Raw genomic sequence first — 57671 nt, 5'->3', positions numbered from 1 at the left:
CCCACTGGCAATGAACACAGCAGACCCAGTGCGGCCAGCAGTATCGTCAGTACACATCCACCCAACGGCCCATGCGGATATTGGCCGATCAGAAAATACAGACCATAGTCGCGCAGTAAATCAGACATCGTGTGTGCTCCCTCAGGCCGCGTATGCGGGATAGCGCTGCTGAAGCAGGCGTGCAAAGAACGTGAGCAGGAGTGCTACACCAGCATAGATAGCCGTTGCCAGCGCAAAGACTTCGGCACTGCGAAATAACGTGGTTTCGACGCGGGCAGCCTGATTCATCAGTTCGGCCACGCCAATCACCGTGGCAATGCTGCTGTTCTTCCACAAGTTGATGGTTTGCGATAGAAGCGCGGGCAGCACAAGGCGAACCGCTTGTGGCAGTACCACATAGCGCATGGCGGCCGGATAGCTGAATCCAAAGGCACGTGCCGTTTCCAGCTGGCGGGCGCCAACGGATTGAATACCGCTGCGCATGTCTTCACTCATATAGGCGGCGGTGTAGAGCGTCAGGGCGGCGATGGCGGCCAGCGGCTCGACATCGTGCTGGTAAAGCGCCAGTTTGACCGGCTCGGGCAGCAGTTCCGGCACCGCGAAATACCAGAACAGGATATGTACCAGCAGGGGGATATTGCGCACGATGCCAACGTAACCACGCGCCACTCTGCCGGCCCATTTCCAGGGGGAAATCTGTGCACTTGCAAGCAAGGCAGCCAGTGGCAGCGCCAGTGCCAGTGACATTGCCGTCAGCTTGAGTGACATGAGTACGCCGTCCATCAGCCAGTCACGGTATGGGGCGGCGAGAATCAGGGAGAGATCAAAAGACATCGTGGCGATATTCCGGATACAAAAAAAGCCGGCACCAGAACCTGCATAGGCTCGGTGCCATCTGGCTCAACAGGCAATCTGATCAGACTTTGTCTGTTTCAATCTTGAAGCTGCGCTTGGGCACCTTCAGGCGGGTGGTCGGGCCGTACCATTTCAGGAACAGCTGTTCTGCATTGCCGCTGGCTTCCAGCTGCTTGAGGGTATCATTCACCAGCGCACGGAAGCCCGGCTCGTTCTTGCGCAAACCCAATGCAATCGGTTCGACGCTGAGATTTTTATCCAGGACCTGAAAGTCCTTCTGCTGCGGACCAAGCTTGGCGAAGTCGTCGATGATGGAAAATTCATCGTTTACATAGGCCACGCCCTTGCCTTGACGCAGGGCAATCAGGGCTTGCCCCGTTGTATCGAAGGTCACCAGATTGGCATTGGGCACCGCCGCGCGGAAGTTGATTTCCTGTGTGCCGCCTTTAACGGTCACCACTTTCTTGCCAGCCAGCTGGGGCAGGGCGGTGACGCCGCTATCCTTGCGAACCATCACTTTCTGGCCGGTGACTAGCGTGGTGAGGGAGAAATCGATCTTGGCTTCGCGTTCCTTGGTGTGTGTCAGTGATGCAGCCAGCAGATCGACACGGCCTTCAGTCAGTTCGGGAATGCGGGCTGCAACCGACATGGGCTTGATGGTGAGCTTGACGCCGATTTTCTGGGCAATGGCGCGGGCCAGATCGACGTCATAGCCAACGATTTCGCGCGTTGCAGGGTCGATAAAGCTGTTTGGCTCATCGCTGCCGAGCACGCCTACAATCAGCTCGCCCTTTTTGCGGATATCGGCCAGCTGGTCTGCCTGAGCTGCGATAGAAAAGAGTGTCGCCAGACCGATCAGGCCGGCACGAAGTGCGGTGTGGTTCATTGTCATTGCCCTGGGTACTTGATTGCGGCCTCGTGAGCCGTCTGGATGGCAGGCATCTTACGCAATGAATGGAATGGAATTAAATATCGAGTTTTTATAACTTAAGTATTGGATTGGTTGTTTGGCTGGATCACCACCACCCCGGTAGCGATGTGCAGTACGGGGTGGTTTGACCAGATAGATCACTCCGATTGTTTCACCATTAAAACTTCCCGGTAAACACAATCCCTGCCCAGCGCGGCGTGGCCGGCGTCACGCTATTCCACGTCTTCGACAGCGGCGTATCGTTGTTAAAGGCATTCTTGATCACGATGCTGGCATCGAAACGGCGATCCGATCTACCCAGTCCGAATGAGAGGTCAACCAGCGTGGTAGCCGGGATCTCTGCATAGCTCGACAGGGCCGCATCGGCATTGAAGCGGCCGGTATAGGCGATATTGCCTTCTACGTGGAAATCCAGACCCCGGAAGGCAGGAATACGAAATTGCGGTGCGATATTGAAGGTCAGCTTGGGTGCGCCGGGGAGCGTCTGGCCGCTGACATCACGGTATGGCGAGGCGCCCGCATAGCCATTTTCAACCGGCTGCGCATTATTGGTGAATTCCTTATAGGTAGCTCGGTTATAGGCCCCAGCAAAGCGGAAGGTCCAGTATTTCAGGCCGGAGTAGGCACCATCAAACTCGATCCCGCGAACCTGCACGCGTGGCACATTGCCCGTCGCTGTGGTGTAGGAGAATTGCCCGTTATTATTCAGTGTGGTGGTGTACTGATCGACCACGCGTACGGCTTGCTGATAGTCGCGGATATCTTCGGCATAGACATCTGCATTCAGACTCAGCGTGTGGTCAAGCAGGCTGGATTTCAGACCGACTTCAAATGTGTTCACTTTCTCTGGCTTTACTTGCGCCGATACCCCATTCACCAGTTGGGCGATCCCGGCTTTCTCGCCGTGTCGCAACGAGGCATAGATTGTCTGCTCATTGCTGAGCTTGTAGCTCGGGCTCAATTCAAATGAAGGTAGCGTGGCTTCATAGGTCTCGGCCTGCCGTGGTGCAAACAGTACGCCAATATTGGCGGCACGAATGGCCTTGGCGGCTGCTACCTGAGCTTTTTGCTTGGCGCTGAGGCTGTTATAGGCAGCGCCTGCAACGGCTGTGGTCGAGACGCCGAAATACTGGAGCGCAACCTGATCGGCTTTGGAAAGCTGGGCGACACCATTGCCTGGCAACAAGGTGCCATCTGCTGCCGAGGCAAATCCGCCCAGTTGCACGCCGTTGACGGATACCGGATTCAGTACCGCGCCGATCCCTTGATTTTCAAGGTAGGACGAGCCCGTCTGACGGCGGTATTCATGCGTAAAGCGCACGCCAGTGGTCAGGGTAAAAGCGGGTGTAAAGTGCCAATTCGCTTCGCCAAAGGCCGCGGCACTTTGATTGCGGATTTCCTGCAGTCCACTCGGGCTGTTATACGCCATGGATACGCCCTCCAGCGATTGCTGCAGGAGGAGCTGACCCGGCGCATTTGCGCTCAGCGTGTTGTATTGCGCAGTGCTCGCAAACCACGCTCCCGCGTCCGATCCCCAACTGCGCTGGTATTTGGCATCCAGATTGGCACGCAGGAAATACAGGCCGGTGGTGTAGTCCACTAGTGGGCTTTCAAACGATGACAGCCGGATTTCCTGACTGGCCTGTTTGTAGTTGTTCAAGTAACCACCCGCATTGCTGTAAATGTCGAAGGGCGTCCCATCATCATTCACCGCATTGAAGAAGTAGGATTTCAGCGCGGTGATCGAGGTGACGGAACGGCTATTGCCTAAGTCCCAGTTCAGCTCCAGCGTCGCGCCTTTGGTCCCGGTGGTGAGCGGGAACTGGGCGTTGTAATACAGGGTATCGCCGCCGTTCAGATAGTTGCCTGAGTAGCTGTAGCCGGGAATGCGGGACGTAAACCAGCTGCGTGCCAGACGCGTCGAGGCATCGGTCCCTAGATTGGTCGCGGTGCCATTCGAGTAAGTCGCGGGCGTGGGCTGGTTGATGCTGCGGTTGTTGGTGTTTTCGCCGGCGGCGGGCTTCAGTTCAAGTTCGAGCCGTGCATTGAATTCCGGGCTGGGCGTCAGCAGGAATTGCGTACGTGCCGAGATACGGTCGGTATTGGTATAGGTATCGTAGCGATTGAGCGCATTCTGGAAATCACCCAGCCCGCGACTGACCGCCAGCGAACCGCGCCAGGCCAGCAGCTCGTCAATCACCGGGCCCCCGCCCGCTACGGTACCAATTACGGTGCTGCGTTGGCCAAAGGTAATCGAGTAGTCGCCATCCGGCTTGAATGAGGGGCGATTGGTGGTGACGATCACCGATCCCAAGTTGGCATTCTTGCCCTGATTGAAGCCTTGCGGACCGCGCGCGACTTCCACATTGGCAACATCGGTAAAGTCGACACTAGAAGTCAGCGGATTGTAGGCAAGGCTCACCCCGTCAATCGTCACCCCCACACTGGGATCTTGCGCTTCGGTCTGGCCGATCTTGCCAATGCCGCGAATGGAGAGCGAGCTGGTGCGCTGATTGCCCTGATTCCAGGCGATATTAGCGGCACGCTGGACAATGGCATTCAATGTATAGGCCTGCAGCTGCGCCAGCTCCTGTCCGCTGACAATGGATTCGGAAGCCGGGACATCCTTATCGCGCTCGATCAGTTTCTGGCCGCGCACCACCACTGCACTGAGGTTGCTGTCCTTGTCCTGCTCCTGCGCGCCGTCCTTGGCTGGGGCATCGGCTGCGAGCGCTGATAGCGGAATAGTCAGGCCAAGACCGGCAATGAGCAAAGCAAGCGGGCGTAGTTGAAAGGGGCGGGGCTGCTTGGTGGAAGATGACTGCATGTTGAAACTCCTGTCGTATGCGATGAATGGTCTATAGGAGTCTCTGTGGCAAGATATGTGCCAGATTGTTATATGTAATCTATTTGATATTTCCAAATGCAATAAAATCAATGGGATGGTAGATGAATTGAAGCCGTATCAGATCGCATACCATCCCGTAGGGCTTGAGTCTGAAAAGTGTGGAAATCAGCAGCACAGTGCTGCATATGCAGCACTGGAATAAAGCGATGAGTCGAGGTTGGCGTGATGCAATAGCCTTGGGTGGGTAAATAGATTCAATGGCTTATGTGCAAATTGGTCGGTTTTGCGCAAGCTGGCAAGAAACTTGCAGTTGGAAGGCTTGTCATCATTGAACCTGCGAGACTCATCATGCACATCAAACGTAGCCTTTCGCTTGCCCTGATTGGGGCGACACTGTCCGGCCTGGTTTCTACTGCATATGCGGCGGATGCGCCTGCAACTCAATCAGCGCAGGCAGAGCAACCCTGGAAATATCAGGCCAAGCGCCTGTCGCGCGAAGAGGTCGATACCTTACTGGCCAAGCCTTCGCAAGTGCTGGTGCTGGACGTGCGACGTCCGGACGAGCTGATCAAGTACGGCAGCTTCCCGGTTTTCCTGAATATCCAGTTCAAGGATATCGACAAGCATCTGGCCTGGTTGCCACGAGATAAACAGATTGTGACCGTATCGAACCATGCGCAGCGTGCTGGCGCTGTGGCTGATGCACTTGCTGCCAAGGGCTATCTGGTGGCGGGGGCGGCTGGATCGGAAGACTATGAAAAGGCGGGGGGTACACAGGTGGCGCATATTGTTGCGCCACCTCCTCGCACGGCTGGTGGTGCAGCAGCACCCGCAGCGCCTGCACCCGAAGTAAAGAAAGAATGGTAAGTCCGCATCATGCATTTCCCTGATTGAGCTTGTCCGCTCGAACCTTCAGTCCATCCTTTGGATTGAATCTGGTGATTGGGCCACCCTGGTAGCGGGGTGGCCATTTTTTTGGGGCAGGGCCGATTGAATCAGCGTGTTGCATGTGTTGCTAAATGTACAGATCATCTCCGAATGTGTTGGGGATGCATCAGGTTCTGAGCGGGATGATTTGAAATTTAAATCACATAATGTATTGAAAAATATAGATATTTGATTGGAATCGTTTGGCTGGCACATCCTTTGCAAAGTCCTGTACATCAATCCACCGACAGGACTATTCGCAATGAACCGTATTACCCTCCGCAATTTCACACTTGCCGCGCTGGCCTCTCTTTCTGTGACGGTGAATGCCGCTGATTCCGCACTTGCACCTCAGCCAGCACGTCCGGATTTCAGCAAGGTCGAGATCAAGACAACTAAGCTGTCTGACAGCTTCTATACCCTGGAAGGACAGGGCGGCACGATCAGTGTGCTCACCGGTAAGGACGGTGTTCTGCTGGTGGATTCACAGTACGGACAGCTTACAGACAAACTGGTTGCGGCGATTCGCAAGCTCAGCGACAAGCCAATCAAATATCTCATCAATACCCATGTGCATGGTGACCATGTGGGCGGCAATGAAAACTTCGGCAAACTGGGCGTGACGATCCTGAGCAGGGATCAGCTGCGCAGCAGACTGCAACACCCTGCGCAAGCCCCGGATGGTACCACCCCGCCAGCCGCTGCCGAGGCCGCCCTGCCTGCCATTACGTATGATGGCCCGGTCACCCTGCATTTTGATCATGAAGCGGTCAGGCTGATTCCTCTGCGTAATGCCCATACCGATGGCGATACGCTGGTGAGTTTCGCCAACCACGACATCCTGGCGGCCGGCGATGATTTCCGGAGTGTCGGGTATCCCTTTGTCGACCTGAATAATGGCGGCTCGCTGAACGGGATACTCGATGGACTGGCGACCATCATCGGCCGCGCAGGGCCCAATACCCGGATCATTCCGGGTCATGGCCCGATTACAGATCGCAAAGGGATCGTAGCCCAGCGCGATATCATTCTTGCCGTGCGTGACCGCATTACGGAGCTGGTCAGGCAGGGTAAGTCGCTGGACGAAGTGATTGCAGCACGGCCGACTGCAGACTTCGATAACACTGTGCAGGATGGCGCCAAGTCATCCGAGCGCTTCATTAAATGGGTCTACACGGAGGTGAAGAAAACAGTCTGAGCTTACCAAACGTCTGACATGGGGAATGTGTGCCGGACATCTGTTCTCGCCCGCAAGGGCAGCGACACGTGTCCGGCATGCTAAATATATTTAAAAGTAATTAAAAAACCATTTATTATTATTTGTGGCGATATTAATTTCTGCATAAAGTGTTTCTGACGCGACCGAAACGCAAAGGAAATTACGCCATGCTGAATCTTGCCCATGATCACCCGCCAATTGTTACGCTGGAAGGCACTAATTCTCAACCGACATCTATTCGCGCCAAAGCGCAGGTCTTTTTTGATCCCGCTTCCCGCGCGTTGCTCAAGCAGATCCAGCAACTCGGGCCCAGCGATGCACCCGTGCTGATTATCGGCGAAACAGGGACAGGCAAGGAACTGGTGGCACGTCAGTTGCATCAGTTAAGTGGACGAGCCGGCCCCTTTATTGCGGTCAACTGTGGTGCGATCAGCGAACAGCTGGCTGAGAGCGAATTGTTTGGCCACGAAGCGGGGGCGTTTACCGGTGCTACCCAGCGGCGCATTGGCTGGTTCGAGGCGGCGGATGGGGGGACTTTATTCCTCGATGAGATTGGCGACCTGCCACCCAATCTGCAGGTAAAGCTGCTGCGGGTATTGCAAGAGCGGGAGGTGGTTCGCGTCGGCGCACGCAAGCCTACACCCGTTGATATCCGTCTGGTTGCTGCCACTAACGTGGATCTGGCCGATGCTGTCACCGCAGGCCATTTCCGCCTGGATTTGCTGTATCGCCTGAACATTGCCCAGATCGATCTGCCACCGCTGCGAAATCGGATCGGCGATATTCTGCCGCTGGCCGAGTACTTTCTAGGGCTCTATTGCAAGCGGCTGGGGACCAAGATTCCGGATATCCATCCAGATACGATCCGCCAGCTTGAAGCCTATGCGTGGCCGGGCAATATCCGGGAACTGGAGAATGTTGTGCACTATGCCGTGCTGATCAGTTCCGGCCAGCAGATTCTGCCCAAGCATTTGAAGCTGTCGGGGGCAATTCGCCCAGCAGGACGCGAGCCTGTTTCGCCAGAAGAGCACATTACCGATGCATTGAAGCAGCTGCTGGCCTCGGGTGCGCCTGATCTGTTTAATCGGCTTGAGTGGCAGATCATCACGACGGCGTTCAATCTAACAGGCGAAAATCAGGTCAGAACGGCGTCTCTACTCGGCATTTCGCGTAATGTACTGCGCACGCTGCTTAAAAAGCATGGGCTACTGGGTAAGGTTGAGGATGATACCGAGCTGGCCGAGGCGGGCTAGCAAATGAAACGTATTCGGTTAAACCCGTTGTCAGAAGGCAGCGGGTTTTTTTATGTACATGTAGTTGCCAGCTGCAAAAAGAAGGGGAATGGCTGGCAGGAATTGCACCCGAAAAATGGAGGGTATTATTTGCATAAGTTCATGAAAAATAATGGTATGTATAAAATGTCCGTGACTGACTTAATATAATAAAGAGATATAAGTAATTCATTTCAAATTACTATCGGGAATTAAAAGGTCTCTCTACACTTGGCCTCCATGTTCAATCAAATCTGGAGTGCCGCAATGAAGAAGTTAGCCCTGTCCGTTGTGCTTGCTGTGAGCGTGCTGTCGACTGGTGTACACGCTGCAGGCAAGGAATTGCTGAATGTGTCGTACGATCCTACCCGGGAACTGTTCCAGGACTATAACAAGGCATTTACTGCTTACTGGAAGAAAACAGCCAATGAAGAAATCAGCGTTCGACAGTCGCACGGTGGTTCGGGTAAGCAGGCGCGCGCAGTGCTCGATGGCCTGGAGGCCGATGTAGTGACGCTGGCGCTGGCTTACGACATTGACGAGCTCTCCGAAAAAGCACAGCTGCTGCCAAATAACTGGCAAGCACGCCTGCCGCATCGTTCGTCCCCGTACACTTCTACCATCGTATTCCTGGTGCGCAAGGGTAATCCCAAGCAGATCAAAGACTGGGGCGATCTGGTACGTCCGGGGGTGGAAGTCGTGACGCCCAATCCGAAGACGTCCGGTGGTGCACGCTGGAACTATTTGTCGGCATGGGGCTGGTCCGCATCGCAGCCGGGTGGCAGTGACAAATCAGCCAAGGACTTCATCACCAAGCTGTACGGCAATGTGAAGATTCTGGATACCGGCGCACGTGGATCGACCGTCACCTTTACCGAACGTGGTCAGGGGGATGTGCTGATCGCATGGGAAAACGAAGCCTTCCTCGCATTGAATGAAAACGGCGGCGCAGACAAGTTCCAGATCGTGGTGCCAAGCAGCTCTATTCTGGCTGAGCCACCTGTGGCAGTAGTCGACAAGAACGTCGCCAAGCACGGCACAGCCAAGGTTGCGCAAGCCTATCTGCAATACCTGTACAGCCCGGAAGGTCAGGAAATTGCTGCCAAGAATTTCTACCGCCCCACAGATCCTGCCGTTGCCGCCAAGTATGCAGCCAAGTTCCCCAAGCTGAAGCTGTTTACCATCGACGAGAAGTTTGGTGGCTGGGCCAAGGCACAGAAAGCACACTTTGAGGACGGCGGCGTGTTTGACCAGATTTACAAGAAGTGATGATGTGCCCGAGGAGTAAGCCTCAACAAAACGCCCGCCAATATTGCGGGCGTTTTGTTCGATCAGATACGGATTCGGTCACGCAGGTCTTCGCGCCCGCCAGCCCACCTCGAAAGAGACCTGGCAACGCTGCTCCACGCACGCAAATGGCGCTTCCACAAATCGGGGAATATCGCCTTCAAAAGGCTGGAGGGGTGAAACTCCATCGTGGCACATTAATGTCGACGCGGCTTCCGCCGCAACCTCGGGACGAGGAAGTCCCTTTTATTCGTTAGGCTTAAATGAAAAACCCGCACTACCGAACACCGAAGGTATTGAAGCATTGGCTGAATGACGTCCCTGGCGGAGAGCTATACGAATTACTTGTACTGGACAACGGAACTGTTTGTTCAGCTTGTGGCAGGTATGCCCATAGCTCAGGATCAACCACCTGCACTTGGCGTGAGTTTTTAGAAGGAGAGATGAACGATTTGGCCGCAGGAACAGTTGGTCAATTGGCGCTTGCTGAAGCGTTGACGTTTGTTTCCATCCAAATTAGGACATCCGCCAGAAAATGGTGGCAAATTTGATCGTAGCTGTTGGCTGGCTTTCCTGATTTCCCTTCGCGTCTTGTCTGCAACGCATGTCGCTCATGCCTGTTGAAACAGGAAACGGCGCGATGCTATCACCGGCTGCGTGCGTCGTATCGTTCATGCGCCTCGATGCTCAACCGCGTATGTGGGCCTCATTCGTTCCGTGGCATTGACATAAATGTCTACGATGCCCTTGGCGAGATCGATAGTGATAGGGATAATGACCATGGGCTTTCCTTTCAGATGGTTAGCGGGGTAATGCGCCCGAGTGCATTGACGCCGATGCGGCTTCCACCGCAACGTAGGAAAGAGGGGAGCCGTTTTATGGTCAACCTGCTCAAGGTAGATTTCATAGGTCGAAAGGTTCGAATGCTATGACCATTTTTTCCATTCAACGGATTGACCACGTCGTTCTTCGTGTAGCCAGTCTTGATGCATCGATATCGTTCTATCAAAAAGTATTGGGGTGCACTGTGGTTAGACGGCGCGACGATCTGGGCCTAATTCATTTGGCCGCAGGGGAGTCGATGATCGATCTCGTATCATTGCACGGACCGATCGGAAAGCGAGGCGGAGCTGCTGCAGGCGTAGAGGCGAGAAACATGGACCATCTGTGCTTGCGCGTTGAACCGTTTGACGAACCGGAGCTGGTTCAATTCCTGTTGAAACAGGGTGTCCATCCGCTGGGTGCGGCAGAGATCAACTTTGGCGCCGAAGGAGATGGGTTGTCCCTATATATTCATGATCCGGATGGCAATTTGGTGGAATTAAAGGGGCCATCAAATACTGGCTAATCAGATCGTCAACTAGGCGGTGCAATGCTACGTTTGGGACCACCCCTCGCGACTGACGTGTTTTGCTTGTTGACTTGATAAGACAGTATGCAGGCATGCTACTTAGATTATTACATGGAGGAGTGCAATGAAATTGAATCGAATGGCAGCATTAATTTCGATGGCGAGTGTGCTGGTGGCTGGGTCGGCTCAGGCGGATAGTGGTGATGAATATTTCACTGAGCAAAGAAACGCAGCTTACGGTTTTGCCTATACGACGTATTTGTCAGTATCGAATGTCGATTTTCGTTGCAAAGGAGGTAGTGCAGCTGCGGAAGTTAAGTCAGCGCTGGATGTGTGGAAGAAGGAAAATATGCAGTTGATGCTAAATGCAAAAGCATACTTTTCTGATTACTTAAAGCATATTGGCCAGACTCAGGGGCAGTCTGTTGCAGAGCAGGTTCGTAGCAAACTTAACCTTGATATGGCTATTCAGTCTAACGGTGGTACAAATGCACTACTTGCAAACAAGGAGGATGGTGCTGAAGGTTGTAAAGTAGCTGCGGAAAAGATTGTGGCAGGCGTGGCAAATTATGCTGTTAATACTGAGTTTTATCCGATTTTACAGGGATTTTCTGAAAAGTATTTGGTTAAATAAGTCGGGCAATTGTATGTTCGTATTCTGAAGCGCAGTCTGCACGAGGCGTCGAAAATGCGATGCCTCCATTAAATTGTAAAATGGTAAGGAGTGTGTATGTCTTATTGGGTAAATCATCTAATGGGCGATTCTGATGAGCATTTCCCATTCGCGTCCCTTTCTGATTTGTACGATGAACTGCAGAATGCCGATGGTGAGCACACTGATGTATCATTATCTCATGAATCTGAATGGTGTTTATCGTCTTTCTCGTCTGGCTTGTTGGTTTGGGAGAACGTTGCCGGGGATGATGATCCAAAACACATGCGCAATGTTCCGAAAGATAAAGTTATCAAGTTGTGGATTTTATTATCACGCGGTGAACTTGATGAAATCGACAAGGAAAATTGGCTGCCGGGATATTGAGACTAAGGTCAACCACATCGGGAAGTGGGTGGATAGCTATTTACTCTTTAATCGCGATGTACGGAAGTAAGTCGTTGTCCCGAATGGGGTCAGTTAAAAATTCCCTATTTTCACGCATCGAAAATTCGCTGAAATCAATTCAGATTGGATTGTGGCGAGGGTTGCATATGCGGGCAATGCGATATATGAAATAGTTGACTGGCACAATGGTGCCGGCGCAGCCTTATGGCACAATCAAAGTGATCGTCCTCAATCATGCAGAAATTCCACTTTCGTCTATTCATCCTTGCGCTTCCACTTTTGTTTATTCCAGTCATTAACTACTGGCTAACTGCCGAGGCGGTTAAAGGATTTGTGCCTCAAGTTGGCCAAGTGGTGGGGCATGTCGTGCTAAAGACCCGGAAAAATTCAACCGTGTATAAATCAGTGATACAGTACGCAGGATCAGATGGCCAGCCTTTCCAAATTGTCGATCCGCTCATGCGTGGGATCCCTGATGACATAGGGGACGAGGTGAGCATCTTGGTCGACCCCGAAAATCAGGCTCATGCTGTTCGCGGCGGGATAGGTGGCCACTGGTTTGGGTTTACTGTTACTACAATCATTTCGCTTTTCTTCTTTATTCTGGCCTTGTCTGGCACGTATCTGATCAATCGTCCGTTTTTTCGTAAACGAGCGAAACGTCCGCCAAGGGTGAGTCGTAAGATTGCCCACCACTAATTGGGGCTGATATCCAGATTGTTGATCTTAGAAATATGGGATGATAAAGGCATGTCGATTAAATGCTGATGCCTACCTGCGGATGCTGGACCCGCAACAGGTGGCACTGGCACATGATGATCACGGTAGCCGGTTGAGAGAAATGTATATATCTAGCAATGCCACTTCCATCAGAGTGATGGCTCCAAGATTGATCCGCTGGATGGCCAAGTCTTTTATCGCTGGCGTGCTGCTCTGGGCTGGGGTTGGAATTCAGGGTTCAAATGTATTTGGTCGCGGTGATGAAGCATGCGTCCGGTTCATTTCGTTGCCGTTTAATCGCTGCTCACTCACAACTGAATTGATTATGCTGCTAGATATGGCTGTCTGGGTTGGCGTTGCCATGCTTCTGTCTGTTTTGCTTAAACTCTGGAATTCTCGTGCAGCGTAACGTGTGGACTTATTCGTCATGAACAGGATCATGCTTCGAACCGCATTTCAGTTCTCCGTAGCCGGTCCTTTGATTGGTGGTGCGCTTTACCTCATCCCGGCCATACTACTGGAGCAGGGATCACATCGCGCTTACACCGATCAAGCCACTACCGGCATCAACGTGCTGATTTGGCTGTTGCTTTCCTATGCTGTCGGGCTTGTGCCGGCCGCCCTGACCGGGGCGGTGCTTGGCGCCATGCGCCATCAGCGGCGACAGGCGAGTTGGGCCATGCGTGCGGCAGGGATTGGACTGCTCACAGGCGGGATGGTTGGAGGCAGTATTGATATTTACAATGCTGTCCGATTAGGGACGTACATACCAATCACCACAGTGTTTCTGGCTATACCCTCCTGCATTTCGGCCTGGGCGTGTGCGTATTTTTTCAGACCCCTTCGATTTAACTCGTAGCCAATGTTTTCTCAATAATATTTATTTACATGCACTCATGAGCACACTCACGCGTAAAGCTGAACTTAGCGACCTTGAAGGTCTTCTCGCGCTATACCGGGAACTGCGGCCGCATGATCCCGAGCAGCCCCCCGCTGTTGCCAGTGCGAGATTGGCGAGTTTGCTGGAGCAGCAATTTGTGCATGTTCTGGTGTGTGAGTCGAGCGGGACGCTGGTGGCAACGTGTATGCTGGCGGTGATTCCCAACCTGGTGAATGGTGGGCGATCCTTTGGCGTGATCGAGCATGTGGTGACAGGATCCGCACACCGGGGTAAAGGATACGCAAGGCGTGTGCTTGATCATGCGCTTACGCTGGCATGGTCGCTGGATTGTTACAAAGTCATGCTGCTTTCAGGCGCGCACCGCACTGAGGCCCATGCTTTGTATGCGTCACTGGGTTTTGATGGGGATGTCGAGCGCGGATTTGTAGCCAAGCCCCGCTAGCATTGAATGCGCGCTGGGAGGGCGAACCCTCCCACTTCGTATCAGTTCTTCGCCCCCACCAGCGCAAATGGCGCACCATGCGGATCGAAGGCCATACAGATATAGGCGCCGCTCGGAATTGGATGCGGACCCATGATCACCTTGCCGCCTTCGGCCTGAATAACGGCCATGGCACCTTCGATGCTGCGGCAATTCGCGTAGAACAGCCAGAACGATTGCGGGATTTCGTCGGCTTTTTTCAGCATGCCACCCAGTTGCACCTGACCATTTTGCAGAATCTGATAGATGCCATTCGGGCCCATATCCATGGTCTCGCCCTTATCCCAGCCAAACATCGCCTGATAGAAGGTCAGCGCGCCCTCAACATCTGTCGTATGCAGCTCGCGCCATGAGATATTGCCGATGGTTTCCACTGGCGGGACAGGCATGGCATCGCCTGCTGGTTTGTACAGGCAGATCACCGCGCCTTGCGGATCGCTGACGACGGAGAATCGGCCCACATTCGGGATGTCGTCCGGCGCACGACAGATTTTGCCACCCAGTGATTCGGCTTTGCTGGCAGCCTGATCTACATCGTCCACGCTGATATAGGCAATCCAGTGCGCAGGGACTCCTGCGGCGCGCAATTCATCAGGCAGCGCCATCGCACCACCAATCGGGTAATCTCCCGCGTGGATGATGTCGTAGGCCATATCAGGCATGCCTGCGTCCTTGAATGTCCAGCCGGTGACCTTCTGGTAGAACGCCGCGGATTCGGCGGGGGCGGGCGTCATCAATTCGTACCACACATACTGGCTATTGCTGCTCATGGTGTCTCTCCTGTTTGATGTGCCACGCATCTTGGCGTGCATGGGTCTGCGCTGCAAGTCAATTCAGGATGGTGTGGTGCAATTTACAAAGAAGATGGGAGACGATTGGCGAATGCATATAATCGACCGTTCTTCAGCTGCCACTGTGGCGGAAAATAAATCAACCATAGTGGACTTAAGTAGCCATTTTGGAGTCGGATGATGTTTAGGAAAGCACAAAACGGACAAAGTGTGTGCCACCGTATTGGAAACCCAACTTGGCGAATCAGACTGTTGAGCATCGTCGTGATTGCCTGCACGAATCAGGTATTTGCGGCTCACCCCTTACTGACGGACGATCCGGAAACCATCGGTAAAGGTGCGTGGCAGTACGAATTGAACACCGATCAGGCGGTTTTTTACGAACAGAATGTCCGGTTGGGTATCGACTGGGTGAATTCCACGCTAACGGCCGCGCTCACGGATAACCTTGATGTGTCGGTGAACGTTCCGTTCTTGCGATACGACAAGCCAGAGGGCGGACAGGCGATTGGACGAAGCGACATTTCTTTCGGACTGAAGTATCGCTGGTACGCCGCTGAAGAAGGGCTGCATGCAGGCCTGAAGGCAGTGGCAATTCTTCCGACTGGCGATGAAACGGCTGGCTTGGGAAACGGCCGAACAGCGGCAGGGGTGAATGGTTTGCTGTGCCACCCCATTCCGTTCGGCACACTGATGGTAAATGGCGGGCTATTGTGGACGCGGCAAAAGGAAACCCAGACCTCTCGCGTGTGGAATATGTCTGTTGCCGCACAGATTCCGGTAACGGAAAGTCTGACCGCAGTCGCGGAGGCGGGACGCTACAGTACAACGGTCGAAACCAAGCCTGAGTTCGCTGCAATCGGCGTCATCTGGAAGGTGAATCAGTCGGTTGATTTGGATGCAGGCTTGCGCCGAGGTTTAAATGATGACGAAGTGAAATACTCGGTAGGTGTCGGGTTAACGGTGCACTGGTAGCGTTCAGGGACTAGGTAGACAGAAAAGCGGGCCAAATGGCCCGTTTCTCATTGGTGATGTCGGATTCTGGACACATTTCTTCGATGGAGCGAGAGGGAGTGTGAAATTATGCTAAATTCATATTTCACCCTTTATTCTTGAATAATAATATCTTATAGAAAGTCCGCCGTGACTCATACCCGTGTAACTGAATCCAAACTGGCACTTCCAGCCTTGCTATTAGCATGGGCAATACCTGTTTCACAGCTTCATGCGGCAAGCGATATCCGCAACGTATTACCCCCGCCAGGCCTCTATCAATTAGATCTGGTAACCCAGAAAACGGACGTCATTCAAGGTAGATCCATAGAGACTCACCAGCGCATAGATGGCAAAACGGGGGATGCGGTGATCTATCAGGTTTCGGAGGGGCAACGCATGCCCGAACGCATAGTGAAAGGGAATGGGCAGCAGACCCAGTGCATTGCGCCTTATCAGGGGACAAACGCCAGTGTACTTGCAGGCGCTCTGGCAAGTGCGGGTGTTGCGGCATGTCCGAATCAGTCTACTGAGTTCACATCAGACGGTTTTGTGCAAAAGGCAAACTGTTCCGGCATTCAGTCAACGCTGATTGTGAAAAAGCTGGGTAATGATACTTGGGAGTTCACATCAGACACAACGATGCAGGGTGGCACCCAACCATCGAATAGTGCCGGTATCCAGGGGCTGGCTGCGGCCATGGCGCAACATGGCACACCGGAACAGCAAGCACTGGCACGAAAGGCGATGAAGGAAATGCCGGGAATGCAGGAGCGGATGGCGCAGGGGCAGTCTGAGATGCAGGAAAAGATTAAAAACGCGATTGCGACTGCAAAGACACCTGAGGATGCAGCCATGCTCTCGGCACAGGTATCGCAAATGACGGGTGCACAGTCGCCGGTCATGACCTCTTCATCGCATATGGTTGAACGCAAAACCCGCATTGGCGGTGCATGCAAGCCTTCAGGAAAATAATAGCTGACAGACAAACACCCTCCGGAGAGGGTGTTTTTTATTTGAGGCTGCCTTGAAACGTGAGGCTCAGAACGGAATATCGTCCTCAAAGTCATCAAACGACTTGGCAGGTTGAGCTGCCGGGCGCTGCATTGGTGCAGATTGGGGGGCAGCCGCTGGCGCGCCATAGGACTGTTGCTGGCCGCCGCCATAGCTTTGTGCCGGAGCGGATTGATCGTACTCTGCACCACCACCGCCGCCCTGACCACCGCGGCCACCCATCATCTTCAGATCATCGCAAATGATTTCGGTGGTGTAGCGATCCTGGCCGGTGTTCTTGTCCTGCCACTTGCGGGTTTGCAGCTTGCCTTCGATGTAAACCGTACTGCCCTTTTTCAGGTACTGGCCGACGATTTCAGCAGTGCGGCGATAGGCCACCACATTGTGCCACTCGGTTTTTTCCTGGCGCTGGCCGCTGGACTTGTCTTTCCAGGTTTCACTGGTTGCAATCGAGAAGTTAGCCACTGCATCACCGTTGGGCATGTAGCGGATTTCGGGATCGCGACCGAGGTTGCCGATCAGCAGGACTTTGTTCAATGATGCCATGTCGTTGGACTCCAAAAATAGCGTCTATATAATATATATTGGTCTGACTAGCCGGGTGCACAGCTTATCGGGGGATGTTGCGAAATGCGCTCAACCCTGTCGAGTTTAAGCAACCCGTCGTAGTCCACAGCCCAACCTTTTTTCAGTCGCGGACCCAGCTTGCCGGTTACCTCCACATAAATGGGAGGATGACCGGGATGGCCGGGCATGCGATGGGATTTCACCAGCTTGTGCAGGGGCGCAAGCTGGCGTTTGTTTGCCTTGATCCAGTACACCTTGCGGCTGCCGCAGGGCTGGAAACTTTCCTCTTCAGCGCCGTAGCGGTACAAGCCTTGCAAGGATTGCGCCGATACGGACCATGTCGCCGCCAGGCACAGGAGTGCCGGGGCGATCTTTATACAGGGATGTGTCACGCAGGTAGCCTCATCAGCTGACGACCAGTGGCTTCGTCCCAGCCATCGCGCAGCACTTTTAGCATGGCTACGCCTTCTTCCCTGATCACACTGGCTTCCTTGACGCCTTCCAGTTGCGATAATTGCCGTGCCAAATCACTTGCATCTGCCAGCACCTCGTCGTCGAGATGGAACATCAGAGTACGCACAGGCAGAGGCGGGCGCAAGCCGAAGGTGACGATGAGCCAGATCCCGATGAGGATCGCGCAGAAGGCATACACCACTGGCGCACCGCCGTGATGGTATAGCCAGCCTCCGGATGCACCTCCTACGGCCATGCCGAGTGATTGCGTGGTGTTGTAAACACCCATCGCTGTGCCTTTGGCTTCAGCGGGCGCCAGTTTGGAAATCAGGCTGGGTTGAGTTGCTTCAAGGATATTGAAAGCGAGGAAGTAGAGACCCAGCCACCCATAAATCTGCAGCTGCGTATCGAGTCCGGTGGACATGCCAAGCTGGGCAATCAGCATCACCGTCACGGCTGCTAGAAAAACCTGCTTTAGTTTGTTGCGCGTCTCGCCAATGATGACTGCAGGAATCATCAGCACAAAGCCGATGACCATGACGGGCAGATATACCTGCCAGTGATTGTCGCGTGCAAATCCCGCTCGTTCGAGCACCAGTGGCATCGATGCAAACAAAGCCATCTGGGCTGCATGCAAGGCGAATACGCCATAGTTGAGCCGCTGAAGTTGCGGATCTCTCAATACGTGCGGCAATCGTTTTGGGTTGGCTTCTGCATCTGAGTGAAAAGTACTGCGTGACGGATCGGGAATGATGCGCCATGTCCCAATAATGGCCAGAACAGCCAGCACGCCCGTCAGGTCGAATATGCCTGTCAGACCAATCCAATGGGCAAGTAGCGGGCCTGCGACGAGTGAAATGGCGAAGGTGACGCCAATCGTCCCGCCGATCATGGCCATTGCCCGGGTGCGATGCTCCTCACGTGTTAAATCGGCGAGCAAGGCCGTAATGGCTGCGGAGATCGCGCCAGAGCCCTGAATGATCCGGCCAATCATGACGCCGGTGACCGTATCCGCATGACCGGCAACAAAGCTGCCTGCAGCAAACAGCGCAAGTCCGATATAGATGACCTTTTTGCGGCCGATACGATCCGAGAGCATGCCAAACGGCAATTGCAGTAACGCTTGGGTTGCACCGTAGGCACCTAATGCAAGCCCAATCATGCTGTGATTTTCTCCACCGCCCAGCTTCTGAGCGTAAAGCGCAAAAACCGGCAAGATGAGAAATAAGCCCAGCATGCGCAGGCCATACAGGCCTGCCAGGCTCAGGCTGGCGCGAAGTTCGAGGGCATTCATGGATGATGGTTGTGTGGTCTTGCGTGCAAAAGACCCGCCATTTTAGTGATTTGTCCGGATTCTGACGAGCAGAAGTCTTTAAATATCCACGCAAAGTTGTAGTATTCGATATATCTGGTGAACGATCGTTCCCATTGAATGGCATATCAGTTTACAATCCAACCAGCTATCATCCGCGTTCACGATCCGACGCTTCACTCGCAAAGCCCAGACCATGACCTACAGACCGATCGACCCGAACAATGTCATCCGCATTCGCGGTGCACGTACACACAATCTCAAGAACATCAGTCTCGATCTGCCGCGCCATAAGCTGATTGTCATCACTGGCTTGTCCGGTTCGGGCAAATCCTCGCTGGCGTTTGATACGCTGTACGCCGAAGGCCAGCGACGCTATGTGGAATCGCTGTCAGCCTATGCGCGCCAGTTTCTGCAGCTGATGGAAAAGCCCGATGTCGATCTGATAGAAGGTCTGAGTCCGGCGATTTCTATCGAACAGAAGGCAACGAGCCATAATCCGCGCTCGACGGTCGGCACGGTTACCGAAATCCATGATTATCTGCGTCTGCTATTTGCGCGTGTCGGTACGCCATATTGTCCGGAGCATGGTCAGGCGCTGGAGTCGCAGACAGTCAGCCAGATGGTGGATCACGTGCTATCGCTGCCGGAAGACACCAAACTGATGGTGCTGGCACCTGTGCTGATTGGCAAGAAGGGCGAAAACGTCGAGCTTTTTGATGAGCTGCGCGCACAGGGCTTTGTGCGGGTTCGCGTCGATGGCGAGGTGTATGACCTCGACAGCGTGCCCAAGCTGGAAAAGAACAAGAAACATACGATTGAAGTGGTGGTCGATCGCCTAAAAGTCCGTAGTGACTTGCAGCAGCGTCTGGCCGAGTCATTCGAAACTGCGCTTCGCCATGCAGATGGGCGTGCCATTGCAGTAGAAATGGATACAGGCAAGGAGCACTGGTTTTCCGCCAAGTTTGCCTGCCCGATCTGCAGTTATAGCTTGCCCGAACTCGAACCGCGCCTGTTCTCGTTTAACAATCCGATGGGCGCCTGTCCGAAGTGTGACGGACTGGGGGCTATCCAGTTTTTCGATCCCAAGCGGGTGGTGACCCAGCCGGAGCTGAGTCTGGCTGCTGGTGCCGTAAAGGGATGGGATCGACGTAATCAGTTCTATTTTCAGATGATTGCCAATCTGGCCGCGCATTACCGCTTCGATGTCGATACGGCATGGGACGATCTGCCCGAGAAAGTCCAGCATATCGTGCTGTATGGATCAGGGAAGGATCAGGTGCGCTTTACCTACATCAACGAGCGCGGCACCAAGTTCGAGCGCGAGCATGCTTTCGAAGGCATCGTGAACAATCTGGAGCGTCGCTACCGTGAAACTGATTCGATGTCGGTGCGCGAAGAGTTGTCCCGCTATGTCAACAATCAGGCCTGTCCGGGTTGCCATGGTGCGCGGCTGAGGCTGGAAGCACGGCATGTGAAGGTGGGCGGCTGCAATGTGCATGATCTCAGCCAGCTCGCCCTGCGGGATAGCAGTCGCTTCTTCAATGAGCTGACCCTGACCGGCAACAAAGCGCAGATCGCCGAGAAAATCGTCAAGGAAATCAGTGAACGACTGGGTTTTCTTGTCAATGTCGGACTAGATTACCTGAGTCTGGATCGCTCGGCTGATACGCTGTCTGGTGGCGAGGCGCAGCGCATTCGTCTCGCATCGCAGATCGGCTCGGGGCTGACAGGCGTGATGTATGTGCTGGATGAGCCCTCTATCGGGCTGCATCAGCGCGATAACGATCGCCTGCTGGCGACACTGATGCGTCTGCGTGATCTAGGCAACTCGGTGATTGTCGTCGAACACGACGAAGATGCGATTCGTGCAGCTGATTGTCTGGTCGACATGGGGCCGGGTGCGGGCGAGCATGGCGGTCAGGTGATGGCCATCGGTACGCCCGAAGAAGTGATGGCGAACCCCGATTCGGTCACCGGACAATATCTATCCGGTCAACGTACCATCACCGTACCGGCCAAACGCCGCGCCCCGGAAGCGGATCGCTGGCTGATGCTCAAGGGTGCGCATGGCAATAATCTCAAGCATGTCAATCTGGCACTGCCGCTTGGGATGCTGGTGTGTGTCACGGGGGTGTCTGGCTCCGGCAAATCGACGCTGATCAACGATACGCTCTATGCAGCGGCTGCCCGTGCCATTAATGGCGCGACGCAGGAACCGGCTCCGTACAAACAAATCGTCGGGCTGGAGCATTTCGATAAGGTCATTAATGTCGATCAAAGTCCGATTGGCCGCACCCCGCGTTCCAATCCCGCCACCTACACCGGCTTGTTTACGCCGATCCGCGAGCTGTTTGCAGGTGTACCGATGGCGCGCGAGCGTGGCTACGGACCCGGCCGTTTCTCCTTCAATGTGAAGGGTGGACGCTGTGAAGCCTGTCAGGGCGATGGCGTGATCAAGGTGGAAATGCACTTCCTGCCCGATGTGTATGTGCCTTGCGATGTTTGCCACGGCAAACGCTACAACCGTGAAACGCTGGAAGTGCAGTACAAGGGCAAGAGCATCACCGAAGTGCTCGATATGACGGTTGAGAATGCGCTGGAATTTTTCTCCGCCGTGCCCACCATTGCGCGCAAGCTGCAAACCATGATGGATGTAGGTCTGAGCTACATACGCCTCGGGCAGAATGCCACCACTTTGTCGGGCGGCGAGGCGCAGCGGGTGAAGCTGTCACTGGAATTGTCCAAGCGCGACACCGGCAAAACACTCTACATTCTGGATGAGCCCACCACCGGTCTGCATTTCCAGGATATCGATCTTTTATTGAAGGTGCTGCATCGCCTGCGCGAGCATGGCAACACTGTAGTGGTGATCGAGCACAATCTCGATGTGATCAAAACTGCAGACTGGTTGATCGACTTGGGTCCGGAAGGTGGCGCGGGAGGCGGGGAGATCATCGCCACCGGTACGCCTGAAGAGGTTGCGGCCAATCCACGTAGTCACACGGGTCAGTATCTGGCCAAGGTGCTCGCGCAGTCGGTAAGCGCCTGATGCAGGGAGACGGAGTGGCAGGTGTGCAGGTCATTCGTGCATTTCTGTCACTTGCGTTTTTATCCTTCTATGGTTCAGGATGAATGATTGTCTATGACCATGCGGAATGCAGATGAAATCCAGTCAATTACTGGCGATAGGCTTACTCGTACTGGTGAGTACAGCGCAGGCAGCAAAACATGAAGCTGGAGAGGACGCGAACTTTCGCCGCATTTACGAACAGGAATGGAAGTGGCGGCAGTCCAGTGCGCTGAGTGATGATCCGGAAAATCGGGGTGATCAGGAGAGCGGGCTTCCCCGCGTGAATGCAGCAAGCCAGAAAAAGGCACTGACATACTGGCAGGCGGTGATGCGCAAACTCGATCGCATCGATGTGCATCAGTTAACGCCAGAAGCACAAACCAATTATCAGATTTATCGCTATCAATTGCAGGTGCTGATCGAACAGATCCGGTTTAAAGATTATGAAATGCCGCTGAATGCCGACACGGCGTTCTGGAGTCAGCCCGCAGACGAGGCAAAGTATCCCTTTGTCAGTGAAAAGCGGGTGATGCAGTACCTTGCCGAGTTGCGTGATATTCCCCGATATTTTGATGAGCAAATGGTGAATATGCGTGCGGGCCTTGCTCGCGGCTTCACGCCGGCGCGGGTGACGCTGCAGGGGCGCGAGGTGTCCATTCTGGCACTGATTGATATCAGCGACCCTAAGGAAACCGCATTCTTTAAGCCGTTCAAGCAACTGCCGGGTACCATTTCACCGGCGCGCAAGCAGGCTCTGCGGGACGAGGCGGAGCATGTGATTCAGGCAACGGTTTTACCTGCGTATCGCAAACTGCTGACCTTTGTACGTGATGAATATATCCCTCATACCCGTGAGACATTGGGCGCACGTGACCTGCCAGAGGGTATGACCTACTACCGTTCCAAGATTCGTGAGTTCACGACCTTGGATCTTTCGCCCGAGTCCATCCACCAGACAGGGCTTGCCGAAATGGCCAGCATCCGTAACGAAATGCATGAAACCATGCGCAAGGCCGGATTCGAAGGTGACTTGCCGCAGTTTTTGCAGTTTTTGCGAACGGATCAGCAGTTCTATGCCAAGACGCCCGACGAGCTATTGAAGCAGGCGGCCTGGATTGCAAAGAAGTTCGACGCCAAGGCGTATCGGTACTTTGGATACCTGCCGAGAATGCGCTTCGGTATCTATCCCGTCCCGGCCGATCAAGCACCGTTCTATACCTCCGGACGGGGTGGACCGGGTGAGTATCTGGTGAATACATGGAATTTGCCTTCCCGAGCACTGTATAGCCTGCCGGCCTTAACGCTTCATGAATCTGCGCCGGGTCACGCATTTCAGATGCCGATCGCTATGGAGCAGAAGTCGTTTCCCGCCTTCCGGGGAGCCTACATATCGGCATATGGTGAAGGCTGGGCGCTCTATTGCGAGCGCCTTGGCGTAGAAATGGGGATGTACGACACGCCTTACGAAGTATTTGGCATGCTGAGTTATCAGGCTTGGCGCGCGGCACGCCTCGTGGTGGATACGGGGATTCACGCGATGGGCTGGACGCGCGAGCAGGCGCAGGCTTATTTGCGTGATAACACTGCCTTGTCCGATCACGAAATTGAGACTGAAGTCGATCGTTACATTTCCTGGCCGGGGCAGGCGCTGTCGTACTATTTAGGCGAAATGACCATGTTCAAGGTACGACGTCATGCCGAGCAGGCGCTGGGAGACAAGTTTGATCTGCGCAATTTCCACGATACTGTGCTGCAACTTGGGTCGGTACCTCTGCCTGTACTAGAAGCGCGTATCGAACGGTTTATCAAGGATAAAGGCAAGTCCCCTTATCCAAAGCGCTGATAACGGAGTAGAGCGTTTGCAAATGCCCTCCATGCGAGGGCATTTTTGCGAATATAGGTTATGAAAAAGAAATTAAACGAAAATAAGATATTGTCTTTTCATTGTGATTTGCTGTATTTTTCCTGCAGCTTGCGCTGGAGCGATCGCAAGCACAAGAACATATCAGGAGAGACAATTGAAATGTATGCATATGGCAGCGCTGATTTGCGCTGCGTTCGGAGTCGCTGCGGCAGAACTTGACCCCTATCTCTGGCTGGAAGAAGTGCACGGTGCCAAAGCAACCGAGTGGGTTGCCGGGCAAAATGCGCGAACCCTTGCTATGACGCACGCCGATCCGCTGTTCGAATCGACCCGCAAGGAAGTCATGGACATCATGACGGCCACCGACCATATCCCGCACGTCAGCAAGATTGGCACCTATTTTTACCATTTCTACACCGATGCCGTGCATACCCGTGGCGTATGGCGCCGCACGACGCTCGATGAATACCGCAAAGCAGAACCTGTCTGGGAGACGATGCTAGATGTAGATCAGCTGGCAAAAGATGAAGGCGAGCGCTGGAGTTGGGGAGGCGCAATTTGCCGCAAGCCTGAGCACGACCGTTGTCTACTGACCTTTACGCGCGGCGGGGGAGATGCCAGTGTCGTGCGGGAATACGATCTCGCTACGCGCCAGTTTGTGAAGGATGGATTTGTACTGCCAGAAGCCAAGCAAGGCATTAGCTGGCTGGATCGCGATACAGTCCTGATTTCGCGTGCGACCGGTGCGGAAGACAGTACGCAATCGGGCTATCCGCGAGTGGTAAAGCTGTGGAAACGTGGTACACCGGTCGACATCGCTGAAACCGTATTCAGTGGCGAAAAGGAGGATCTGGGTGTATCTGCCCATGTCAGCGATCGCCAGGGTATACGGCATCAGGTGTTTAGCCGGATCGTCAGTTTCTATAAGAATGAAACGTGGGTACGCGAGCACGGCAAGCTGATACGGGTGGCGATACCCGGGGACGCCGAAGTGGACTTTCTGGGAAAGGAAGTCCTGATCAGTTTGCGATCTGACTGGGAAGTCAGTGGACGAATCTGGAAGGGTGGCAGTTTGCTGATTGGCGACTTTGCGGCCCTGCAATCTGGACAGCCAGCTTTTACCGCCTTGTTCGAGCCAAGGACGGGTGGATCGCTGGATGGTTATACCATCACCCGTGACTATATCATCGTCAATGCACTAGAAAACGTGCATAACGTTGCCTATGAATGGCGCAAGGTTGAGGGGCGCTGGATGGCGCATCCTGTTGAGGTGCCGGGTTTTGGTTCGACCAGTTTTGCGGCAATTGATCCAGAGGGCTCGAACGAATACTTCCTGAAGTACAACGACTTTTTGACGCCCTCATCCATTTCCCTTGGGCGGGCCGGCAGCGATGAGCGCGAGCTCCTGAAACAAGATAAAGCACGATTTGATGCAAGTGGTCTGGATGTTGCGCAGCAGTTTGCCGTTTCCAAAGATGGCACGCGGGTGCCTTATTTCATCGTGAAGCGAAAAGATATCCGACTGGATGGCAAAAATCGCGTACTCATGTATGGCTATGGCGGTTTTGAGTCCAGTCAGCGCCCGTTCTACTCCTCCAGCAATGGCAAAGAGTGGATGGCGAAAGGTGGAGTCTATGTACTGGCTAATATTCGCGGAGGTGGCGAGTATGGCCCGGAATGGCATGCAACGGCGGTCAGGGAGAATCGACAGCGATCTTACGATGACTTTATCGCCATTGCGGAAGACCTGATAAAGCGAAAAATCACTTCCCCTCGATATCTGGCCATTGAGGGCTACAGTAACGGCGGCTTACTCATGGGCGTGATGTTGACGCAACGCCCGGATTTGTTTGGTGCCATTCTGAGCCATGTACCGCTGCTGGACATGAAGCGGTACAACAAGCTGTTCGCAGGGGCATCGTGGATGGACGAATACGGCAACCCGGATGATCCGGCACAGTGGGCCTATATCAGCACGTTTTCACCCTATCACCTGGTCAAAAAGGGTGTGCGTTATCCATCGGTGCTATTTTCAACCTCCACACGTGATGATCGGGTACATCCCGGCCATGCGCGCAAAATGGTGGCCCGGATGCTGGCAATGGGCGTGAAGAACGTCTGGTTGTTCGAGAATCAGGAAGGCGGTCATGCCGGCGCCGATGGCGCTGCACAATTTGCCGATATCGCCGCAATGGAATATCGCTTTCTGTGGAATCAACTCGGTAAAACGTCAGGCGAATAAAAAGGAAGACACATGGTATCCCCCGTCAGAGTGCGCGCTGCGCGCGTGTTAACAGCAGAGGGCTGGCTGGATCACGCAACGGTCGCAATCAATGCTGAAGGCAAAATCGAAGCGATAGATTACGGTGAGTGTGATCTGGATCTGGAAGATGCCTGGCTGATGCCGGCGCTGGTGGATAGCCATGTGCATGGCGCCATGGGTCTTGACACCATGGATGCGAATCATGACGCACTTGATGGCATTGCATGTTATCTGGCACGCCATGGTGTCGGGGCATTTGCCCCTACTACCGTGACCGCCCAACCTGACGCAATTGAGGCTGCGCTCGTTCAGATCCGTGAAAGCAAGCGTACGGGGACTCGGGGAGCAGAAATTGTCGGCGCATATCTGGAAGGGCCCTATTTCACCGCGAAATGTTGTGGCGCTCACCCGGTGCCCTTAATGCGCCCGATTAGTGTGCAGGAGTTGTCGCACTGGTATGCCCTGTCTGAGGGCGCCCTCAATACGGTGGCGCTGGCCGCCGAGTTGCCCGGGGCAGATGCAGCGATTCAGTGGCTGCAAGCACGCGGTGTGCGCACCTTGATCGGCCACAGTGATGCGAGTTACGACGAAACAACGCATGCCCTTCATGCAGGCGCTGCCGGGGTCGTGCATTGCTATAACGGCATGCGCGGCCTGCATCATCGTGATCCGGGCGTGGTAGGGGCAGGATTTGATCATCGTGGCGCCCATATTGAGCTGATAGCGGATGGGCATCATGTTCATCCTGCCGCAGCGCGTATCGCATTGACGTGTGCCGGTGAGGCGCATCTCATCCTTATTTCCGATGCGATGCGTGCAGCAGGCATGCCCGACGGCCAGTATGCCTTGGGCACCATGACTGTGACCGTGACAGATGGTGTAGCGCGTACCGATGTCGGTGGACTCGCAGGCAGTACGCTGAATCTGCTCGATGCGGTTCGGTATGCAATGCAGTGGTTCGAGCTTCCCCTTGAACGCGTCTGGGCGTTGGCATCACGTAATCCTGCGCTTGCACTGCGCCGGCCTGATTTGGGGGTGCTTGCGCCGGGACAGACCGCGAGCATGGTCGCACTTGCACCGCATCTTGAAGGCGTCAGACGAACATGGGTGGCAGGGCGGCTTGTGCATTCTTCCTAAATTTTTCTTTCGTCTGTTTTGTTTCGATGGCTTTGTATGTTTTTTACAAAGCCATTATTTTTTCGTTGTGTTGCGTTGCTTTGCGGTGGCATGCTCTCAAATGGGTGGTAAGCGAAAGAATATAAACTGTTGTTTGACGACTTTTTAGCCGTGCTTTTGCTTGAACATCCTGATACATGAGCAGGCGTCTAGGCGGTAGAGGCTGATGAACGTGGCGAATTACATAAGGAAAACAGGATGAGAGTGAATCGGATAGTTGCGGCTCTGGTGGCAGCCGGTTTGGTGGGGGGCGCTTTTGCAGAGGAGCCGGTAAGTGTAGAAAAGGTTGAAAGCAAGTCAAACGACCGCAATGCGTCCGATGCACCAAAGCGAGTTGAGCGTATCGAAGTCACCGGATCGAGCATTAAACGAATCGACAAGGAAACGGCCTCCCCGTTGCAGGTGGTGAGCCGGCAGCAGATTGATGCAATGGGTGCCAATACGTTGCAGGAGATCCTGACCAAGGTGCCGGGCATGGTGCAAGGCGCAGGCGAGCAGGATTTCAACAGCCTGTTTTCAGGATGGGATGGTGCGTCCGGCGCTAATCTGCGCGGACTAGGGGCGCATTCCACGCTAACACTGCTCAACGGGCGTCGACTGGCAAACTTTGGCGCGCCGATGAATTTCCAGCATCAGTTCGTCAATATCGATGCCATTCCAGCAGATGCGATTGAACGTATAGAAATACTGGCCGATGGGGCGTCGGCCGTGTATGGCTCGGACGCCATTGCCGGCGTAATGAACATCATCACCAAGTCGAGCTACAAGGGGCTTGAGGTTAAGGGAAATGCGCAGAGTTCCATCAAGTCCGCCACCAACCGCGAGATGAATGCCAGCGTGAGCTACGGCTTCGGTGATCTGGAGGCCGATGGGTACAATCTGTATGGCTCGTTTAGTCATTTCAAGCGGATGGAAACCAACCTCGATAAGGTGGTGAATCTGCCGGGGGCGACATGGAACAGCTTCAATCCAACATACTGGGATGGCTACTATCCGAATGGCAGTTCAATGGGCGAGATCAACCCGGGGACGCAGTATGGGGCCAGAAGCGTTGCCTATGCCGGCCCCGGCTGCAAGAACATTGTCCAGCCGTACGGGCCTGAATATGGCTCGAATTGTGTGGTGAACACGCTCAAAGGCGGGATTTTTTCGCCCGAATCGGATCGTAATAATCTGTACCTGAACGGCCACTATCGCTTCAATGACAATCTGCAGGGATTTGCGGAATTGTCGTATACCACCATCGACATGGGAAGCAATGTCGGGCCGGGATATGCCTACTCGGGTTCGCCCGGATACGGTGGAGGGTGGTATGCCCGTAATACGGGCACCAACTTCCATGTCTTCGAGTTTCCATATCTCTCGGCTAATCATCCTTACAACATCGTGCCCGCAGACAAGCGTGATCCGCGATTTGGGGGGGCCACGGCGATGTTGTATCAGTTTCAGGATGATATTTCTCTGTTCCGCCAGTCATCGCAGGATCGTGAATACCGCGTGGTGGCCGGCCTGAAGGGGGCGGTGGGTGCCTGGGATTGGGAAGCTGGCCTGACGCTGGCAGGTTCCCGTGCTGAAATGCATCAGCGCGGTTCCAATATGAGTGTATCGGGCATGACCTACGCACTGGGAAATCCGGATACGGGCAAGTTTGATACCTTGACTGTTCAGCAGAAGGATTATTACGGCAATCCTGTACCGGGAGATGTGCTTGTGCTGCCACTGATCAGCCCCAATGCGCGCTATCAATTCGGCCAGACCAGTGCCGCCAACCGTGCACTGCTTGAAAAGATGTATCCGGATGTTGTCTATCCCGGACACGATCGGTTTACCACGCTGGATGCCAAGCTGAGCGGCAGGATTGCCGAGCTGCCGGCAGGGGATGTGATGCTCGCTGCAGGCGGGACAGTCAGTCGACAGTATTTTAGTAGTCCCGGCGATGCTGCAGCGGCTAATGGAGATATCTGGTGGCAGGGTGGTTCGTGGTTTGAGGGCGGTCGCACTGTAGGCGCAGTATTCAGCGAAGTGCTGGTGCCGGTGAGTGGCAAGCTGGAGTTGAATGTCGCTGCGCGCGTCGACAAATATCCCGGCTTCAGTACCAATGTCGTGCCTAAGGTCGGGTTGAAATATGCCGCGAGCGAAGCACTGCTTGTGCGTGGTAGCTATTCGGAAGGATTCCGCGCACCGAGTCTGGCCGAGTCGGGGAATGGGGGGGTTTACCGGATTGTCAGTGCAAATGATCAGTATCGTTGCGAAGAAGCATCCGAGCTGGCAAATGTGCTGATCAACTATGGCGCAAAGGGGGATGTCAAAAAAGGAAACGACCTACAGCGTAACGAGTGCGGAAACCAGTTTGTTGGCGGTGTAACACGCCCCAATCCTGATTTGCAGCCGGAGAAAACACGGATTAGCAGCGCCGGTTTCGTATTTCAGCCTGTTAAGTGGTTTGACGTGTCGGCCGACTATTTCTTCTTTAATCGCAAGAATGAAATCATTCAGCAGGATGCGACAGTTGTTCTGGCCGATGCGCTGGAAAAGTACGGCAAGTCGGTTCAATCCGTTCCGGGCGTCTTTTTGCGCGCACCAAAGTCTTTGGCTGATGCAGATATCGAGTCCATCGTGGCAAGACTGTGCAAGGGTAATCCCGGCGCCTGTCCAGTTGTGCCGACCTATACGCTGGGCAAGCTCGCCGGTGTGACAAATTCCTTTATCAACCAGGGCAAGTCGCTGGTGGATGGGTTTGATGTCAGTGCCAATGCGCGCTGGAATCTGGGTGAGGCCGGTAATCTGTCGTTCAACTGGCAGGCAACTTACAAAAACCGCAACAAGATCACCGATCCGGAAGGCCAGTGGTCGGACAATGCTGTGGGCACCTACATGATGCCTCGCTTGACCTCGACTTTTGCCGTGAATTGGGGCAAGCGTGAATACAACGCCAGTCTGATGGCGAATTATGTCGGCCCGCAGGCCTTGCGCGGCGTAGGTGCATCGGGCGAGAGCATGTCATGGTTTGACCCCAGCTGGGAGCCGGATAGCTGCGCCAACAATCCTACAAGTAATGAAAGCATCTGCAAGAATGGCCTGCCATCCAGCACCTACTGGACGCTGAACCTCGGCTGGCAGCCCGTGCGTAATCTCAACCTCAATCTGAATATGCAGAACCTGCTGGATCATCGCCCTGCGTATGATCCGCGTGGTGGTTATGGCGCAAATGGCTATGAATATCTGGGCTTGTATGGACGCATTGTGCGACTCTCGGCTGGCTACAAGTTCTGGTAGGGCTGCCATTAGCAAGATGCACGTTCTGAGGCATTAGACAGGGGGAGGTCTGCTAAAAAGTGGTATTTGTCACAGCTGGCCTGCCCCTTTAAATATGCAAAAGTATGTATTCTTTCGATTTTGTTTGAAGATATATACAACGAAATTGGTGAGTGTTAATATGCAATGAAACGAAAGAAAATAGGGGTGGGGTCTGGCAGGATAACCCTGAGGAATCTGCCCCGAGTGTGTGATGCGGAAGACTGTCTGGCATCGCAAGAACCAACATGAACATGATTCTCAATATTTTTCAAATACGAACAGTGAGCGGAGGGCAGCATGGCTGATGCAGGTATGGTCCTTCTAGGGCGCTCGGAAGCAGAATGGCAAACAGCTGGCGGCATTCTGACCGCACGCGAAATCATGCAACAACCGGATGTCTGGAAGGCAATGGTACTCCGGCTGGGAAGTGCGTTTGAGGAGGTGCGAGCATGGCTATCGCCCTTTATCGCCAATCCTGCTGCACAGATTATTTTTACGGGCGCAGGTACATCGGCCTATGTGGGCGAGTCTGTTGCCGCACATTTGCGCGGTAGATTGTCTTGCCATGTTCAGGCAATTGCCACGACCGATATCGTTTCAAGCCCGGATGTGCTGGGCATGCAACGCCCCACCTTGCTGGTTTCCTTTGCGCGCAGTGGCAATAGCCCGGAAAGCCTGGAGGCGGTCAATATCGTACGTATTCAACAAGCAGGCTGCCGCTTTCTGAATATCCACTGTAATGAGTCTGGCGCACTTGCCGTGCAAAATGCAGATCAGGTCGATACGTTGAACGTGGCCATGCCCGCTGCATCGTGTGATGGCGGATTCGCGATGACCAGTAGCTACAGCACCATGCTGCTTGCGGCACTGGTGTGCTTTTCCAGTGACTATAAGTCGGCCGCAGCACAGGTCACGCAAGTGGCTGACGTAGCACGGGATCTACTCAAGGGTGAGCATTCACTCTTTGGCTATACGCTGGCCAGTGAGTCCTTCAAACGCCTGGTCTATCTTGGTAGTGGGCCGCTGACAGCGGTTGCACGAGAGGGGGCACTGAAGGTGCTGGAGTTGACTGCGGGACGGCTGGAAGCCATTTACGAAAGCAGCCTGGGTTTGCGTCATGGTCCGAAAGCATTCGTGAATGATGAAACCCTGGTGTGCGTGATGCTTTCATCCGATGCACATACCCGCCAGTATGATCTCGATATCATTCGTGAGCTGCGCACAGGTACACGGGCTTGTCGTGTAATTGTCGTAAGTCCGGTGCCGCTTGATGATACCCTGCATGCTCGCAACAACGATTTAAATATTGTTTTGCCGCTTGCCGATTTGGCGCCGGCCTGGACGGCACCGGTGATGGTGACCTTATTGCAGCAGCTGGCATTGCAGCAATCCATGCGCATGGTACTGACACCTGATAATCCCTTCCCGGATGGATCGGTCAATCGGGTGGTTCAGGGCGTGCGTATTCATCCTTATCTGCGGGGTTCGGAGGCACACTGAAATGCATGTGGGCGGGATCGATATCGGCGGCACAAAAATCGAACTGGCGGTCTACAACGATGCCAACGAATGCTTATTTGTTCGTCGGGTGGCAACACCCGGTGAGGACTACGAGGCATTCCTCTCCTGTGTGATATCGTTGGTGAACGAAGCCGAGCTGCAACTGGGGACGCTGTCCGGCCTGGGTGTCGGTATACCTGGATTGCGCGATCCGGATACCGGCGCCTGCTTCAGTTCCAATATTCCAGCGATCAATGGTCGTTGTGTTGCCGCTGATCTCGAATCCCGCCTCAAGCGCACTGTGGTCGTAGGTAACGACTGTCAGTTGTTCGCATTATCCGAAGCCAATGGCGGAAGCGGCTCGCAGTCTCGCACTGTATTCGGCGCCATTCTGGGAACCGGTGCTGGCGCGGGCATCTGCGTCGACGGTGTGCTGATTCCCTCCCGCCAGGGTATATCAGGCGAATGGGGGCATATGCCTATTTCTGCGCCATTGCAGATAAAGTATCAGCTACCCATATTTGAGTGCGGATGTGGCTTATCTGGGTGCCTGGAACGCTATATCAGCGGAACAGGTATTGCTGCGTTATATCGGCACCAATTTGGCACCGATAAATCAACCCCGGATATTGTTGCGGACATGCGGGCTGGCGACGTGGCGGCCAGACAATTCTTTGCGATGATTACGGATATTCTGGGGTACGGGCTGGCCAATATTGTGCTGGTGCTCGATCCCGGTGTCATTGTTCTGGGTGGTGGGCTTTCCCTCATAGAGGAAATGTATTCTGCGCTACCCAGCGCAATTCAGCAGCATATTTTTAAAGCCGCACAGGTGCCACCGGTTCGCGGCCCATATTTTGGCGATGCCGGCGCGACACGCGGCGCAGCCTTACTGTTCAGGCAGTATCTGGAAAGATAACCGGAACTGTTGCAACAGAGACATGCATAGTACGGGGAAAATGAGGAGACCATGAAACAACCCGCACGACTCAAAACATTTCTGGCCGGCTTATTGGCAGTGGCTGGCATGGCTGCACAGGCTGGCGATTTGCGCTATGCCATCTGGGATAAAAATCAGCTGCCCGCAATTCGTACCATTATTCAGCAATTCGAAAAAGCGAATCCCGGCATACATGTCAATGTCGAGCTGATTCCGGATAGCGCTTCAAATAGCCAGTACTGGCTAAAAATGGAGGCAGCCGTCACTGGCGGCGTAGCCCCTGATGTGATGTGGATGAATATGGTGAATGTGCAAAATTATGCACGTAATAAAGCCATTATTCCGCTGGATGACTATATCGCTAAATCCGGCCTTAAGCTGGAGGACTTTGTTCCAGCGTCAGTTAAATCATTTAATTATCAGGGGCGGCAGTACGGGCTTCCGCGCGACATTGACTCAGTTGCAGTGTGGTACAACAAAAAGTTGTTTACCGAGGCGGGTGTGGCTGTTCCCGGCAATAACTGGAAATGGGACGATATGACTGCTGCGGCGCAAAAGCTGCAGCAAAAGCATGGTCGTAAAGTGTACCCCATCTTTATGGATCTGCTGGGCAATGGGCAGGAAACCTATTACAACATCATTCCATCCAATGGCGGCAATATCCTGAGTGCGGATCGCACCAGGTCGGGAATGGCTGAACCACAGTCGGTAGACGCATTACGCAAGCTGCAAGCCCTCATGGGAAAGGGGCTCATTGCCAATGTGCTGCAGATTGGCGGTGTGCAAGGTGCAGATCTGTTTCAGTCGGGACGGGTGGGAATGCTGTATGCCGGTTCGTGGCAAGCGAAGCCGCTTACAGACAATCCCGCACTGAAAGATCAGATTGGCGTCGTGCAGATGCCTGCGCTGGCCAAATCGGTCTCCGTAGCGCACTCATTGGCGAATGTCATTACCCAAAGCAGCAAAAACAAAGACGAAGCGTGGAAATTTGTATCGTTTATGGCCGGCGATTGGGCGCAGCGACAGCTGGCGTCTACACGCACCGTCATACCGGCCAGATTGTCTGCACAGGCTGACTGGGTGAAAGCATTCCCGATGGATGTCAGTGCTTATGTGAATGCGCTCGGTCAGTCCTACCCCTATCCAGTGTCGCTTTACACCGCAAAGTGGAACAAAAAGCTGTACGAAGGGCTGAATAAGGTCTGGATGGGGCAGGATCCCGCAAAGGTGATGCCCGTAGTGGTTAGTGATGTAAATCAGATTCTGGCATCGGAAAAGTAGCATGGCGGTTCAACAATTCAGGGCCGGACCACCCGAGCGCATTGCGCGGCAACACCAGCGTTACGGCATGCTGATGGTCTTGCCTCTGGTGCTGGGACTGAGCATCTTTTTTGTGCTGCCATTGCTTCAGAGTGTGTTCTATAGCTTCACCGATCTGGGTGCATTTGGTGCGTGGCAGCACCTGACGCTGGATAACTATGTACGCTTGTGGTCCGATGAAAAGCTGCGTGCGGCGCTGTGGAATACCTGCGTCTATGCAGTGGTCTGTGTGCCCTTGATTCTGGCCATTTCGCTAGGCTTAGCCCTTGCGTTGAATGCCAATGTGAAGGGCATCGGGGTGTACCGGACCCTCCTATTCGTACCGGCCGTGACCATGTCGACTGCGGTTGCACTGGTGTGGCGCTGGATATTTGACTTCGATTTCGGCCTGTTGAATCAGCTTCTGGAGCAATTTCAGGTCGATCCACAGGCATGGCTCGCAGACCCTCAGGTTGTCCGAATCAGCATCATGGCAGTGCTGGTATGGAGCTCAATCGCGGTAAAGATGGTGATTTTGCTTGCCGGATTGCAAGCCGTACCCGGTGAAATGCTGGAGGCAGCCTGGATGGATGGTGCGGGTAAATGGGCACGTTTTCGCTACGTGATTCTGCCCCAGATGGTGCCTACCTTATTTTTCGTATCGGTCATGACCCTGATCGAGGTTTTACAGATTTTCGATCTGATCTATATGCTGGTGGGACGCAATCCGCTGGTCGAGGATCATGCGCAATCTATTGTCTATCTGTTTTACAAGTATGCCTTTGAAGAGCAGGAAAAAGGCTATGCCTCGGCAGTGGCAATGGTGCTGTTTGCCATCACCATGCTGCTGACAGTTGCACAGCTTAAATTGAACCGTTACCTGACTCGCTGGCAAGGACAATAAGCATGAGTACGCTGAAGAAATCCTCTCCTGTTGCCCATCTTGTTCTGGCACTGTCTGCATTATTAACGGTTGGGCCATTTCTATGGATGATGCTTACATCGTTCAAGACGCAAACTGAGTCGATTCAAACTCCACCGACTGTATTGCCGGCTGTCTGGCATGCGGAAAACTATGCCTTAGTCTTTCAGGAAATGCCTTTTCTTGGCTTTTACTTCAATACGCTTTGCGCCACGCTCATTGTGGTAGCAGGGCAGGTGGCTATTTCTGCCATGGCTGCCTATGCCTTTGCAAGGCTGAAGTTCCCAGGGCGCGATCTGCTGTTTGTGGTATGCCTGTCGATTCTGATGGTGCCCGTTCAGCTGCTGGTCATACCGCAATTCATGATTATCAATCGCATGGGATTACTGAATTCCATGACAGGTCTGGTGCTGCCCAATCTGTTCAGTATTTATGGCGCATTCATGCTGCGGCAGTTCTTTCAGGGCCTCCCCAAAGAGCTGGAAGAGGCGGCCATTGTCGATGGCCTGAATCCGCTGCAAACCTTCTGGTACATCATGTTGCCCTTGGTGAAGTCAGGGCTGATTGCATTCGGGATTATTGTGGTGCTATGGAGCTGGAATAGTCTCTTGTGGCCACTCATCGTGAATACGGAAGAAGCGCGCATGACGCTGCCGGTGGGGCTGGCATCGCTGGGTAGCCGTGCGGGTACCAGCTATCCTGTATTGATGGCGGGGGCGGTCATGGCGATTGCGCCTCTGCTGTTATTGTTTGTGCTGTTCCAGCGTCATTTTATTGCCGGGCTCGCCAGCGCCGGTATCAAAGGGTAGGGCGTTATGGCGACGATTCGTCTTTCTGGTGTAAGCAAAACGTTCGATCAGCATACGGTTGTTCACGGACTGGATCTGGATATCCGCGAGGGGGAGTTCATTGTCCTTCTTGGACCGTCCGGATGCGCCAAATCCACCACCTTGCGCATGCTGGCCGGGCTCGAATCTATCAGTACGGGTGAGCTGCTGATGGACGATGTGCGGGTCAACGACCTGTCCCCGAAGGAACGCGGCGTGGCCATGGTGTTCCAGAATTATGCGCTCTATCCGCATATGACGGTTCGGGACAATATCGGTTTCAGCTTGAAGATGTCTGGCGTGGCAAAAGCGCAAATCCGCACTTCCGTAGATGAAGTTGCGCGCGTACTGGAACTTGATCAGCTACTGGATCGCTATCCGGCGGCATTGTCTGGCGGGCAGCGGCAGCGCGTAGCCATTGGGCGTGCCATGGTGCGTAAGCCCAAGGTATTTCTGTTCGATGAGCCGCTCTCCAATCTCGACGCCAAACTCCGCCACACCATGCGTACTGAAATCCGTGAGTTGCATCAGCGTGTGAAAGCAACAATGGTGTATGTAACGCATGATCAGGTTGAGGCCATGACGCTGGCCGACCGCATCGTGATCATGAACAAGGGGCGCATAGAACAAGTCGGTACGCCGGAAGAGATCTATCGGCATCCACGCAATCGGTTTGTTGCGACATTTATCGGTGCCCCCACGATGAATGTCCTGCCATTCTCGATTCTTGCGGGTACCCGCTTTGGACAATCATTGCTAGCGGGGTATCGCACGATACCGGCTGATGCGGGGATTGGCATCCGCCCCAATCATTTACACCAGTGCGATGCGGCAGAGGCCAATCTGCAGGCTACGGTCACCCTGAGTGAGTATCTGGGCAATGAACGCATCGTGCATGCGCACATTGCCGATCATCTGATGGTTATTCAGGTGCCTGAGCATGTTCATGTCCAGACCGGACAAGTCTTGCACCTCCGTGCAGATGCCGCGCTTTGCCATGTCTTTGATGCGCAAAGTGGTGAACGAATCGCATGCGCGGCAGCAACTTCTCCGCTTGATCAGCACGTGATCGCCTAAAGGAAACAGTATGCATCGAGTCGGGTTTATTGGTGCAGGTGGCCTACGCGGCAAACTTGCTGATCTTGTTGCGTCTGTGGGGCGAGGAATTGTACTGACTGCCGCAGCGGATCCGAATCCTGCGGCGCTACAAGCATTTCGCAACAAGCACGGTGAGCACATTCGCCTCTGTGGTGATTACCGCGAATTGTTGGCTGGCGATGATGTCGACAGTGTCTTTATCATCAGCCCGGATCATTTTCACGAAGAACATGCATGTGCGGCGTTGGAGGCCGGAAAAGCGGTCTACCTCGAAAAGCCGCTGGCGATCAGCGTAGCGGGATGCGATCGCATCCTGGATACGGCCTATCGCACGGGCACCAAATTATTTGTCGGGCATAACCTTCGTTATTTCCCCGTATTGCAGACGATGAAATCGCTGATCGATGCCGGGGTGATTGGCGAGGTAAAGGCCATCTGGTGTCGCCATTTCGTTTCGTATGGCGGGGATGCCTACTTCAAGGATTGGCACTCCGAAATCTGCCATACCGGAGGCCTGCTACTGCAAAAGGGCGCACACGATATCGATATGATTCACTGGCTGGCCGGTGCGCCTACCCGTCGAGTGTGTGCCATGGGCACGCTGGCTGTGTATGGCGATACCCCGCGCCGGGCGACAGCGGATCCCGTGCCACCCGTGCGTTTCGACACCAACGCCTGGCCGCCCGGTAGCAACGGCGGCATGAGTCCGCATATTGATGTCGAAGATCACAATATGGTGTTGATGCAGCTGGGAAATGGTGTGCAGGCCAGTTATCTGCAATGTCATTTCACGCCGGATGCAGTCCGAAACTACACGGTGATCGGCACGCGAGGCCGTCTGGAAAATATCGGCGATTCCGGTGAGTGTGCGATTCACCTTTTTAATACCAGAACAGATAGGTTTGGCGAGCCTGATCGGGTGATTCCGGTGGCGAGTGTCGATGGCAGTCATGCCGGAGCCGATCCCGCCATCATCCGCGCATTTTTTGATTTTGTTCTAGATGGGATTGCACCTTCCGTGACCCCTGTTGATGCCCGCCAGGCAGTTGTCACTGGCGTATGCGCAACAGAATGCCTAAAGGCAGGCGGCGGCGCAGCGAATGTGCCCGAACTCGACCCCGTGTTATTGAATTACTTCCATCGTCATCAGGAGACCCGATGAATCGCCTGCATCATGCGCTGACCCAGCGTGACACGCATCAAGTACGAGGTGTCTACAGTGTGTGTTCGGCCAATGAATATGTACTGCGTGCAGCCATGTCGCATGCCGGGCGATTGGGGATCGATCTGCTGATCGAGGCAACCAGTAATCAGGTCGATCAATATGGCGGATACACAGGGATGACCCCGGCTGTGTTTCGCCAGTGGGTCGAGACACTGGCAGCAGAGGAGTCCTTTCCGCTCGGTCAATTGCATCTGGGAGGCGACCATCTCGGCCCGAATGCTTGGCAGGCCTTGCCAGCGGCTGAAGCCATGGCGCGTGCCGATGTGCTGATTGATGCCTACGTTCGTGCGGGATTTAGCAAAATCCATCTGGATTGCAGCATGCGCTGTGCAGATGATCAGGCAGTATTGTCCGAAGCGTTGATCGCAGAACGGGCGGCGCGATTGTGCGCAGTGGCAGAAAGTGCAGCGGTGGATATCGGGCTAAGCGATGAAATGGCATATGTCATTGGTACGGAAGTGCCGGTGCCGGGCGGTGAAACATCGCTTGGCGGGGGCGTGGCAGTGACGCGTCCCGAAGCTGCAGCTTCGACGATTGAAGCGCATCGTCAGGCCTTTATCGCGGCAGGTCTGGCATCCGCGTGGTCACGCATTATGGCGCTGGTGGTTCAACCGGGCGTGGATTTTGACCATACCAGTGTTCAGCAGTACACGCCCGCAAACGCTGTGGCACTGACCCGCATGATTGACGCCTATCCGAGCATGGTTTTCGAGGCACATTCAACGGACTATCAGCCTGAGGCTGCATTGACTGCGCTGGTTCGTGACCGCTTCGCCATTCTAAAAGTGGGCCCCGGCGTGACCCATGCATTGCGTGAGGGGTGGTTTGCGCTGGCAGCGATCGAAAGGGAAGTGGTATCAGCTGAATGTTATTCTGCTTTACCTGATGTACTTGATTCTGTGATGATTGCGCAACCAAAATACTGGCAAAAGTATTATCAAGGCGACGCACAACTACAACTTTGGCTCCGACGCTTTAGCTTTAGTGACCGTTCGCGGTATTATTGGGGGGATGCCAAGGTCATGGAAGCGTTGAATCGAATGATTCAGAACCTTCGTCAAACGGCGATTCCATTGTGTGTCTTGAGTCAGTACATGCCAGAGCAGTATCAGGCAGTTCTGTTGGGGGAACTGGATTCTGATCCTGTTGCTCTGGCCCGCCATAAAGTAGAGCGTGTGCTGAACCAATATGCGCGTGCATGTGGAGTTGCGACAACCTGAGCATCGTCAGCACAGTTCACAAGGTCAAGCATGAAAAAAACAAGTCAACGCAGGGAAATTATCCTGAATCATCTCATTGAACATGGGAGCGTCGAGGTCAGTGATCTGGTCGCCAGGTTCAATGTGTCCGCTGTGACAATCCGCAATGATCTGGCTGCTTTGGAGGAAAAGGGCCTGATCACTCGCGCATATGGCGGCGCTTATTTCAACCGTGCAGCAATGGTTGAACAAAGTGTAGCCCAGCGCGATGCCATCAATCATCCAGTGAAGGCACGGATTGGTGCCGAAGCTGCACGATTAGTTGGCGAAAACGAAACCATCATCATTGATGCCGGATCGACCACTCTCCAGCTGGCCAAGCACCTCAAGAATAAATCCGGCGTTACCGTGATGACGAATGGTCTGAACGTAGCAGCCGAGCTTGCAGATGCCGAAGGGGTCGAGGTAATGATCACCGGTGGCAATCTGCGCAAAAAATCGATGTCCTTTCAAGGCCCTCAGGCTGAAGCCAGCTTTGACCACTATCGGTTTAACAAACTGTTTCTGGGTGTCGATGGCCTTGATATCAACTATGGCATCACGACCCATAACGCGGATGAGGCCATGCTCAACCGGCGGATGGCAGAGGTATCAGGTGAAATCATTGCGATTACCGACTCAAGCAAAGTGGGTAAAATCTGCCTGCACAAAATTGTCGGACTCGACCGCATCAGCATGCTGATTACCGACGATGGTCTTGACCCGCAACTGCTGAAGGCCATGAATGATATGGGCCTGAAAGTGGTCATGGTACCGAAGGATTAAACGAGAATTTGTGTGCGCCGACCAGATGCGGGCACATCGACATCAAGGTAAAAAGGCCCGTTCGGGCCTTTTGTATTTTACAGCCAGCCTTTTTCTCGAGCCATGCGTGCCGCATCGACCCGGTTGGCGGCGCCCAGTTTGTTGATCGCTTCCGATAAATAGTTGCGAACGGTGCCTTCCGAGAGATGAATGCTGCCCGCAATATCGGCCGCACTTTTGCCTTCGCCCGCCAGTCGCAATACCTGACGCTCGCGATCAGTCAGTGGATCGTCGGCCTCCCAGCCAGCCAGTGCCAGTTCGGGCGCAATAGCACGTTGACCAGCCATCACCTTTCTTAACGCAGCCGCGAGTTGTTCGCTGGGCGCATCCTTTAGCAGATAACCATAGACGCCCGCATCCATCGCACGGCGCAGAAACCCGGCACGGCCAAAGGTTGTGACAATGACCACTTTGGTTTTGACATTGCGGCGCTTAATCTCGCCTGCCAGTTCAAGGCCGGTCATGACTGGCATTTCGACATCGGTGAGCACGATGTCGGGTTCGAGCGATTCAGCCAGCTTGAGTGCAGCCTTGCCATCTCCCGCCTCCCCGACGACGTCAATATCGCCTTCGAGTTTGAGCAGGGCAACCAATGCCCCCCTGACCAACGCCTGATCTTCGGCGATGACAATACGGATACTCATGAATTGATCACTCCCGGCCTGCTTTCTGATTATGCCGGGAGTGTATCAGAGTCAATTGCGCCTTGTTTTCTGGCATGTATTACGTCGCTAATTTGCTGCGCAGAGACGCACGGAGTTGCATCCCGTGTTCGACCACGATTTTCAATTCGCCATCCACGGAGGCAAGCCGCTGGCGCATGCCGCTCAGACCATTGCCCTCCTTGATGCTACCTGCGACCGCTTTGCCATTGTCGCGCACCTGAAGGACCACATCGTGTGAATCCTGCGTCACGCTGATCCACACCTCGCTTGCGCCGCTATGGCGAATGATGTTGGTGATGGATTCTGTCAATGTTTGCGCCAGTGCATGCTCGGATGCGGCATCGAGAGATGCAATGGGTTGAACCGTGAAATGGTGGGTAATGCCTGCTGCTGTCAGGGTTGCTTCACTCTGGCGTACCGCTTCAATCAGACTGACTGATTTCAATCCCAGAATGGCCTGACGAACCTGTGTCAGTGCTTCACGGGCAATCGCAGCCACTTCTGCGCTCTCTGTTGCAGCGCGGGCGGGTTCGCGCTCAGCCAGTTTGCTGGCCAGTTCGGCCTTCAGTGCAATCATCGACAGGGTATGACCCAATAGATCGTGCATATCGCGGGCGATACGATCGCGATCGGCAGATTTGGCCATGCGTTCCTGCGCGATTTCCAGTTCTGCAACCTTGATCAGCTTCTGTTTACGCTCGAATTCCGACCAAATCCCCAGGCCTGCGGTAAAGGTCACGAATCCTTGAATGATCGGATAGCCAAGCCATACATTGAGCAGCGAGTACACACCCCAGCTGCCGATATTCACCAGAAGAAATTGCGCGATTCGTTCTTTGCGGCTGAAAAAATCGCCACCGATAAAGCAGGCGTAAATGAAGAAGGTGTAGCACGCCCAATTGAACGGTAGCGCGAGGGCGCCGATCAGGAAAGTGGCCAGGGTGATCAGGTAAAGCGTACGCGAATCGCGAATCCGGTAGGAAGCAAAGTGCATCGGCACATAGGCGATGCAAGCAAGAATGGAGACCAGTCCGGACCACTGGTTGAGCGGCGACATAAAGTTGTCGCTGATAAAAGGCATGCCCACAAACAATAGAAAGAACAGTGAAATCCAGCACTGCATTCTGCCGGTGGGAACCATTTTCTGACGGACGTCTTGCATGATGAAGGTTTCCTTGATGAGCCCGGAGCATGCCACACCCTTGCCTGACATGCATTCCGGCTAGCGCGGGTGTGTGATTTGGCACACCCGCCTGGTGGATTAGCTACCGCGTTTGATCAATTCCACGTCCTTGATATCGAACTGGTAGGCGCCCGGCGTACCGTAGGACACGATACCGAATCCACTTGCCTCACTCGCCACAAAGCCCGACAGCTGGTTGAACGGAATGATTTTCTCTTCCCAGTCGGTGCTGGTCTTGAATTGGGTGAAAGCAGGCATGAATCCGGCTGCCTTGTGATAGGCCAGCAACGTGTACTGTTTGCCATCCCCCTTGATCTTAAACCGGATGGCATCTGCGGCAGCCAGATCAGCAGGTTGATAGGGGGCAGAGCCCGGGTAAAAGGCCGCACCGCTCCATGACAGACTCTTGCCGGCTTTTACCTCACCGCTGACGCGCAGGGCATCCATAGTTGCGCTCAGCGATGCCGTGGATGCACCTCCCACGACCACATCGGTGCTGATGTCCCAGCCCTTACCAAATGGCGATACGATTTTGCCATCCACAATGTTCAGCATCTTGCCATCTGCAGGCAGGGGCGTGGCAACCCGGCTAGCGGCTTCCAGACGTGTCTTGGCGATGCTGGACAGGCGTGCCTGACGCAGCGATTCCTTGCTGACGCCATCTTTCCATACCTCAACGATGTCGCGAGTAGCCAGAATATTCCGGGTCGGATCACCCTTAACCAGTAGCAAATCTGCCTTCAGCCCCTTGGCGATGCGGCCACGGTCATTTAAATGAAACGCTTTGGCGGGTCCCGCAGTCGCTGCGCTCAGTGCCTGAGTTGGCGTCAGGCCACCTTGAACCAGTAACTCGATTTCGCGATGCAACGACACCCCCGGGATGGTTCCGGGGTTACCAGAATCGGTGCCTGCGAGAATGGGTACGCCGGCCGCATTGAGTGCGCGAATCGATGCGGACATCTTTTCGTCCAGTTTGGCTGCGCGATCTGCACCATTGCTCCGATTGATTACGTTGAGCTGTGTGGCATCCAGCAGGCCTTCGAGCGCGGGTGCCTGTGAAAGTGATTTGCCCGCTGCGCGGCCAGAGAAGCCCTCATACACGGTCCACGTTGGCACAATGAATACTTTTTTCTCTGCAGCCAGTTTCACAAAAGCAGGATCTGCGGCTTGATCAACAAACAGGTGAACCAATCCGTCCGCGCCGCATTCGACGGCGTCCCGTGCCCCTTCGAGCGAGCCGATGTGAATCACTGCCTGCTTGCCATGCTTGTGTGCGGCATCAATCAGTGCCTTGAGCGTGGCCTTGTCGATGGTATGCATCTCCATCTTGTAGGCATGGCCGTCGTCGTACACGATCTTGATGTAGTCCGACCCCTCGGCAATCCGCGCTTTCACGAATGCATCAGCCTGTTCGGGGGCTGTAATGGTTGGAATGGCGAAACCATACTCGGTGCCATGGCCTTCCGGGGCGGTAGCCAGAATCCCGGCACTGAACAGATCAGCCTCATCCGTCAGGGTGCCCGCTTTCATTTTGGACTTGATACCGGTCATCATATCCGGGTGCATGAACATATCGAGCTGGGTGGTGACACCGGATAGCAGCGTCAGATCACGGTTGGCAAAGGCATGCACATGGCTGTCAATCAGGCCGGGCATCAGAGTACAGGGCTGGCAACCTGTTTCGCGGGCGCCGGCAGGTGTCTTGCCCTTGTAGTTATCATGTGCAATCTTGCCATCCTTGATCAGGACGTTACGGTTTTTGTGCAGGCTGTTGCCATCAAAGACATCCACATTGCGGATCAGGGTAGTGTCGGCGCGTGACTGCGAACCTAACGCAGCAATCACGCCGACAATGATGGCGATGTAACGTGGGGTGGAGCAAAAGCTGGAAGTGGTGCTGCGCATGATGTCGTTCTCCTCGGTTGATATCCAGACTGTCGATGGGATGCAGTATGAAGGTCATTCGCGAGGGAAATCAGTGCAAAGCGTCACGACTTGGACATGACATTTGTCATATGGTCGACGGTGGGTATGAGTAGATGCAACATCATAATGAAGGCTGCATGGATTGTGCGAAAAGTCTGTTTTTGATCAAAGTCTTGCATGATTTGCTGAGATAAATTGAATGTGTGGCGACCGTTTTATGTCGTAGCCGTGCTGCATTCAAATAACAGTGAGCAAGCAGGAGACATTCATGGATCTGGTGCTGGATCGTTCGGCCGCAAGTGATGTAAGGAAGGGCGGGGCGGCAGGGTACGGCTTCACGGTGTCTGGCACCCGAATCAGCCCACCAAATGGCTGGCGCATACTCGCGCAGGGGATGCCAGTTCCCGTGATTCATCGCCTGTATTTTGACGGGTCGGGTTGGTCGGGTATCCGGCGATTCCATAGCCCACTCACCCCGCATGCGGCGCAGTTGCGCGGCAGGGTGCGCGGTATTGCAGTGCCTGTGCCTTAATTAGCAGCCGGAAATGGGGCTTATCCGGTAAACGCAGCGTTGCCCGTCGTTTAGTAAATGTGATTCACGCTCCACATGCGCTTCTGGCAGCAGATCCCGAAAGAGTGCGAGCTCACTACGGCAGAATGATTGGCACGCGCGTGCTGCCGCGCAAATTGGACAATGGTGCTCGATAAGCAGCCAGTCGGACTGATCGGGCCTTGCTTCCGCCATATAGCCTTCCAGGCTACGCAGGGAAGCCAGTGCCATAACCTTGTCGCCAAGCGTGTGCTGGCCGGATAGCTGATCTGCATACTGCGTACGCATGTCCTGCTCCCGCGCACCAATAATGGACTCCATGGCGGCTGGCCCGAGCTGAGCCTGAATGTGGGTAAACAGCGTATTCAGCAAATCGCTATGGCGATCCGGAAAGCGCCCGTGCGCGGCCTCCGTAAGTGACCACCAGCGCGCGGGGCGCCCTTTGGCCGCTGCGTGTTCGGCAAAGCACACCAGTCCATCTGCAGTGGCGGCCTCCAGTTGTCGTCGTGCGCCCATCGAGGTCAGGCCAAGGATGTCCGCCAGTTGCTGCGTTGTCATGGGCCCACGAGTTTTTAATTCAAGCAGTAAACGGTATTCAAGATCGTTGTTCATGAAGTACTCCCATGCATCGCGGGCTGTGAACGTGCCGTCACCCAAGGTCCCAGGCCTCGTGCCGCAATGAGGCAAGCCAGCGCACCCAGCGCCAACATGGCCCGGCTATCGAGCAACGTGATGCCAGCCCCCACCAGTGCCGCTGCGACATTGGCAATACTGGCGGTGGCTCCAAGCAGTCCCATGACGGCGCCCTGGCCGTGCTCGCCGAAACGTTCGGCGCACAGGACCGGCATCACACTCTGATACAGGGAATTGGGAATGCCAAATGCCACCAGTGCGATCATGCCAACCATCGGACTTGTGAGCACCATTGCTAAAATCAGCAATCCTGTTAGCGCGGCTAACCGCGATAGGTGAGCGGCATGCATATCGGGTATCAGCTGCCTGCCCAAGAAGACGGAAACACTGGTCATGACCAGACATAAGGCTGCGGTGAGGATAGAAATGCCCTGTGCGCCCATATGCGCAAATTCCACCAGCCACAGCGGATAAAACTCATAGAAGGTGAAGACACCAAAGGTATAGGCAAACTGAAGTAGAAACAGTGTGCGGATGTCGCGGTGTGCCAGAAGCGAGAATGAGTGGCGATCGCGAATCGTTGCCCAAATGCCGCCGCTGCCTGATCTTTGAGGCGCATGATGCGGAAAGGCAAACCATCCCATAATCCATGTAAAAAATAGAATGACTGCAGCAATTGCAAAGGGCACCTCATTCCCCCAGTGGACGGTTGCACCCGCCAGCGCCGGGCCAAGCAGCCAGCCAGCATAGGCCGCGCCATTTAGCCAGGCGAAAGCACGCGTACGCGCATCGCCTTCCATATGATCCGCAAGCATCGCCCGTGCAATCGCGGTGTTGCCTTCATTCAAACCTGTCACAAAGCGAGCCAGAACAAACAGGGGGTAATGCTGTGCCAGCAAAGCCCATAGCGTAAATGCATGACCAACTGCAGACGAAAACGTCGTGAACAGCAGCAGTGGCCTGCGTCCGTACCGATCGGATAGGGGGCCGAGCATGATCGATCCGAGCAAAAGCCCCAGCGGATTGACGGCCAAAGCAATGCCCAGTAATAGCTTGGGTGGCAGGCCTGCAAACTGATTCAGGCCGTTGATGCTGCCATCGGCAAACAAGGGGGCAAGAATGGGATAAGGGAGTGCCGCTCCAATGGTCGACAGGATGGACACGAAGCAAGCGGTGAGTACTAGCAGGCGATTGTATTGCGACATAAGCGGCTCCTGTCCGGTAGTGCATTGAGCTTACGCCGGACAGGATTTTATGTAAACAAAAATGTTTACATATTAAGGTTTGAGAATCGCCAGTACGCGATCCATGTCCACCTGATAAAACGATTGAAGCGGCTGGTAGGGCTTGCTGCACGCTAGATTCATGCGCGTTCCATCTTTCATTTCAACCGTGACTTGAAGAGATTGTTTGCAGGAGTGGATCAAGGCTTGCAGGGCCTTATCGCTTGCGAACAGGGGTTCGCCGCCAATCTTGCTGGCATAGTGCTTGCCGGCCAGATGTCTGCATCGCTGATCACCATCGAGCAGGATGCCGTCAGGAGCCGGGTACATGTCGCGATGCCCGCAATCTTCAGTCATCAGTTCACCTACTGCGGTTATGATCATACTATTAATCTGTGCCTGGCCGGCCGATGCAGGCTTTAGCAGTCCGGTTTCCGTGGCCAGCTGTGCCCAGACCTCTCGCATCACCATCTGATCACCCAGCAACAATGGTAACCACTTTGGCTGACACGCCGCATTGCCACCACACTCCACGACCTGTGCGAAATCTGGCAATTCACTTGATTGCATGCGTTTATAAAATGCATTGAGCCGCTGAAACGGGGTGTCCGCGTCCGAACTTGCCGCCATTGCCAGCACATAGGCTGGTAGCCCGCAGCGATATGCTAGTCGTTCTGATGATTTGGTTTGAGCGCTAACGCTTGCCCACGGCAAATTGCCTGTGGCGAGCATGCAGTCACCCAGCGCATCGTTCAGATACTGTGCAGCAGTCTCTTTGCTCAACCATCCGTGCTTGATGTGAACCATCCATTGCATGAACTCTGCGCCGCCTTCATGAATCAGACGCTCATCCGGATATTTCTTTGCGTCCGGAAAAGTCTGAAATTCGTGGCTGAATTCATGCGCGACAAGATGGGTGGTTTGATTGCGTGCATCCTTATCCGGTGAGGCGGGCCAGTTGTAGAGTGCAAGTCGCAGCACATCTCCGCCATTCCCATCTACTCGCGTAGTGCCACCATTCTGGATACCTGCAGCGGATAAGATCGGCATATGAAACGGGGCATCAGGCAATCGGGCCCGCAGATAATCAACGGTGCCATTTGCCACTTCACGGATCAAGGTGCGGGTTTCCTGGGGGAGCGCCGGGTCAATCCAGATGGGCACGCCTTTCGATGGTGGCGGCAAGGCTGGCAGCAATAAAGCAGCGGTATGGTCGCGGTTATCCCATTTGAGCGTGGCGCGCTGTCGTTGAATCTTGCCTTCAGCAGCCACTGCGGGAGCGAGGAAGGTGTAGTGCGCCGCGCCACAGCGCTGATCCGTCACATAGTTGCTTGTATGAATCCATACACCGCCTGCAATCGGAAACGCAGGGTAATAACCATGAATCATGGCCGAGGATACCGGCACCTTAAAGGTGGCCTTTCTGCAGGCATCGCCATTGAAATGAATGGTATCGCCATCCAGCGTTGCACACGGTGTGGAGGATTGCCAGCCCTCGCGAAGATGTGGATCGTTCTTTCCGGGTTTGTCGAATGTCAGTTCACTGCAGGCGGTGGTCGGTGAGTAGCTGACCTCGATAACCTTCTCGGATAGACGCTTGAACTGGATATGAACATCTGCCAGTGCGTCGGGGCTGACGAGCGCGAGGCCCAGCAAGGATGCGATGAGGCGCATCTATTCCTCCGGAATATCTGATAGTGGTCGCCATACTCAAGGAAGCATGAACGCAGGTCAATCGTCAGTTCCGGCAGGTGTGGCACAAATGAAAAAGGCACCTGATTCAGATGCCTTTGCAGTCTCGCTAATTGATCAAGCCGGCTGAACTTTGGTCTGGCGACGCGGCGGTCGGCTCGGAAATGCATGGCGGAAAATCCGAACCATCACTGTAAAGAACTGGCGCGGGAACGAGCCGGTATTGTAGTGCTGACCATAGCGTGCACAGACTTCGCGCACTTCCGGCGCAATCATGCCGTAGCGGCGCGCCGGAATATCCGGGAACAGATGATGTTCGATCTGGTGGCTCAGATTGCCGGTCATGATATGCAGAAGCTTACTGCCGCTTAGATTGGACGAACCGCGCAACTGGCGTACATACCACTGACCCTTGCTCTCATTATCCAGGCAGGAGATCGGAAATACTTCGGCATCCTGCGTGAAGTGACCGCAGAAAATCACCACAAACGTCCAGATATTGCGGATCAGGTTGGCAACCAGATTACCGCACAGAACGGCGAGGAAGTTGGGGCCTGCCAGCAAGGGGAACAGCAGATAATCCTTGGCAAAGGTACGGATCAGCTTGCGGCGGAACGGAATCAGCTTGGTCTGGATTTCCTCGCCCTTGATGCGGCCGCGCAGCAGGCGATCTAGTTTCAGGTCAAATACCGCAATGGCCATCTGGAAGAATACAGCCTGCAGGAAAGCCCACAGCGGCTGGAGCAGGTAGAATTTGCGCCAGCGCTGTTCGGCAAATACACGCACGGTGCCATAGCCAATATCGTGGTCTTTTCCGAGCACATTGGTATAGGTGTGATGCTGGAAATTGTGGGTGCGCCGCCAGGCTTCGGCGGTACAGCCATGATCCCATTCAAAGGTCAGGCCTTTGAGCTCGGGATCGTTCATCCAGTCATACTGGCCATGCATCACATTGTGACCCAGTTCCATATTGTCCAGAATCTTGGATAGACCCAGCAGCACGGCACCGGCAATCCAAGTCGGCAGGAAAAAGCCGATCATCAGCAGGATACGGCCTGCGGCACCCGTGAGGCGCACGGCCAGACGGATGCGGCGGATGTAGCGGGCATCCGCTTCGCCCAGATCAGCCAGTACGCGGTTACGGATGCCATCCATTTCATCGGCAAAACGTTGGTATTCTTCCGGCGTCAGTACACGGTTATGAATCGTCGTCATGATAGGTCAGAGTTCAAGGTTGACGTCGCCGACCGGTGCGGAAATGCACAGTCGGATCGTATCGTTAGGTTCGGTGGAGACGAGTCCGGTACGCAGATCGCGCACGGCACCGCTGTTCTTCTTGCAGCTGCAGGTATTGCAAATCCCCATGCGGCAGCCACTGGCAGGCTTCAGACCCATCGCTTCCAGCTGGGTGAGCAGCGTACCGCCGGTGCGAGCGGCTTTTTCCTGTCTGCTGCGTGCCAGCGTCAGCGTCACCGGCTGATCATCTTCGAATGACCAGGTTGGCGGGCTGAAGGCCTCGTGAATATGCAGCTGACCGCCCACGTGTGTCAGGGCGCGATCGCAGGCCGTGACAAAGCCATGCGAGCCACAGGCGTAGGCATGGCGATCAGCCGCATCAGGCACGAGGGCTGCGAGTTGTTCGCCCGTGATACGGGTGGCCGGTGCGGGCTGACTATCAGTGCTACCGGTAATGAGGATATGCACGCGCAGCTTAGTGCTGGCGAGCGCATTCAGTTCATCTACGAAGGCGAGATTTTCGCGGGTGTGGCCATAGTAGAGCAGGTCGATATCGCCCGCGTACTTGCAGGCAATCAACTGACGCACCAGCGAAATCACCGGCGTGATCCCGGCGCCGGCCGCCAGCAGTAATAGCTTGGGCTGGACGGTTGCAGCCAGCACAAAGTCACCCTGAGCCGCATCCAGTTCGAGATAGTCACCAACTTTGACTGCATCATGCAGCAGATTGGACACCTCACCACCGGATAGGCGCTTCACCGCGATTTCGAGTGTGTTTGCGGTGATTGCAGTTGGGCTGTAGCGGCGGGTATGGCGGATGCCATTGTGTTCGATAGATACGCCGATATGCTGACCGGCCTGCACGCCCGCCCAATTGCGACTGGGCGCAAGGGTCAGGACAACCGTAGCATCGCCGGACAGGCGACGTGCGATCACGCGCGCAAACACGCGGCGCAGATGAAGTTGCGGATGGAGGAGGCGGCCGTAGAAATCGAAGACATCTTCGCGGATCCAGCCATTGAGCATGGCACGTCTGACCGGGCTCAGGAGCGGAAGAATCCGGTTAACAACAAAAGTGGGCAGTAGCGACACGACGAAATTTTTCAGTAAACATGTGTTTACTAATTTGCCACTAAAAAGGCTTTCGGTCAACACTTGTTTACTGAAATGAAAATTTGGCCTACCATCGAACCATACTATATGAACAGATTGCTGGCCTTTTGCTGACCCGATCCACGCCCACCATCCGCGCCGAAAAGAAGGAACACACCCGTCAAGCTCTACTGCAAGCCGCACTGGAGCTGATGGCAGATGGCTGCGGGATGGCTGCGCTCAGCATGCGAGAAGTGACCAAGCAGGCCGGCATCGTCCCCGCGGGCTTTTACCGGCATTTTCCGGATATGGATAGCCTCGGACTGGCGCTGGTGGATCAGGTGGGGACGACATTCCGGGAAGCGATCCGTCTAGTGCGCCGCGATCAGCTGGAGCGACGTGGGGCGATCAGTGCCTCGGTACAGATTTTTGTCGATTTCGTGCAGGCACATCGTGCCCTGTTTCTGTTTCTGGCGCGTGAACAGTTCGGTGGTTCGCCGGTAGTACGCGATGCCATCAGCAATATGCAGCAGCTGTTCGTGGTGGATTTGATGCATGATCTGGGTGAAGGCAACCGTCTGCGTCATTTGCGTCATGCGGATCTGACCGTTGTGGCTGATCTGATCGTCAAAACGGTATTTTCCGCGCTGCCCGAACTGACCAATCCCTCGCCCAACCAGCTCCCCGATGGCCGAAGTGCTGCGCGCCTGCTAGAAGACAAGCTTCGCTTCATTCTGATTGGTGCCAAGCATTGGCATGGGGTAGCGCAGGCATAATGCACGCTGGATGCCAGGCAGCCAGTAACACATCTGAAAAAGCCCCTGAAAGTACTCAGGGGCGATTGCGGCCTTACTGATCAAGCTTCTGACTATTACTTGTCGGTGCTGACCGAAATTGCATGGCCATCAACAGGTGGTACGGTGACCGACCGGATGGATTGCAGGGCATTGATATGGGGGATGGTCTTGTCAATGCGCGGGAAGCTGCCGTTCCGGTTAAGCAATACGTAAGCTGTTCGGGAAGACGAATCGAATACGATCAGATCTTTTAATCCGTCGCCATTCAAGTCTGGACGGAAGAAGCTCATGGACTTGCTCTTCAAGCTGATACCAAGCGGCATCAGATTCGGCGCCTTTTCGGCTGCAGGCAAGGTTGGTGTGGTTTGCGGCGCGACGCTGTTTCCGCCAATCGGTGGGAAGACCGTCACCCAGCCGATCCCGGTGGTAGAACCGCCAGGACCGCTACATGTCAGCATGAACATTTGCGACATGGTGACGTATTGCATCCCCATGGCGGAACCACCGCAGTTGGTCGCATTCTGAACGATATTGGCAAAGGTCACCCAACCCGGTCCCCACAGCGTGGATGGTGTCGGTATGACTATCACGGTGGGAGCGGGTGGTGGCGGTGGTGATACTGTCAGGTTTGCAGTTTGGGAATTACTGCCACCGGGACCGCTACAGGTCACTGTCACGGATTGATTGCTGCTTGGTGTAACCGACTGGCTACCGGAGGTGCTGCTGATCGATGCACTGCCCGTGCTGCTGCAGCTGGTTGCGTATTGCGAGCTCCAGCTCAGCGTCGACGATTGCCCTGTATAAATGGCGCTGGGTGAGTATCCCACACTCACTGTTGGCGCCGGATTCCCTGCTTGTACCGTCAGGTTTGCGCTGACCGAGCGTGTCATCGAGCTATCTGTGCAGGTAATCCGTGCGGTGAGACTGGATGCGGCCGTAAATGTGTAACTACTGTCCGCACCGTTGTAGCCGGGAATGCCTGAAACCGAGCACTCTGGATCACCTGCGTCGCTCAGAACAGAATAATTGAATGTCACACTCTGGCCAGCCACTGCATTGTTTGGCGAGAAGGCTGCTGTGACCCTCAGCCAACCGTCAACGGGGCGAGCGTGTGCGGTTGATAGTAGCGTTAGCGCCAAAATGGACGCGCCTAAGCTGCGTGTGTCAGAACGCATGGGAAACTCCTGTATCCAGTTAATGTATTGCTCGTTGGGAGATCAAGAACAGGCGATACACTATGGAGATTCAGGTTTGGCTCCTAGATGGCAGAATTGACACTTGCAGGGGGGAGGGTTTATGTGTGCTCTATGACGAACACGACACACTAATCTCCTTCGCCCAATCCGGCGGGAGGGCTGCAAAGCGTGCCATGCCAGCTTGCTCGGTAAACGGAGTCCGCAAGAGCAGCTCGATTTGCTTAGCGACGCTGAAATCGCCTTGTTCCGCCGCCTGAATCGCTTCTTCGGCCATCCAGTTACGCAATACATAGGCCGGATTGGCGGCCAGCATGGCGGTTTGCCGGGTAGACGCTGGTACAGATTCAATCACCAACCGCGATTCATAGCGATCAGCCCAGACATCAAACGCTACGCGGTCGATGAACATATCACGCACGCCAGCCACCCCTTCATGGCTCAGCACCCGCCAGAAAATCGTCCAGTCAGTACGCGAGGTCTGCATCAGGTTCAGCAGATCAATCAGCAGCGGCCAGTCGCTGTCTTCCTCAAGCATTAAGCCAAGCTTGCGCCGGAATTGCGCCATCATCGCAGCTTCAAACTGCGGCTGGAAGGATTGCAGCGCGGCCAGCGTGACATCGCGGTCCAGCAGCGGCAGCAAAGCCTGCGCCAGACAATGCAGATTGAAGAGTCCGGCTTCTGGCTGACCCTCCCAGCGGTAGCGGCCCTGATGGTCGGAGTGATTGCAGATGTGGCCCGCATCAAAATGATCGAGAAAGCCAAACGGGCCGTAATCAATCGTCAGGCCGATCAGGCTCATATTGTCCGAGTTCATCACGCCGTGACAAAAGCCCACCGCCTGCCATTGCGCAATGAGTTGCGCGGTACGGCTGATCACCTCGTCCAGCATGGCCTGATAGGGATTGGCTGCATTCAGGCATGCCGGAAACCAGCGCGCGATTGCATAATCCGCCAGTGCTTTGAGCGCATCATGGTCGCGACGGTAGTACTGCATCTCGAAGTGGCCGAAACGCAGGAAGGTCGGGGCAACACGTGTGACGACTGCAGCGGTTTCCGCCCGCTCGCGCCAGACAATTTCCGGGCTGCTGACCAGTGCCAGTGCGCGGGTGGTGGGGATACCCATTGCGTGCATGGCTTCCGAGCACAGATATTCGCGGATGCTGGAGCGCAACACGGCGCGACCATCGGCCCGGCGTGAGTAGGGCGTGGGGCCTGCACCTTTTAGCTGAAGCTCGTAGCCATTCAGCTCGCCTAGCAGCAATGCACGACCGTCTCCCAGTTGCCCGGCAAATACACCAAACTGGTGGCCTGCATACACGCTGGCGCGGGTGTGGGTCGACTCGGGCAGGGCGCTGCCGCCGAGCAGCATCGCGGTACTGGCGTCAGTATGGATGTCGGCGGGCAGGCCAATGTCGGCAGCGAGCGCCTCGTTCCAGAGTGACAGTGTAGGATTGTCGATTGGCGTTGGATCGACGCGCTGCGAAAAGCGTGCACCCAGATCGCCCAGAGAATGAGAGAATGTACAAGAATCCCAGCGCGACATGCCCATACCACCAATAGGGATATACCCGAGTAAAATGATCGGGTATTGTACGCCTTCACGCACGGAAATACAGTATGAGTCAGGAAAAAGCCCCGGTGACGCAGGCCATCCGCGTCTTGCGTACCCATAAAATTGCCTTCGAACCGCATCTTTACGATTACGTGGAAAAAGGCGGTACTGCCGAATCTGCCCGCCAGCTGGGTGTGGATGAGCATATCGTCGTCAAAACACTGGTGATGGAAGACGAACGCAAGCAGCCGTTGATTGTGCTGATGCATGGCGACCGTGAAGTCTCCACCCGCAATCTCGCCCGCCAAACCGGCCGCAAGCATATCGATCCCTGCGCCCCCGACATCGCAAATAAGCATTCGGGCTATCTGGTGGGCGGGACCAGTCCACTGGGTACCAAAAAAGCCATGCCGGTGTATGTAGAGCGCAGCATTCTTGATCTGCCACGTATCTTCGTGAATGGCGGCAAGCGTGGTTTTCTGGTGAGTGTGAATCCGGCAGACTTAGGTCCGGTATTGAACTGGACAGCAGTGGATGCAGCTGCGGGCGGAGATGTGGCCGAATGATTGAACTGAATGAATGGGCGTCACTGGCCGGTAAATGGCTATTTGATATGGACTGGTTGTATCTGGTGGGGACCGCCGCGTTTTCGCTGTCGGGCTATCTGCTGGGCGTTAAAAAGAAGTTCGATCTGCTCGGGATTGTGATTGTGTCGCTGCTGACGGCGATTGGCGGCGGGATCATCCGCGATGTGATGCTGAACCGGATTCCGGTGATTTTTCATCATGCCGAACCGCTCTACATTATCTTCACCACGCTGGCACTGGCCTGGCTCTTGCGCATGCACAAAGGCTATGGCGCGGCAGCGTATCGTATCTTTATTGTCGCCGATTCCATCGGGCTAGTCGCGTTTAGTCTGGCCGGCGCCGAAGTGGGAATGCAGTACGAACTCAATCTATTCGGTGTGCTGCTGGTGGGCTTTGTCTCGGCTGTTGGTGGCGGCATTGTGCGCGACATGATGGTGAACGACGTGCCCTTTATCCTGCACAAGGATTTCTATGGCACGGTGTCGATTCTGGCGGCGGCCAGCCTGTATATCGCCCACATGGCTTTTCACCTGAATGGCCCGACGCTGGTGTGGGGGCTGTTTGCAGTGTGTCTGGCGGCACGGTTGATCGGTCACAGGCAGGATTTCAGGTTGCCAAAGGTGTGAGGTTAGTTAGCCTGGTCGATGATCGGGCTGACTGTACTGGTGCATTAGTTTCAGTGATTCGCCAATGCGGCGGGCGTGGGCGATCCATGCTTCAGCCTGTTCATCCGGCAGCATGTCGGTGAGCGTGGTGGTAAACAGGTCGAGCCAATCGATCAGCAAGTCAGGCGTGAATCCGGCTGACATATGCTTGTTTGCCACATCGTAGCGATAATCCAGATAGCGTTCGCCTCCCAATGTCACCCACCAGAAATGGGTGAGATGATCGATATGCGCCGGCCAGTCATCGACCACCGAGAAGGGGCGGGACAAGGCCGGGTGCACCTGTACGCGCGCATAAAACGTTTCCACAACCTGTCTGACCAGATCGAGCCCTAGCTGTCGGGCGAGTGTTGTCATCATCTTTCTCCTGTCATTCCAACCGCTGATCAATTGTGATCTATCGTGTCGCGCATTTTATCCTGATTCTGATAAGATAGTAATCAATTACTCACTTTATTGGGGCAAGGGTATGAACGGCCACGCAAAACATCTCCCGGCAGACGAGCGCAAAGCAGCAACCATCGAAGCAGTGGTGGACCTTGCTGCCGGTCAGAATCCCGGCGATATCACCACTGCGGCCATTGCCAAGCACATGGGACTGACGCAGGGTGCACTGTTTCGTCATTTCCCCAGTAAGGATGCGATTCTGGAAGCGGTGATGGGCTGGGTAGCCGATCGCCTGCTGGCCCGGATTGATCGTGCGACCGATGCGATCGATCATCCCTTAGGTAAGCTGGAGGCTGCCTTTATGGCGCATACAAGCTTTGTTGTGGAGCATCCGGGTGTGCCCCGCATGCTATTCGGTGAGCTGCAGCGTCCCGGTGAAAGCTTGCCCAAGAAGATGGTTCAGACCCTGATTCAGCAATATGGAAAGCGACTGAAATGCTGGCTGGCAGATGGCATTGCCTCCGGCCAGCTGCGGAGAGATCTGAATCCCGAAGCGGCAAGTGCGCTGTTTATCGGGTCGATTCAGGGTTTGGTCATGCAATCCATGATCGCAGGCGATATCGAGCTGATTACCCGTCAGGCACCTGGCGTGTTTGATCTTTATCGTCGCAGTGTGCAGGCCGGTTTGACGGAGGTGCAGTCATGAAGATGCCGAGCATTTCACGTCGTACCTGGATGTTGCTGGCCGGTGTGGTGCCGTTGCTGGGCGTCTTTGCATTTGTGGTGCTGCGCTCCGGTCCGCTGGCGCCGATTGCGGTTACCGTGGCCGAGGTCAGGCAGTCGAGTATTACGCCGGGACTGTTTGGCGTGGGGACGGTACAGGCGCGACAAACTCATCGGGTGGGGCCAACGGTGCCGGGCCGGGTGAAATGGCTGAATGTTCAGGTCGGAGACACTGTGCAGGCAGGGCAGCAAATTGGCGAGATGGATGCGGTAGATCTTGCGGACCGTGCGCAAGCACTGGACGCAGCCATTCTGGCCGCCGATGCCGCTGAACAGCAGGCAGAAGCCCGACTTGCCTTTGCAACGACGCAAGCTGAACGCTATGAAAAGCTGCTGGCCATGAAAGGCGCGTCAGAAGAAATGGTTGCTGCGCGCAGGCAGGATCTGGACGTGGCACGCGCGGGATTGTCGGCTGCGCGTCAGGAGGCGCGTCGGGTGCGCGCAGATCGCAAGGCGCTTGGTGCGCAACAGGGCAGTCTCAAGTTACTGGCGCCGGTAAGCGGCGTCGTCGTCAGCCGCGATGCTGATCCGGGCACGACTGTGGTGGCGGGGCAGTCGGTGGTCGATATTGTCGATCCTGCCGGTATCTGGGTGGATGTCCGCTTCGATCAGCATGGTGCCGAGGGCTTGCAGGCGGGATTGCCTGCTTCCATTGCCTTGCGCTCGCAGCCAGATCGCGCAATCACGGGTTCGCTGCTGCGTATCGAGCCCCGTGCAGATGCGGTGACAGAAGAGATGATGGCCAAGGCGGTGTTTGCGCATACGCCCGCACATCTTGTGCTGGGAGAGCTGGCCGAAGTGACCGTGACGCTAACGCCGTTACCTGCCATGCCGGTGATGCCACAAGCTGCCATTCGGGTCTGGAAAGGGGTAACCGGCGTGTGGGTGTACACCGAAGGCCGCATCGAATTCCGCCAGATTGTGACTGGGCGCCATGATCTGAACGGACTCGTTCAGGTGAAGCAGGGACTGAAAG

Annotated in this window: 53 protein-coding genes (2 of these 53 running past the window's edge); 34 read left to right on the top strand and 19 right to left on the bottom strand. The window is 54.8% G+C overall.

What is annotated here, in order from left to right; translation table 11 throughout:
- From KSF73_14180 to KSF73_14165, 4 genes are all read right to left on the bottom strand, one after another.
- Positions 1–128: the 5' end (the start) of an amino acid ABC transporter permease gene (locus KSF73_14180; GenBank protein MBV1776861.1), read on the bottom strand. Its footprint begins 547 nt before the window's first position; 128 of the gene's 675 nt are visible here — the first part of the coding sequence; its start codon is at positions 126–128; the stop codon falls past the left edge of the window.
- A 13-nt stretch (positions 129–141) separates the two neighbouring features.
- Positions 142–834, bottom strand: a complete 693-nt coding sequence (locus KSF73_14175; protein ID MBV1776860.1) for an amino acid ABC transporter permease — start codon at positions 832–834, stop codon at positions 142–144.
- A gap of 82 nt (positions 835–916) precedes the next feature.
- A complete protein-coding gene (locus KSF73_14170) occupies positions 917–1741 on the bottom strand; it encodes an ABC transporter substrate-binding protein (GenBank protein MBV1776859.1) in 825 nt (274 codons plus the stop codon).
- 202 nt (positions 1742–1943) lie between these two features.
- A complete protein-coding gene (locus KSF73_14165) occupies positions 1944–4613 on the bottom strand; it encodes a TonB-dependent receptor (GenBank protein MBV1776858.1) in 2670 nt (889 codons plus the stop codon).
- 369 nt (positions 4614–4982) lie between these two features.
- Here KSF73_14165 and KSF73_14160 point away from each other — a divergent pair, with 369 nt between their 5' ends.
- The 12 genes from KSF73_14160 to KSF73_14105 all read left to right on the top strand — a co-directional run bounded on the left by KSF73_14160 (position 4983) and on the right by KSF73_14105 (position 13812).
- The gene (locus KSF73_14160) at positions 4983–5501 is read left to right on the top strand and encodes a rhodanese-like domain-containing protein (protein ID MBV1776857.1); all 519 of its coding nucleotides are present in this window, start codon (positions 4983–4985) and stop codon (positions 5499–5501) included.
- Positions 5502–5823: 322 nt separating this feature from the next.
- Positions 5824–6759 (top strand): MBL fold metallo-hydrolase, encoded by a 936-nt coding sequence (locus KSF73_14155; GenBank protein ID MBV1776856.1) that lies wholly within the window; start codon positions 5824–5826, stop codon positions 6757–6759.
- A gap of 188 nt (positions 6760–6947) precedes the next feature.
- Positions 6948–8033 carry a sigma-54 dependent transcriptional regulator gene (locus tag KSF73_14150; GenBank protein ID MBV1776855.1) on the top strand — a complete coding sequence of 362 codons (1086 nt, stop codon included), beginning with the start codon at positions 6948–6950 and terminating at the stop codon, positions 8031–8033.
- 285 nt (positions 8034–8318) lie between these two features.
- Positions 8319–9320, top strand: a complete 1002-nt coding sequence (locus tag KSF73_14145; protein MBV1776854.1) for a sulfate ABC transporter substrate-binding protein — start codon at positions 8319–8321, stop codon at positions 9318–9320.
- 281 nt (positions 9321–9601) lie between these two features.
- Positions 9602–9889: a hypothetical protein gene (locus KSF73_14140; protein MBV1776853.1), complete on the top strand. Its 288-nt coding sequence runs from the start codon at positions 9602–9604 to the stop codon at positions 9887–9889.
- A 377-nt stretch (positions 9890–10266) separates the two neighbouring features.
- Positions 10267–10686, top strand: coding sequence for a VOC family protein (locus tag KSF73_14135; GenBank protein ID MBV1776852.1), 420 nt, complete (start codon positions 10267–10269; stop codon positions 10684–10686).
- A gap of 127 nt (positions 10687–10813) precedes the next feature.
- Entirely contained in the window at positions 10814–11323 is a 510-nt protein-coding gene (locus KSF73_14130; GenBank protein ID MBV1776851.1) for a hypothetical protein, read from the top strand.
- A 96-nt stretch (positions 11324–11419) separates the two neighbouring features.
- Complete coding sequence (locus KSF73_14125) at positions 11420–11728, top strand: hypothetical protein (GenBank protein ID MBV1776850.1); 309 nt, start codon at positions 11420–11422, stop codon at positions 11726–11728.
- 255 nt (positions 11729–11983) lie between these two features.
- Positions 11984–12448, top strand: a complete 465-nt coding sequence (locus tag KSF73_14120; GenBank protein MBV1776849.1) for a hypothetical protein — start codon at positions 11984–11986, stop codon at positions 12446–12448.
- A 40-nt stretch (positions 12449–12488) separates the two neighbouring features.
- On the top strand, positions 12489–12878 hold the full coding sequence (locus KSF73_14115) for a hypothetical protein (protein ID MBV1776848.1): 390 nt from the start codon (positions 12489–12491) through the stop codon (positions 12876–12878).
- Between the two features lie 30 nt (positions 12879–12908).
- Positions 12909–13328, top strand: a complete 420-nt coding sequence (locus KSF73_14110; protein ID MBV1776847.1) for a hypothetical protein — start codon at positions 12909–12911, stop codon at positions 13326–13328.
- Between the two features lie 37 nt (positions 13329–13365).
- On the top strand, positions 13366–13812 hold the full coding sequence (locus KSF73_14105; protein MBV1776846.1) for a GNAT family N-acetyltransferase: 447 nt from the start codon (positions 13366–13368) through the stop codon (positions 13810–13812).
- 41 nt (positions 13813–13853) lie between these two features.
- Here the strand turns inward: KSF73_14105 and KSF73_14100 are convergent, their stop codons facing one another.
- Positions 13854–14621: a VOC family protein gene (locus tag KSF73_14100; GenBank protein ID MBV1776845.1), complete on the bottom strand. Its 768-nt coding sequence runs from the start codon at positions 14619–14621 to the stop codon at positions 13854–13856.
- Between the two features lie 273 nt (positions 14622–14894).
- Here KSF73_14100 and KSF73_14095 point away from each other — a divergent pair, with 273 nt between their 5' ends.
- Together KSF73_14095 and KSF73_14090 are read left to right on the top strand one after the other, a co-directional pair.
- Positions 14895–15617 carry a transporter gene (locus tag KSF73_14095; protein MBV1776844.1) on the top strand — a complete coding sequence of 241 codons (723 nt, stop codon included), beginning with the start codon at positions 14895–14897 and terminating at the stop codon, positions 15615–15617.
- A gap of 168 nt (positions 15618–15785) precedes the next feature.
- Complete coding sequence (locus tag KSF73_14090) at positions 15786–16610, top strand: hypothetical protein (protein ID MBV1776843.1); 825 nt, start codon at positions 15786–15788, stop codon at positions 16608–16610.
- A 66-nt stretch (positions 16611–16676) separates the two neighbouring features.
- Here the strand turns inward: KSF73_14090 and KSF73_14085 are convergent, their stop codons facing one another.
- Genes KSF73_14085 through KSF73_14075 form a run of 3 tightly spaced genes read right to left on the bottom strand, consistent with a single transcriptional unit; the run spans position 16677 to position 18963 of the window.
- A complete protein-coding gene (locus tag KSF73_14085; protein MBV1776842.1) occupies positions 16677–17195 on the bottom strand; it encodes a single-stranded DNA-binding protein in 519 nt (172 codons plus the stop codon).
- Positions 17196–17242: 47 nt separating this feature from the next.
- A complete protein-coding gene (locus tag KSF73_14080; GenBank protein ID MBV1776841.1) occupies positions 17243–17608 on the bottom strand; it encodes a hypothetical protein in 366 nt (121 codons plus the stop codon).
- A complete protein-coding gene (locus KSF73_14075) occupies positions 17605–18963 on the bottom strand; it encodes an MFS transporter (protein MBV1776840.1) in 1359 nt (452 codons plus the stop codon). Before KSF73_14075 ends, KSF73_14080 begins: the two co-directional genes overlap by 4 nt.
- Before the next feature lie 214 nt (positions 18964–19177).
- Here KSF73_14075 and uvrA point away from each other — a divergent pair, with 214 nt between their 5' ends.
- The 14 genes from uvrA to KSF73_14005 all read left to right on the top strand — a co-directional run bounded on the left by uvrA (position 19178) and on the right by KSF73_14005 (position 40489).
- Positions 19178–22033, top strand: coding sequence for an excinuclease ABC subunit UvrA (gene uvrA, locus KSF73_14070; GenBank protein MBV1776839.1), 2856 nt, complete (start codon positions 19178–19180; stop codon positions 22031–22033).
- A gap of 106 nt (positions 22034–22139) precedes the next feature.
- On the top strand, positions 22140–23897 hold the full coding sequence (locus KSF73_14065) for a DUF885 family protein (GenBank protein MBV1776838.1): 1758 nt from the start codon (positions 22140–22142) through the stop codon (positions 23895–23897).
- 184 nt (positions 23898–24081) lie between these two features.
- The gene (locus KSF73_14060) at positions 24082–26160 is read left to right on the top strand and encodes a prolyl oligopeptidase family serine peptidase (GenBank protein MBV1776837.1); all 2079 of its coding nucleotides are present in this window, start codon (positions 24082–24084) and stop codon (positions 26158–26160) included.
- Positions 26161–26172: 12 nt separating this feature from the next.
- Positions 26173–27318 (top strand): N-acetylglucosamine-6-phosphate deacetylase, encoded by a 1146-nt coding sequence (gene nagA, locus KSF73_14055; protein ID MBV1776836.1) that lies wholly within the window; start codon positions 26173–26175, stop codon positions 27316–27318.
- Between the two features lie 237 nt (positions 27319–27555).
- Positions 27556–30633: a TonB-dependent receptor gene (locus KSF73_14050; protein ID MBV1776835.1), complete on the top strand. Its 3078-nt coding sequence runs from the start codon at positions 27556–27558 to the stop codon at positions 30631–30633.
- A gap of 318 nt (positions 30634–30951) precedes the next feature.
- Positions 30952–32154, top strand: a complete 1203-nt coding sequence (locus tag KSF73_14045) for an SIS domain-containing protein (protein ID MBV1776834.1) — start codon at positions 30952–30954, stop codon at positions 32152–32154.
- 1 nt (position 32155) lies between these two features.
- Positions 32156–33073 (top strand): ROK family protein, encoded by a 918-nt coding sequence (locus tag KSF73_14040; GenBank protein MBV1776833.1) that lies wholly within the window; start codon positions 32156–32158, stop codon positions 33071–33073.
- A 51-nt stretch (positions 33074–33124) separates the two neighbouring features.
- Positions 33125–34375, top strand: a complete 1251-nt coding sequence (locus KSF73_14035) for a sugar ABC transporter substrate-binding protein (GenBank protein MBV1776832.1) — start codon at positions 33125–33127, stop codon at positions 34373–34375.
- Position 34376: 1 nt separating this feature from the next.
- Positions 34377–35297 carry a sugar ABC transporter permease gene (locus KSF73_14030; protein ID MBV1776831.1) on the top strand — a complete coding sequence of 307 codons (921 nt, stop codon included), beginning with the start codon at positions 34377–34379 and terminating at the stop codon, positions 35295–35297.
- A 2-nt stretch (positions 35298–35299) separates the two neighbouring features.
- Positions 35300–36124, top strand: coding sequence for a carbohydrate ABC transporter permease (locus tag KSF73_14025; GenBank protein ID MBV1776830.1), 825 nt, complete (start codon positions 35300–35302; stop codon positions 36122–36124).
- 6 nt (positions 36125–36130) lie between these two features.
- On the top strand, positions 36131–37219 hold the full coding sequence (gene ugpC, locus KSF73_14020) for a sn-glycerol-3-phosphate ABC transporter ATP-binding protein UgpC (protein ID MBV1776829.1): 1089 nt from the start codon (positions 36131–36133) through the stop codon (positions 37217–37219).
- Positions 37220–37229: 10 nt separating this feature from the next.
- Positions 37230–38402 (top strand): Gfo/Idh/MocA family oxidoreductase, encoded by a 1173-nt coding sequence (locus tag KSF73_14015; protein MBV1776828.1) that lies wholly within the window; start codon positions 37230–37232, stop codon positions 38400–38402.
- A complete protein-coding gene (locus tag KSF73_14010; GenBank protein MBV1776827.1) occupies positions 38399–39685 on the top strand; it encodes a D-tagatose-bisphosphate aldolase, class II, non-catalytic subunit in 1287 nt (428 codons plus the stop codon). The genes KSF73_14015 and KSF73_14010 overlap by 4 nt, the downstream gene beginning before the upstream one ends.
- A 30-nt stretch (positions 39686–39715) precedes the next feature.
- Complete coding sequence (locus KSF73_14005; protein ID MBV1776826.1) at positions 39716–40489, top strand: DeoR family transcriptional regulator; 774 nt, start codon at positions 39716–39718, stop codon at positions 40487–40489.
- Between the two features lie 77 nt (positions 40490–40566).
- On the opposite strand, the gene KSF73_14000 is transcribed toward KSF73_14005, so the two are convergent.
- The 3 genes from KSF73_14000 to KSF73_13990 form a co-directional block, all read right to left on the bottom strand.
- Complete coding sequence (locus tag KSF73_14000) at positions 40567–41172, bottom strand: response regulator transcription factor (GenBank protein MBV1776825.1); 606 nt, start codon at positions 41170–41172, stop codon at positions 40567–40569.
- Positions 41173–41251: 79 nt separating this feature from the next.
- Positions 41252–42355: a sensor histidine kinase gene (locus KSF73_13995; protein MBV1776824.1), complete on the bottom strand. Its 1104-nt coding sequence runs from the start codon at positions 42353–42355 to the stop codon at positions 41252–41254.
- A 99-nt stretch (positions 42356–42454) separates the two neighbouring features.
- A complete protein-coding gene (locus KSF73_13990; protein ID MBV1776823.1) occupies positions 42455–44281 on the bottom strand; it encodes a CIA30 family protein in 1827 nt (608 codons plus the stop codon).
- Positions 44282–44570: 289 nt separating this feature from the next.
- Between KSF73_13990 and KSF73_13985 the strand changes: the two genes are divergently transcribed.
- Positions 44571–44834: a hypothetical protein gene (locus KSF73_13985; protein ID MBV1776822.1), complete on the top strand. Its 264-nt coding sequence runs from the start codon at positions 44571–44573 to the stop codon at positions 44832–44834.
- Here KSF73_13985 and KSF73_13980 read toward each other — a convergent pair whose 3' ends face one another.
- The 5 genes from KSF73_13980 to KSF73_13960 all read right to left on the bottom strand — a co-directional run bounded on the left by KSF73_13980 (position 44835) and on the right by KSF73_13960 (position 50728).
- Positions 44835–45464: a transcriptional regulator gene (locus KSF73_13980; protein MBV1776821.1), complete on the bottom strand. Its 630-nt coding sequence runs from the start codon at positions 45462–45464 to the stop codon at positions 44835–44837. It lies immediately after the preceding gene.
- The gene (locus KSF73_13975) at positions 45461–46690 is read right to left on the bottom strand and encodes an MFS transporter (GenBank protein ID MBV1776820.1); all 1230 of its coding nucleotides are present in this window, start codon (positions 46688–46690) and stop codon (positions 45461–45463) included. The genes KSF73_13980 and KSF73_13975 overlap by 4 nt, the downstream gene beginning before the upstream one ends.
- A gap of 72 nt (positions 46691–46762) precedes the next feature.
- Positions 46763–48382: a hypothetical protein gene (locus KSF73_13970; protein MBV1776819.1), complete on the bottom strand. Its 1620-nt coding sequence runs from the start codon at positions 48380–48382 to the stop codon at positions 46763–46765.
- A 135-nt stretch (positions 48383–48517) separates the two neighbouring features.
- On the bottom strand, positions 48518–49615 hold the full coding sequence (locus KSF73_13965) for an acyl-CoA desaturase (protein ID MBV1776818.1): 1098 nt from the start codon (positions 49613–49615) through the stop codon (positions 48518–48520).
- A 6-nt stretch (positions 49616–49621) separates the two neighbouring features.
- Positions 49622–50728, bottom strand: a complete 1107-nt coding sequence (locus tag KSF73_13960) for an iron-sulfur cluster-binding domain-containing protein (GenBank protein ID MBV1776817.1) — start codon at positions 50726–50728, stop codon at positions 49622–49624.
- A gap of 212 nt (positions 50729–50940) precedes the next feature.
- On the opposite strand from KSF73_13960, the gene KSF73_13955 reads away from it, so the two are divergent.
- Positions 50941–51504: a TetR family transcriptional regulator gene (locus tag KSF73_13955; protein ID MBV1776816.1), complete on the top strand. Its 564-nt coding sequence runs from the start codon at positions 50941–50943 to the stop codon at positions 51502–51504.
- Between the two features lie 95 nt (positions 51505–51599).
- Here KSF73_13955 and KSF73_13950 read toward each other — a convergent pair whose 3' ends face one another.
- Complete coding sequence (locus KSF73_13950; protein ID MBV1776815.1) at positions 51600–52700, bottom strand: VCBS repeat-containing protein; 1101 nt, start codon at positions 52698–52700, stop codon at positions 51600–51602.
- A gap of 130 nt (positions 52701–52830) precedes the next feature.
- Positions 52831–54270, bottom strand: coding sequence for a YdiU family protein (locus tag KSF73_13945; GenBank protein MBV1776814.1), 1440 nt, complete (start codon positions 54268–54270; stop codon positions 52831–52833).
- 68 nt (positions 54271–54338) lie between these two features.
- Here KSF73_13945 and ybaK point away from each other — a divergent pair, with 68 nt between their 5' ends.
- Both ybaK and KSF73_13935 read left to right on the top strand, forming a co-directional pair.
- Positions 54339–54839 carry a Cys-tRNA(Pro) deacylase gene (ybaK, locus tag KSF73_13940; GenBank protein MBV1776813.1) on the top strand — a complete coding sequence of 167 codons (501 nt, stop codon included), beginning with the start codon at positions 54339–54341 and terminating at the stop codon, positions 54837–54839.
- Entirely contained in the window at positions 54836–55486 is a 651-nt protein-coding gene (locus tag KSF73_13935) for a TRIC cation channel family protein (protein ID MBV1776812.1), read from the top strand. The genes ybaK and KSF73_13935 overlap by 4 nt, the downstream gene beginning before the upstream one ends.
- 6 nt (positions 55487–55492) lie before the next feature.
- Here the strand turns inward: KSF73_13935 and KSF73_13930 are convergent, their stop codons facing one another.
- Complete coding sequence (locus KSF73_13930; GenBank protein MBV1776811.1) at positions 55493–55882, bottom strand: group III truncated hemoglobin; 390 nt, start codon at positions 55880–55882, stop codon at positions 55493–55495.
- Positions 55883–55994: 112 nt separating this feature from the next.
- Here KSF73_13930 and KSF73_13925 point away from each other — a divergent pair, with 112 nt between their 5' ends.
- Positions 55995–56618, top strand: coding sequence for a TetR/AcrR family transcriptional regulator (locus KSF73_13925; GenBank protein ID MBV1776810.1), 624 nt, complete (start codon positions 55995–55997; stop codon positions 56616–56618).
- Positions 56615–57671 carry the 5' portion of an efflux RND transporter periplasmic adaptor subunit gene (locus KSF73_13920; GenBank protein MBV1776809.1) on the top strand. The gene runs 92 nt beyond the window's last position, so 1057 of the gene's 1149 nt are visible here — the first part of the coding sequence; its start codon is at positions 56615–56617; its stop codon lies off the right edge, out of view. Before KSF73_13925 ends, KSF73_13920 begins: the two co-directional genes overlap by 4 nt.

The sequence above is a fragment of the Burkholderiaceae bacterium DAT-1 genome (assembly GCA_019084025.1).
Classification (GTDB): domain Bacteria; phylum Pseudomonadota; class Gammaproteobacteria; order Burkholderiales; family Chitinimonadaceae; genus DAT-1.
Note: the sequence above shows the minus strand (reverse complement) of the source record. Positions and strands in the feature narration are given on the sequence as shown.

Coding starts and splice junctions, on each gene's coding strand:
- KSF73_14175 (MBV1776860.1), bottom strand. CDS start 834: ATGTCTTTTGATCTCTCCCTGATTCTCGCCGCCCCATACCGTGACTGG.
- KSF73_14170 (MBV1776859.1), bottom strand. CDS start 1,741: ATGAACCACACCGCACTTCGTGCCGGCCTGATCGGTCTGGCGACACTC.
- KSF73_14165 (MBV1776858.1), bottom strand. CDS start 4,613: ATGCAGTCATCTTCCACCAAGCAGCCCCGCCCCTTTCAACTACGCCCG.
- KSF73_14160 (MBV1776857.1), top strand. CDS start 4,983: ATGCACATCAAACGTAGCCTTTCGCTTGCCCTGATTGGGGCGACACTG.
- KSF73_14155 (MBV1776856.1), top strand. CDS start 5,824: ATGAACCGTATTACCCTCCGCAATTTCACACTTGCCGCGCTGGCCTCT.
- KSF73_14150 (MBV1776855.1), top strand. CDS start 6,948: ATGCTGAATCTTGCCCATGATCACCCGCCAATTGTTACGCTGGAAGGC.
- KSF73_14145 (MBV1776854.1), top strand. CDS start 8,319: ATGAAGAAGTTAGCCCTGTCCGTTGTGCTTGCTGTGAGCGTGCTGTCG.
- KSF73_14140 (MBV1776853.1), top strand. CDS start 9,602: ATGAAAAACCCGCACTACCGAACACCGAAGGTATTGAAGCATTGGCTG.
- KSF73_14135 (MBV1776852.1), top strand. CDS start 10,267: ATGACCATTTTTTCCATTCAACGGATTGACCACGTCGTTCTTCGTGTA.
- KSF73_14130 (MBV1776851.1), top strand. CDS start 10,814: ATGAAATTGAATCGAATGGCAGCATTAATTTCGATGGCGAGTGTGCTG.
- KSF73_14125 (MBV1776850.1), top strand. CDS start 11,420: ATGTCTTATTGGGTAAATCATCTAATGGGCGATTCTGATGAGCATTTC.
- KSF73_14120 (MBV1776849.1), top strand. CDS start 11,984: ATGCAGAAATTCCACTTTCGTCTATTCATCCTTGCGCTTCCACTTTTG.
- KSF73_14115 (MBV1776848.1), top strand. CDS start 12,489: ATGATAAAGGCATGTCGATTAAATGCTGATGCCTACCTGCGGATGCTG.
- KSF73_14110 (MBV1776847.1), top strand. CDS start 12,909: ATGCTTCGAACCGCATTTCAGTTCTCCGTAGCCGGTCCTTTGATTGGT.
- KSF73_14105 (MBV1776846.1), top strand. CDS start 13,366: ATGAGCACACTCACGCGTAAAGCTGAACTTAGCGACCTTGAAGGTCTT.
- KSF73_14100 (MBV1776845.1), bottom strand. CDS start 14,621: ATGAGCAGCAATAGCCAGTATGTGTGGTACGAATTGATGACGCCCGCC.
- KSF73_14085 (MBV1776842.1), bottom strand. CDS start 17,195: ATGGCATCATTGAACAAAGTCCTGCTGATCGGCAACCTCGGTCGCGAT.
- KSF73_14075 (MBV1776840.1), bottom strand. CDS start 18,963: ATGAATGCCCTCGAACTTCGCGCCAGCCTGAGCCTGGCAGGCCTGTAT.
- uvrA (MBV1776839.1), top strand. CDS start 19,178: ATGACCTACAGACCGATCGACCCGAACAATGTCATCCGCATTCGCGGT.
- KSF73_14065 (MBV1776838.1), top strand. CDS start 22,140: ATGCAGATGAAATCCAGTCAATTACTGGCGATAGGCTTACTCGTACTG.
- KSF73_14060 (MBV1776837.1), top strand. CDS start 24,082: ATGCATATGGCAGCGCTGATTTGCGCTGCGTTCGGAGTCGCTGCGGCA.
- nagA (MBV1776836.1), top strand. CDS start 26,173: ATGGTATCCCCCGTCAGAGTGCGCGCTGCGCGCGTGTTAACAGCAGAG.
- KSF73_14050 (MBV1776835.1), top strand. CDS start 27,556: ATGAGAGTGAATCGGATAGTTGCGGCTCTGGTGGCAGCCGGTTTGGTG.
- KSF73_14045 (MBV1776834.1), top strand. CDS start 30,952: ATGGCTGATGCAGGTATGGTCCTTCTAGGGCGCTCGGAAGCAGAATGG.
- KSF73_14040 (MBV1776833.1), top strand. CDS start 32,156: ATGCATGTGGGCGGGATCGATATCGGCGGCACAAAAATCGAACTGGCG.
- KSF73_14035 (MBV1776832.1), top strand. CDS start 33,125: ATGAAACAACCCGCACGACTCAAAACATTTCTGGCCGGCTTATTGGCA.
- KSF73_14030 (MBV1776831.1), top strand. CDS start 34,377: ATGGCGGTTCAACAATTCAGGGCCGGACCACCCGAGCGCATTGCGCGG.
- KSF73_14025 (MBV1776830.1), top strand. CDS start 35,300: ATGAGTACGCTGAAGAAATCCTCTCCTGTTGCCCATCTTGTTCTGGCA.
- ugpC (MBV1776829.1), top strand. CDS start 36,131: ATGGCGACGATTCGTCTTTCTGGTGTAAGCAAAACGTTCGATCAGCAT.
- KSF73_14015 (MBV1776828.1), top strand. CDS start 37,230: ATGCATCGAGTCGGGTTTATTGGTGCAGGTGGCCTACGCGGCAAACTT.
- KSF73_14010 (MBV1776827.1), top strand. CDS start 38,399: ATGAATCGCCTGCATCATGCGCTGACCCAGCGTGACACGCATCAAGTA.
- KSF73_14005 (MBV1776826.1), top strand. CDS start 39,716: ATGAAAAAAACAAGTCAACGCAGGGAAATTATCCTGAATCATCTCATT.
- KSF73_14000 (MBV1776825.1), bottom strand. CDS start 41,172: ATGAGTATCCGTATTGTCATCGCCGAAGATCAGGCGTTGGTCAGGGGG.
- KSF73_13995 (MBV1776824.1), bottom strand. CDS start 42,355: ATGCAAGACGTCCGTCAGAAAATGGTTCCCACCGGCAGAATGCAGTGC.
- KSF73_13990 (MBV1776823.1), bottom strand. CDS start 44,281: ATGCGCAGCACCACTTCCAGCTTTTGCTCCACCCCACGTTACATCGCC.
- KSF73_13985 (MBV1776822.1), top strand. CDS start 44,571: ATGGATCTGGTGCTGGATCGTTCGGCCGCAAGTGATGTAAGGAAGGGC.
- KSF73_13980 (MBV1776821.1), bottom strand. CDS start 45,464: ATGAACAACGATCTTGAATACCGTTTACTGCTTGAATTAAAAACTCGT.
- KSF73_13975 (MBV1776820.1), bottom strand. CDS start 46,690: ATGTCGCAATACAATCGCCTGCTAGTACTCACCGCTTGCTTCGTGTCC.
- KSF73_13970 (MBV1776819.1), bottom strand. CDS start 48,382: ATGCGCCTCATCGCATCCTTGCTGGGCCTCGCGCTCGTCAGCCCCGAC.
- KSF73_13965 (MBV1776818.1), bottom strand. CDS start 49,615: ATGACGACGATTCATAACCGTGTACTGACGCCGGAAGAATACCAACGT.
- KSF73_13955 (MBV1776816.1), top strand. CDS start 50,941: ATGGCAGATGGCTGCGGGATGGCTGCGCTCAGCATGCGAGAAGTGACC.
- KSF73_13950 (MBV1776815.1), bottom strand. CDS start 52,700: ATGCGTTCTGACACACGCAGCTTAGGCGCGTCCATTTTGGCGCTAACG.
- KSF73_13945 (MBV1776814.1), bottom strand. CDS start 54,270: ATGGGCATGTCGCGCTGGGATTCTTGTACATTCTCTCATTCTCTGGGC.
- ybaK (MBV1776813.1), top strand. CDS start 54,339: ATGAGTCAGGAAAAAGCCCCGGTGACGCAGGCCATCCGCGTCTTGCGT.
- KSF73_13935 (MBV1776812.1), top strand. CDS start 54,836: ATGATTGAACTGAATGAATGGGCGTCACTGGCCGGTAAATGGCTATTT.
- KSF73_13930 (MBV1776811.1), bottom strand. CDS start 55,882: ATGACAACACTCGCCCGACAGCTAGGGCTCGATCTGGTCAGACAGGTT.
- KSF73_13925 (MBV1776810.1), top strand. CDS start 55,995: ATGAACGGCCACGCAAAACATCTCCCGGCAGACGAGCGCAAAGCAGCA.